Below are 57,671 nucleotides of genomic sequence, written 5' to 3'. Positions count from 1 at the left end.
TCGGCATGCAGTTCTGGACGCTCCGCGTCCGATCCTGAATGTGCGCAGCGGCTCAGATCTGTGACGCAGAGCGTCACGAACGGCATTCCCACGCGGAGCGTGAGGAACGATACTCTCAGACGCTCAAGGGACCTGTCGTTACTTCAGGGTCACAGCGCCTTTCATCATGCTGATGTGCCCGGGGAAGGTGCAGAAGAACTGGTATTCCTGTGCAGGGTCGAGCTTCGACACGTCAAACGTCACCGAGTCCTTTTCGCCAGCGCCGATGACTTTGGTGTGGGCGATGACGCGGCTGTCGTCCGGCTTCAAATAGTCCTTGTCGATGCCCGCGGCCATGCCGTCGGTGACGACTGCCTGGGTGTCGGCCTTTTTGCCCAGCACCCAGTTATGGCCCATGACATTCTTCGGCAGGCTGCCGGAGTGAGTCAGGCTGACGGTGAATTCCTTGCAGCTCTTGTCGATCTCAATGGCTTTGGTGTCGTACATCATTTGATCGGTCGAATCGACTGTGACCGAGCACTCGGCAGCCAGCAATTGACCACTGGCCAGCGACAACAGCGAAATCGCTACAAGCTTGCGAATCATTTGAATCTCCAGGGCAGGACTTGATTAACGTAAAACTGATGTAAGAAGAGAGTGCCCGATCAGCGCCGGGGTTCCAAGGACGTGCGTCAAACCGTCTCTCGGACGCTCGTGACAGAGCGTCCTTTTGAAGAACGATTCACGGGACCCGGTAATTAGCCGCTGACCGGCATCACCGTGACCCGCACCTCCGGATCATGCGTGCCGCCGCCCAGAATCACGCCACGCAACGGTGAGACATCGGAGAAATCGCGCCCCCAGGCCAGGCTGATGTGCTCCAGCGCAGGCTGCACGTTGTTGGTGGGGTCGAAGTCGACCCAGCCCGAGGCCGGACAGAATACCGAGACCCAGGCGTGCGAGGCATCGGCACCGATCAGCCGCGGCTGCCCCGGTGGCGGCTGGGTGAGCAGATAGCCGCTCACATAGCGCGCCGCCAGGCCACGGGAACGCAGACACGCCAGCATCAAATGGGCGAAGTCCTGACACACGCCGCGCCGCCGCTCCAGCACTTCCATCAGCGGCGTGGCGACCTGAGTGGCTTCTTCATCGAAGGTGAATTCCTCGAAAATCTTTTCCATCAAGGCCTGTACGCACAGCAACAACGGGCGGCCCGGCGGGAAACAGACCTGCGAGAACTCGACGAACGAGCGCTTCAGGTGAACGTAGGGGGATTCGAAGCGATAGCGGCAGGCCTCCAGAATGTCCTCGGTCATCGGCTTGGCGCTGTACGTCAGCGCACTGCGGGTCACTTCCCATTCCGGCGACAGATTGAAATCCAGAAACGGCTTCTCCATGACCTCGATACGCAACCGCGCATTGACCTGCAACTCATCGTGCGGACGCTCGAAGGCCAGACGGGTCAGCGGGTTGCCGAACACATCCAGCTCATCACGACGCGTGGTGGGCTCCGGAAGAATCTCCAGCGCCTGCTCGGTGCAACGCTGCCAGGGACTGGTGCGCGGCCACAGGTGCGCCAGTTGCTGGGCCAGCGAGACCGGGCTGTCGTACTTGTAATGCGTGTCATGGAAAATCTGGTAGAAAGCGCTCATCAGACAGACACCGTGCGTTGGCTGACATCATCGACGTGGGCAAAGTGGCGCAACGCCAGGCGATCGGATGCCTGTCCACTGCAATCACCGATGCTCTGCAGCAGGTCCGCCAGCCCGTCGAGCACGGCGTCGATACTGCTCTGGCCAAACAAGGGATTCTCCAGGCTGCCCAGGTCGAACGCGGCAAGACGCTGGGCCAGCACCGCCAGGCTGCTGTCGCGCGGCGCATCGAACTCGTCGTTCAAGCGGCGCAACGAGCGCTGCACCAGTTTAAGCTGGAACAGCACCGCATGCGGGTTCTGCTCGTCCAGCAGCAACAGGTCCAGCACCGGAATCAGATGCGGCACCGCCATGTAGCGCGAGCGATAGGTGATGCTGCTGTTGCCCAGCTCCAGCAACCACTCCAGCCCGGCCCGCTCGAAAACCACCAGCCCGCGCAAAAACGCCGAGAGACTGGTGCTGAGAAACTTCAGGCGCTCGATCCGTCGCCCGATCATCAGGAAGCTCCAGCCCTCGTCGCGGGTCATGTCATCCATGGCGAAGCCGGACAGGGCCGCCAGCGACATCACCAGACGGTTGAGAAAATCCAGCAGTTCGCCGAAATCCGGCTCTTCGCTTTCCAGGCTCAGGGCCTCGCGCTGCAACTCGACCAGCGCCTGCCAGTTTTCCTTGGATAACTTGCCCCGCACTTGCGAAGCGGCCCATTGCAGACGCTGCAAATTGGCCCGAAGGCTGAACGGCCACTCGTCGCCCAGCAGCGCGACAAGCAGGCGATCCCTAAGCTCTTCGCCCTCCTGCGCCTCGGGCAGCATGCCCAGGCTCTCGGCCAGCGCAACGGCGGCTTGCAGCGCGAGAGGGTCATCATCGTCGACGTAGCGCGTCAGCATGATGCGCAGCAGGCGCGCACTGTCGTCACAGCGCTCGCAGTAACGGCCGAACCAGAACAGGTTTTCCACCACCCGTGACGGCAGATAAGGATCGCGACGGATCAGGTCGTAGACACCCAGCTTACGCTGGCCTTTCCACGGCTCGCCGAGGTGCGAGCGCTCGCCCAGCACCCAGGTGTCCTTGCTCGCCCCGCCACGCTGCATCGAAACCACGTCGGCGTCGGCTTCAGCGGCCACTCGGGTCAGGCCGCCCGGCAGCACGCGATAGCCGTCGAGGCTGGCCACGGCATACACACGCATGCCGATGGCGCGCGGCTGCAAACCGGTGCCATCGGCCTGCAGCACCGGAGCATGGGACAACTGCGCCAGCTCCTGCGCGACGTAGGCATAGGGCCGCGACTGCATGCGCTGGGCAAGTGCGAGGCGTTGCTCCTCATTCAGATCACGGCCGAACACCGGCGCGAAGTGCTGCGAGGGGAACGCCGGTTTGATCAACAGATCCGGCAGTTTTTCCAGCGCCTGAGCCAGCACCGGCGGCTCTCCGCACCACCAGGTCGCCACCGAGGGCAGGATCAGATCCTCGCCGAACAGGTACTGGCTGATTTTCGGCAAAAAGCCCAATAGCCCGGGCGACTCCAGCACACCACTGCCCAACGCGTTAGCGACCAGTACATTGCCCTGACGCACCGCCTCAAGCAGCCCCGGCACACCCAGCGCAGAATCGGTACGCAATTCCAGGGGATCGCAGAAGTCATCGTCCAGCCGGCGCATGATGGCGTGAACCCGACGCAAGCCGCTGAGGGTCTTCAGGTAGACCGTGGCATCGCGCACCGTCAGATCGCCCCCCTCGACCAGCGGATAGCCCAGTTGCCGCGCCAGGTACAAGTGTTCGAAGTAGCTTTCGTTGAAACGGCCCGGCGTCAGCAGAACGATCAGGGGGGCTTCGTTGCTGGTCGGCGCCTGACGGGCCAGGGTCTGCTGCAGCGCATCGAAGAAACCCGACAGGTGCCGGACTTGCAGGTCGCGGTAGGTTTCCGGCAAGGCGCGCGCGACGCTCTGGCGGTTTTCCAGCGCATAACCGGCACCCGAAGGCGCCTGGGTACGGTCGGCAGTCACCCACCAGCGCCCGTCCGGGGTACGCGCCAGATCAACGGCGTACATGTGCAGGAACGTGCCTTCCGGAGGCTTCACACCCTGACAGGGCCAGAGAAAGTTGTTGTGGCCAAACACCAGTTCGGCGGGCAACAGGCCATTGGCGATCAGCGTCTGCGGGCCGTAAAGGTCGGCGAGCACTGCGTTGAGCAGCCGCGCACGCTGGGCAATCCCTGCCGCCACGTGCTGCCATTCATCCGCGGCAATGATGTGCGGCAACAGGTCCAGCTCCCACGGGCGATCCGCGCCCTTGGGGTCGGCATAGACGTTGTAGGTGACACCGTTTTCCTGAATCTGCCGGGTCAGCAGGGCCTGACGCTGGATCAGTTGCGCTGCACTGCTGCGCCGCATGTGCTCGTACAGACGACGCCAGTGCGGGCGAACGGCTCCGTAGGCGTCGAGCATTTCGTGGTAGGTACCCTCGGACAGCGGGTAGTGGTCAAGCAGGTCGGGCATGGAAGGCTCGGCAGGCAACGTAAGGACTTCAGATTAGTGCAGTCAGATGTCACGTCCGTGTGCATCTGACGCACAGAGCCACTGTTTTTTTAATGCAGACGCATATCCAGCGTCATCGGCAGCTCGTCGTTAATGTTGAGCGACGGAACGTCCAGTTTGCCCGGGGTATGGCCGATGCGGAAGAAACGTGACAGGCGACGGCTTTCCGCTTCGTTGGCGTTGACCGGCAAGGTTTCGTAATTACGGCCGCCCGGATGGGCGACATGATACTCGCAGCCACCCAGCGAGCGGTGCATCCAGGTGTCGAGCAGATCGAAAACCAGTGGCGCATGCACGCCGATGGTCGGTTGCAGGCAGTTGGCCGGCTGCCAGGCGCGATAACGCACACCGGCAACGAACTCGCCGGCCCGCCCGGTCGGCTGCAGAGGCACTGCCACACCGTTACAGGTCAGCACGTAGCGCTGCGGCGGCAGCCCGCTGATATGCACTTGCAGACGCTCCAGCGATGAATCGACGTAGCGCACCGCGCCGCCGGCCGAGCCCTCTTCACCCAGGACATGCCAGGGCTCCAGCGCCTGACGCAGTTCCAGCTCGATACCGTTGACGGCGTAATCGCCCACTTTCGGGAAGCGGAATTCCAGGTGCGCAGAGAACCAGTCGGCCTGCACCGGGTAGCCTGCCGCGTTGAGGTCGGCAACCACATCGGCAAAATCCTGCTCGATGAAGTGCGGCAGCATGAAGCGGTCATGCAGTTGCGTGCCCCAGCGCGCCAGTTTCGCGGGGGCGTAGGGTTCACGCCAGAAGCGCGCCACCAGGGCGCGCAGCAACAACTGCTGCGCCAGGCTCATGCGTGCATGCGGCGGCATCTCGAAGGCGCGCAGCTCGAGCAGCCCCAGGCGTCCGGTTGCGCCATCGGGCGAGTAAAGCTTGTCGATGCAGAACTCGGCACGGTGGGTATTGCCGGTGACGTCGATCAGCAGGTTACGCAGCAGACGGTCCACCACCCACGGCGCAACTTTCTCGCCTGGCGCCGGCATCTGCGCAAAAGCGATTTCCATCTCGTAGAGCGAGTCGTTGCGCGCCTCGTCGATGCGCGGTGCCTGGGACGTCGGGCCGATGAACAGGCCGGAAAACAGGTACGACAGCGAAGGATGGTTGTGCCAGTAGCTGATCAGGCTGCGCAGCATGTCCGGACGCCTTAGAAACGGCGAGTCCGCCGGCGTCGCGCCGCCCAGGACGAAATGGTTGCCCCCGCCGGTGCCGGTGTGACGGCCATCGATCATGAACTTCTCGGTGGTCAGACGCGTGAGGCGCGCCTGTTCATAGAGAAACTCGGTGCGCTCGACCAGCTCGTCCCAGCTCGCCGAAGGCTGCACGTTAACCTCGATCACGCCAGGGTCTGGCGTGATCCGGAAATTGCACAGCCGCGGATCGCTTGGCGGCTCGTAGCCTTCCAGCAGGATCGGGCACTGCAGTTCTTCTGCCGTCGCTTCGATCACGGCCACCAGCTCAAGGTATTCCTCAAGCTTTTGCAGCGGCGGCATGAACAGGTACAGCCGCCCTTCGCGCGCTTCGGCACACAACGCCGTGCGGGTCAGCCAGTCGGCCGACTCGTCGATCTTCGGCGCGCGCTCGGCGTCCGTGTCTGTGGACTTGAGCGCCGAGGTCAACGAGTCGCTGTCGGCCAGCTCGGGGAAGTCCTGGTTATGGTCGGTCGGGTGAATGAACGGGTATTCCGCCGCCTTGACCCAAGGCTGCGACGCCAGCGGCAATCGATAGCCCAGCGCAGAATCGCCCGGCACCAGACGGCAATGCTCGTCACGCAGGTACCAGCGGCCACTCTGCCAGCTGCCACCGTCCGCGTTGCGGGCCAGCGGCAGGACCTGACCGATCATCTTGTCCAGCCCCTGGGCAAAGACCTTGCGCAGGCGCGCACGCTCCAGCTCATCGCCCAGCCGCGAGTCTTCGGCCGTGACGTTGACCGGCAACGCGCCTTCGCGCCACAAGTAGTAGAAATTGTCTTCGTAAGCCGGGAACACGAAGCGGGCCGGCAGCGTCAGACGCTCGGCAACGCTGGCCAGAAAACGCCCCGCCAGTTCGCCGGTAGCGCCGTAGTCGCGGGTTTCATCGGCGATCAGTGCATTATTGCGCCACACCGGCTGGCCGTCCTTGCGCCAGAAGCAGTTCAGCGACCAGCGCGGCAACTGCTCACCCGGATACCATTTTCCCTGCCCGAAATGCACGATGCCCAGCGGCGCGTAATGCCCGCGCATGCGCTGGAACAGCTCGGCGGACAGCTCACGCTTGCGCGGCCCCAGCGCGGCGGTGTTCCATTCGGCGCCATCGCGATCGTCGATGGACACGAAGGTCGGCTCGCCGCCCATGGTCAGGCGCACATCGTCGCGCAGCAGATCGGCGTCGATCTGTCGGCCCAGGGCCTGGATGTCCTGCCATTGCGCTTCGGTGTAAGGCTTGGTGACGCGCGGCGCCTCCCAGATACGCTCGACCGACATTTCATGGCTGAATTCGGTTTCGCAGGGCTCGACCAGACCGCTGATCGGTGCTGCAGAGGACGGTTCAGGGCTGCATGCGAGGGGAATGTGCCCTTCACCAGCGAACAGGCCGGAAGTGGCATCCAGCCCGACCCAGCCCGCACCCGGCAGATAGACCTCGCACCAGGCGTGCAGGTCGGTGAAATCGACATCCGTACCCGACGGCCCATCGAGCGCCTCGACATCGGCCTTGAGCTGAATGAGGTAGCCCGACACGAAGCGCGCCGCCATGCCCAGATGACGCAGCAACTGCACCAGCAGCCAGGCCGAGTCACGGCACGAGCCCGAGGCGTTTTCCAGGGTGAATTCCGGAGTCTGAACGCCCGGTTCCATGCGGATCAGGTAAGCCACGTCCTGACTCAGGCGCTGATTGAGGCCGACCAGAAAGTCGATGGCCGGAATCGGCTCGCGACTGATGCTGTCCAGGTACGCCTGAAATCTCGGGGTCAGCGGCAGTTTTTCAAGGTACGGCGCCAGCTCGCGCTGCTCTTCGCTGGCGTAGGTGAACGGGATGTTCTCGGCGTAGGGCTCGAGGAAGAAGTCGAACGGATTGAACACCGCCATCTCGGCGACCAGATCGACTTCGACGCGGAATTCATCGGTCTTTTCCGGGAAGACCAGACGCGCCAGGTAATTACCTTGAGGGTCCTGCTGCCAGTTGATGAAATGGTTTTCAGGCAGGACTTTCAGCGAATACGACAGCACGCGTGTGCGGCTATGGGCGGCCGGGCGCAGGCGAACGATCTGCGGACCCAGTTCGACCGCGCGGTCGTAGCGATAATGCGTGACATGGTGCAAGGCAATATGAATCGACACGGCGTGCCTCCTGCGAGCCTGAACGGTAATTGAGCCGCGCAAGACTTATGCCATCCGGTCAAAGTCGTGCGCCAACGAGATTGGAACTCCCCGCCTGAACGGGCGCAGCACCAAAATCGTGCCGGCCGAAGCCAGCGGTGCAAGGGTTGCACGCTAATAAGGCAGACAGTGTGGCAGAGGGAATGAGTGGGGGGTGAAGAATTGTGAGCGGCGTGGGTATGTGGCGTTGATGGATAGAGCGGCACGGCGGGAGTGGTGTGACGCGGAGCGTCACGAACGGCATTCCCACGCTGGAGCGTGAGGAACGATGATCTCGACTATCGTGCGACGCTCCGCGTCGACATGCCGTTCTGGACGCTCTGCGTCCGCCTTACTGCCGGTCCCCGGCAGATCGCGAACAAGTTCGCTCCCACGCCCTCCGGGCAGAAGCCCGCTATTCAGCGGCCTTCAGAACCTATGTATGGACACGCAGTTCCGGACGCTCTGCGTCTGCCCTGATACCCCAAGTTAGCGTGGCACCACCGGCTTGCGCTTGGGCGGTTTGGTGCCTTTGCCTTTGGCTGCATCCATGCGCTCCTTGGCGGCCTGCTTGTTGCGCGCCATGGCGGCAGCCTTGGCCTCTTCGCGCTTGTCCCACGGCTTGCTGCCATCGCTTCCGCGCGGCGGCAGGCCGGTGTGCTGGGTCTGGATCAGCGTGGTCTTGGCGTTTTTCGCAACCTTGTGACTGCCCGCCGGCGTCGAGTTCTTGCGGCGCGCACTCTGATAGCTGTCGGTAGCCGGCTGATGCAACGGGATCAGTTGATCCTTGCCCGGCCCGATCAGGTCGGCACGGCCCATGCGTTCCAGTGCCTCACGCAGCATCGGCCAGCCTTTCGGGTCGTGATAGCGCAGGAAAGCCTTGTGCAGACGACGTTGCGCTTCGCTCTTCACGATGGTGACGGCATCGCTCTTGTAGGTGACCTTGCGCAGCGGGTTCTTGCCCGAGTGGTACATGGCCGTGGCCGTGGCCATCGGCGACGGGTAGAACGCCTGCACCTGGTCCGCACGGAAACCATTGCCCTTGAGCCACAAAGCCAGGTTCATCATGTCTTCATCGGTGGTACCCGGGTGGGCGGCGATGAAGTAAGGAATCAGGTACTGCTCCTTGCCGGCTTCCTTGGTGTACTTCTCGAACATGCGCTTGAACTTGTCATAGCTGCCAATGCCCGGCTTCATCATCTGGTTGAGCGGACCTTCCTCGGTGTGTTCCGGGGCGATCTTCAGGTAACCACCGACGTGGTGCGTGACCAGTTCCTTGACGTACTCCGGCGACTCGACCGCGAGGTCGTAGCGCAGGCCAGAGGCGATCAGGATCTTTTTCACGCCCGGCAAGGCGCGCGCGCTGCGATACAGCTGGATCAGCGACGAGTGATCGGTATTCAGGTTCGGGCAGATACCCGGGAATACGCAGGACGGCTTGCGGCAGGCCGACTCGATCTCCGGGCTTTTGCAGGCGATGCGATACATGTTCGCGGTCGGCCCGCCCAGGTCGGAAATGACCCCGGTAAAGCCCGGCACCTTGTCGCGGATCTCTTCGATTTCGCGAATGATCGACTCTTCGGAGCGGTTCTGAATGATCCGTCCTTCGTGCTCGGTGATCGAGCAGAAGGTGCAGCCGCCGAAGCAGCCACGCATGATGTTCACCGAGAAACGAATCATGTCGTAGGCAGGGATCTTTTCCTTGCCGTACGCAGGGTGCGGGACGCGCGCGTAAGGCATGCCAAACACGTAGTCCATTTCTTCAGTGGTCATCGGAATGGGCGGCGGGTTGAACCAGACGTCAACGTCGCCATGCTTCTGAACCAGCGCGCGAGCGTTGCCCGGGTTGGTTTCAAGGTGCAGCACGCGGTTGGCGTGGGCATACAGCACAGCGTCGTTACGGACCTTTTCCACTGAAGGCAGGCGGATGACCGTCTTGTCGCGGGTCATGCGCGGGCTGGCAAGAATCTGCACCACCTTGGCTTCGTTGGGGTCCTCGACGTTGCCCTTTTCCTGCTCGATGGCGCAGGCCTGAGTGTCCTGGGTGTTGACGTACGGGTTGATGATCTTGTCGACCTTGCCCGGACGGTCGATACGCGTGGAATCGACCTCATACCAGCCCTGCGGCGTGTCACGACGAATGAACGCCGTACCGCGCACGTCGGTGATGTCTTCGATCTTGTGGCCGTAGGACAGGCGCTGGGCGACTTCGACAATCGCACGTTCGGCATTGCCGTACAGCAGGATGTCGGCACAGGCGTCGATCAGGATCGAGTTGCGAACCTTGTCCTGCCAGTAGTCATAGTGCGCGATGCGGCGCAGCGAAGCTTCGATGCCACCCAGCACGATAGGCACGTGCTTGTAGGCTTCCTTGCAGCGCTGGCTGTACACCAGACTTGCGCGGTCCGGACGTTTGCCGGCCATGCCGCCCGGGGTATAGGCGTCATCGGAGCGAATTTTCTTGTCCGCGGTATAGCGGTTGATCATCGAGTCCATGTTGCCGGCAGCGACACCGAAAAACAGATTCGGCTCGCCGAGCTTCATGAAGTCGTCTTTGGACTGCCAGTCGGGCTGCGCGATGATCCCGACCCGAAAGCCCTGGGATTCGAGCAGACGACCGATGATCGCCATGCCGAAAGACGGGTGATCCACGTACGCATCACCGGTAACGATGATGATGTCGCAGGAATCCCAGCCAAGCAGATCCATTTCTTCCCGGCTCATGGGCAGGAAAGGTGCTGGTCCGAAACATTCGGCCCAGTACTTGGGATAGTCAAATAACGGCTTGGCTGATTGCATGTTCAGGACCTACGTTTGCACGTTGGAAAAATCGCGGGCGCGGAATATAGCACATTTTTTGATCAAGTCCGACGGCAATGGTCGGAATAGCAAGATCATTCGCCTGGCGCGCCTCACTGCTATTTATCACAGTACCGCGACTTATCGAGTCGGAATACCCTGATTCCGCGCTCTGATGGAAATCTACGACCATGCCTGATTCCCTGCACCGACATACACCCACGCTTATGGTGACTGATAGCCGGGGGCTGCCAATCCGCAGTGTGAGTTATTACCGCGGCACACCGGGTGATAGTTCGCAGGCGCGCCCGGAACGCCAGCAGTATGATGCAGCGGCAAGACCCGTCGCCAGATGGGACGCCAGGCTATTCAGGCAATTGACCACCGAGCCATTCACTCGCCCGAACCTGAGCACGGTATTCAGCCTCACCGGCGCGCCCCTGGCGGTAAACAGTGTCGACGCAGGCTGCCGGGTTTCCCTTTATGGCGAGGCGGGTCAGTTGCTGGAACACCATGACGCACGCGGTACCCACTGGACAACCCGCTACGACGAACTGCTGCGCCCCTTGGCGATCAACGAAAAGCCCAGGGGCCAGCCCTGCCGAACATCAGAACGTTTCTCATATGCCGATAGTTCAGAGCTGGCCGCTGCCAACAATGTCTGCGGCCACCTGATTCAGACTTACGACGGATCGGGTAGCGATCTTATCGATGCCTGTGGCGTATCAGGGCAGATTCTCCAGCAGACCCGACGCTTTCTGCAGAAGAACGATCTACCGAACTGGCCTGAAGACGCTCTGCATCAGGATGAGCTGCTGGAGCCCGGCCCTGGTTTCTCAAGCAAAGCACGCTTCAACGCTATGGGCGAGGTACTTGACCAAACCGATGCATCAGGCAATCGTCATACGTCGACCTATGACGTGTCGGGCCAGTTGAAGGCTACCCGCCTGAGGGTGATGAACGGGAGCGATCAGGTACTGCTGCATGGATTGATGTACGACGCGCATGGCCGTATCGAGTCGCAAACAGCCGGTAACGGAGTCATCAGTTGCGCAAGCTTTGATCCTGCTGATGGTCGCATGGGTGAGCTAATCACCTACCGTCCGGGAGTCAAGCAACTGCAGCACCTGCTGTACGACTACGACCCAGTGGGAAATGTAACCAGGATTCGGGACGAGGCACAGCCCGCACGCCACTGTTCAGGCCAGCGCATTGATGCCGTCAATGAATACGAATATGACAGCCTTTACCAGTTAATCAGGGCCAGCGGTCGCGAAACCGCCCTGGCGGGGATTCGCCCTGAATTACCGGAGCTCGCCCGGCTACCAGTGGATGAAAGTCAGCTACTCAATTACACCCAACGTTATTCCTACGACGATGCGGGCAATCTCTTAAAGCTCATTCACAAGGGTGCGCAAGCGTACACACGTCACATGATCGTCGATACCAAAAGCAACCGGGCCTTGCCCTGGAGCGAGGGTAACGCGCCACCAGACTTCGATAAACAATTCGACGCCAATGGCAATCAGCAAGCGCTGGTTGCGGGACGAGCGCTGCACTGGGACTCGGGAAACCGCCTGATCAAGGTGGATGCCGTTACTCGTTCCGAGCAACCAGAAGACGGCGAACACTACGCTTACGACGCTAGCGGCCAGCGCATGCGTAAAACAGCGAAGGCCATGACCCGGACATTCCAGCACCAATGCGACGTGCGCTATTTGCCAGGCCTGGAAATCCGTACAAACAGTGCAACCGGCGAGCGACTGGAAGTCATCACAGTGTACGCCGGACGGACTAACGTGCGCTGCCTGCACTGGCTAGAGGGCAAACCGGATGCGATAGACAACAATCAGCTCCGCTACAGCATCGGTGACCACCTGGGCTCAAGCACACTTGAGCTGGATGCCCAGGCAAAGCTGATCAGCCATGAAGGGTATTACCCGTTCGGAGGGACCGCATGGTGGGCTGCGCGCTCGGCTGTTGAAGCGTCCTATAAAGTCATCCGCTACTCTGGCAAGGAGCGGGACAGCACGGGTCTTTATTACTACGGCGTGAGGTATTACGCGCCTTGGCTGATGCGCTGGATGAGTGCAGACCCGCTAGGCGATGTAGAGGGGCTGAACCTTTACCGAATGACCAGAAACAACCCCGTCAGCAGAGTCGACCCAGAGGGTGGCCAGAGCATTGATTTTGACGGCATGACGCTCATTTCCATAGGCATTACTATTGGGGTAGTCGCTATGGGACTGACCACCTGGGCACTTCTAGCCTACACCTCGTGGACCCGGAAAAACGCCAGACTAAAGGACTATAGGGCTTTTTCTGATAGTGCGGCCAGTGAGTTTGGGCTTGACAGCAATGAGATTAAAGAACTTCACGGCTTCATGAGCAGCGTCAACGCGAGACCCAGGGATATATTTTTTCGGCACGACGACCCGACTGGATCGGTACATGCGTATTACCTCCCCAAATCAGTCCAGCAAGACTTTTTCAAAAAACACAGCAAATCGCCTGAATTCTTAAGCCAGTCAACGAAACTCATCCACATGGAGCTTAGGGCCGCAGAGTATCCTGACCTGTCCCGCCGCGCGAGCAATGTGAGCAATGTGAGCAATGTGAGCACCTTAAGCAACGTGAGCAACCGGACATCTATTACTGAGACATCAGAACCCACCGTATCTCCTGAAGATAAAAAGCGTTATCGCGACTCTGCAGGAACAAGTACATCCACGCCTGAAGCCCCCAGTCTTAATGCCCCAGTAAAAAAGAAGCGAGCGACAACATTCGCCAAGGTTGCTATCGGCGACTTTTTTAACTCCACAGTGTTCGAGGATGCTAAAAACACATTTGGAGAGGATGAAGTGACATCAGCCGTCACCAAGGCGATCGACAGTTTCAATGAGCGAGGTTTTAACGGCGCCTCAGCACACAAGTTAAGGACAGGAGAAATCTCTCTGGACCTTCTCGGGTTAGGCGGCGCCACAGGCAGAGGCAGAATGCGGTTGCTACTGGCAAAAAACAAAAAAACAGGGCGATTGTATCCAACCCGAATCACGGATACGCACCGATAGATGCTGCCACCGTCTCAGCACGAGCCATGATGAAACGGCAACAGCATCTGGCGGCAAAATCAATCGTCGTCAAAGTTGTAACTGCCCGGTGCCAGATTCTCGAAGCGCGTGTATTTGCCGATGAACGCCAGGCGCGTGGTGCCGATGGGGCCGTTACGCTGCTTGCCGATGATGATCTCGGCAATGCCCTTGTGCTCGGTTTCCGGGTGATACACCTCGTCCCGGTAAACGAACATGATGACGTCGGCATCCTGCTCGATCGCTCCGGATTCCCGGAGGTCGGAGTTGATCGGGCGTTTGTTGGGACGCTGCTCAAGGGAGCGGTTGAGCTGCGACAGGGCAATCACCGGGCAGTTGAATTCCTTGGCCAGTGCTTTCAACGAGCGCGAGATCTCGGAAATCTCGTTGGTACGGTTGTCGCCACTGGAGCCGGGAATCTGCATCAACTGCAGGTAGTCGATCATGATCATGGCGATGTCGCCATGCTCACGCACGATCCGCCGCGTCCGCGCGCGCATTTCGGACGGGCTGATACCGGCCGTGTCGTCGATGAACAGCTTGCGGTCATTGAGCAGATTGACCGCCGATGTCAGACGCGGCCAGTCATCGTCATCAAGCTGGCCGGCCCGCACCTTGGTCTGGTCGATGCGCCCCAGCGAGGACAACATACGCATGATCAGCGATTCGCCTGGCATCTCCAGCGAGTAGACCAGCACCACCTTGTCACTGCGCAGCACCGCGTTCTCGACCAGGTTCATGGCGAAGGTGGTCTTACCCATCGACGGACGTCCGGCGACGATGATCAGGTCGGAGGGTTGCAGTCCGCTGGTCTTTTCATCGAGATCGGTATACCCGGTCGACAGCCCGGTAATGGCGTTGTCGCTGTTGAACAGCGTATCGATACGGTCGATGGCCTTGGTCAGCAGGTCGTTGACGCTGACCGGACCGCCGGTCTTGGGGCGCGCTTCGGCGATCTGGAAGATCTGCCGTTCAGCCTCGTCAAGAATCTCTTCGGCGGTCCGGCCTTCGGGGTTGAACGCACTGTCGGCGATTTCGGTACTGATGCCGATCAACTGCCGAAGCGTGGCCCGGGCCCGGACGATCTGCGCGTAGGCCTTGATGTTGGCGACAGAAGGCGTGTTTTTCGCCAGCTCACTGAGGTAGCCCAGGCCGCCCACTTGCGAGGTCTGCCCTTCCTTGTCCAGCTGTTCAGCCAGGGTGACCACGTCGATCGGGCTGTTCTGGTCGGCCAATCGGGCGATGGCGCGGAATATCAGGCGGTGGTCATGTCGATAGAAATCGCCATCGGAAACTTGATCGAGCACCCGCTCCCAGGCGTTGTTGTCCAGCATCAGACCACCGAGTACAGCCTGTTCGGCCTCAATGGAATGTGGCGGCACCTTCAGGGCGGCGGTTTGCAGATCGTATTGCTCGGGGGCGGAAATATCGTTCATGGCCACTTTAATTCGGGGTTTGCAGAATGGGGATGGCACAAAGACAAAGGGCACGACCTGTAAACAGGATCGTGCCCGATGTTAATCCTCTGGCAGCAATGCCGCCAGACGATTACGTGTTGCTTAAGCAGCCACTACGACAACGCGTACGGTTGCTTCTACGTCGCTGTGCAGGTGCACGGCTACGTCGAATTCACCAACGTTGCGGATAGTGCCGTTCGGCAGACGAACTTCGCTTTTTGCAACTTCAACGCCAGAGGCGGTCAGTGCATCAGCGATGTCGTGGGTGCCGATCGAACCGAACAGCTTGCCTTCGTCACCAGCGGTGGCAGTGATAGTCACTTCCAGCTCAGCCAGTTGGGCAGCGCGAGTTTCGGCAGATGCTTTCTTGTCTGCAGCCAGTTTTTCCAGCTCGGCACGACGCTCTTCAAACGCAGCCACGTTGGCAGCGGTTGCAGCGGTTGCTTTGCCGTAAGGCAGCAGGTAGTTACGACCGTAGCCGGCCTTAACGTTTACTTTGTCGCCCAGGTTGCCCAGGTTGGCGACTTTTTCCAGAAGGATCAGTTGCATGTGGAAATCCTCTTAACTTTTAACCTTCACCGTTCGCAGGACCATTGCCGGAATCTTTCGAGCTCCGGCGACCGCGAAAATCAATCAGGCTGTCGACAATGGCAATTACCACGAGCAACGGATAAATCAGCTGCATGAACACCAGCAGCGTGATGTACATCCCCACCAGCCAGAACCTGGACAGACGCTTTTCAGCGACCAGTCCGTGAATCAGGGCCAGGCCCGCAAAGACCAGCGGTACGCTGCACAGCGGTGTAAGCATCGCTATCTGCGGACCGAAATTCGGCCCCACCAGCATGCACACCACCAGCACCAACGCGGGTACCAGCGGGAGTTTCACGGCGCGAAATTCACGCCCGAAACCACCAGGGTTGTACAACATCGCCTGCCAGTACCGCCCAAGAATCAGGCACAGCACACTGACGATTTGCAGCACAGCCGCTATCAGGCCATTCAGGACGGGTGCAATCAGTGCCCCCAGACGCGCTCGCTCTTCTACGTTCAACTGCTCGTAGAGCCCGGCCAGCATTGTCGGCAGATGTTTCTGCAACTCCTGCGACATTGCTTCCAGAGGTTCGCGAAAAACCGTGCCCAGAATTACTGCATACACCACACCCAACGCCACGCTGACCAGCAGCACGCGGACCCAGGACTCGCTGGCACGCAAAACCATTGCCAAACTCAGTGAACCCGCCAGCACCATGGCTGTACGAGGTTCACCGAAATACCACCAGACCAAAGCCGGCAGCAGAGCCCAGGACAGGACACCAACGGCATCACTGAACCCGCGTCGCAGGAGCACAAGGCACCCTGCGGCAGCACTCAACCAGAACAACAGCGGCAATGCCGCACATCCAGCCACTACGAGAGTGGCCTGCATACGGCCGCGCATGATGAATTCAGCCAGGGCACGCATGCTTTCTATCCTTTGTTACGTTTTGTCGACTACCTGGTCTCAGCGGCCGTGGCTGTCGGTGTAGGCCAGCAGGGCCAGGAAGCGGGCACGCTTGATAGCGGTGGCCAGCTGACGCTGATAACGTGCTTTAGTACCCGTGATACGGCTTGGAACGATTTTGCCGGTCTCGGATACGTAGGCTTTCAGAGTGTTGAGATCTTTGTAATCGATCTCTTTGACGTCTTCAGCGGTGAAGCGGCAGAATTTACGACGACGGAAGAAACGTGCCATGTAATTGGCTCCTCAAAAGGTCCGTGGATTACTCGTCAGCGTTATCGCTAACGTCGCTGTTGTCGCCGTCATCGCCATCGGCGCTGTCGGAGTGCTCAGGACGGTCACGACGCTCACGGCGCTCACTGCGGTTCTCTTCAGCCTTGAGCATCTCGGACTGGCCGGTTACGGCTTCGTCGCGACGGATGACCAGGTTACGGATCACAGCATCGTTGTAACGGAAGTTGTCTTCCAGCTCGGCCAGAGCCTTGCCAGTGCACTCAACGTTCAGCATCACGTAGTGAGCCTTGTGAACATTGTTGATTGCGTAAGCCAGTTGACGACGGCCCCAATCTTCCAGACGGTGGATTTTGCCGCCGTCTTCTTCGATCAGCTTGGTGTAACGCTCTACCATGCCGCCGACTTGCTCGCTTTGATCCGGGTGGACCAAAAAGATAATTTCGTAATGACGCATGAATGCTCCTTACGGGTTGTAGCCTGCCGCTCAAATAGCGGTCAGACAAGGAGTGAATGACACTGTTGGTCTTGCTCAGGGACAGGCACATGCGCGCCTGCCGTGACAGCAAGGGGCGCAAGTGTAGAGAAGGCAGCTGCAAGCTGCAAGTGGAAAGCTACAAATGGGGAAGGAGCTACAAGCTGCAAGTGGAAAGCTACAAGTAGAAGCAGTCCGCTTGTAGCTTGTAGCTTGAGGCTTGCAGCTGCTACTAAGCCGGCTTCCGCTTGGCGGATCGCTGGCGTAGCGCTTCGAACAGACACACGCCGGTCGCGACCGACACGTTCAGACTGCTGACACTGCCCGCCATCGGCAGGCGCACCAGATAATCACAATGCTCACGGGTCAGGCGACGCATGCCCTTGCCTTCGGCGCCCATGATAATGATGGTCGGCCCGGTCAGGTCCTGCTGATACAGCTCGACCTCGGCCTCGCCCGCAGTCCCCACCACCCACAATCCGCGCTGCTGCAGTTTTTCCAGCGTACGTGCCAGGTTGGTAACCGCCACCAGCGGAATGACCTCGGCGGCACCGCAGGCGACCTTGCGCACGGCTGGCGTCAGGGTTGCGGATTTGTCCTTGGGTACGATGACCGCCAGCGCACCTGCTGCATCAGCAGTACGCAGGCAAGCGCCGAGGTTGTGCGGATCGGTCACGCCGTCCAGCACCAACAGCAGCGGCGAGCCTTCACTGCGGTCCAGCAGTTCGTCGAGCATGGCCTCGCCCCAGACCTGACTCGGGCTCACATCAGCAACAACGCCCTGATGCACGCCCTCGACCCAGGCATCCATTTCGCGGCGCTCGGCCTGCCCGATGGTCACGCGATTCTCGGCTGCCAGCGCCACCAGCGTCTGGACGCGAGGGTCGTTACGACCCTCGGCCAGCCAGATGTGCTTGACGCGTTTCGGATGATGACGAAGTAACGCTTCTACGGCGTGAACGCCGTAGATTTTTTCCAGCTGACTCATGACTTGGCCTTGGGTTTACGAGCGCCACTGCTTTTCGCAGCTGGCGCGGAGCCCGTTTTTGACGAGCCTTTACGGTGTTTGCTGGCCGGCTTGCCCGATGAAGGCGCAGAGCCCGACCTGTCAGACTTTCCCGACGATGCCTTGCTACCACCCTTCGCGTCTGCCAGAAGCGCTTTTTTCAGCTCGCGGCTTTTACGCACTTCTGCGTTTTTCGCCGCGGCATCGCTCGGGCGATACGCTTCGGGGCTGCTTTCCTTGGTCGAAGCGCTACGACGCCCGGACTTGGCCGGCGCCTTGTCCTTTTCAGCCGTGGTGGTGGCAGCAGGTGCCGCGGTGTCATTACCACGACGCTTGCGCGCCGTCGGCTTCGCAGCCGCTGCCGCTTCGGAGATCTCGAAATCGATCTTGCGCTCGTCCAGATCGACGCGCATGACCCGCACTTCAACGGTGTCGCCCAGGCGGAAGTTACGCCCGGTACGCTCGCCGGCAAGGCGGTGGTGCAGCGGATCGAAGTGGTAGTAGTCACCCGGCAAGGCGGTCACGTGGACCAGGCCTTCGACATAGATATCGGTGAGCTCGACGAACAGACCAAAGCCGGTTACAGCGGTGATCACGCCCGGGAACGACTCGCCGACGCGATCCTTCATGTATTCGCACTTGAGCCAGTTGACTACGTCGCGCGTAGCCTCGTCGGCACGGCGCTCGCTCATCGAGCATTGTTCGCCCAACTGGTCGAGCAGCGCATCGTCGTACGGGTAAATGCGCGCCTTCGGAATCGTGGCCGCGCCGGCACGACGAACGTGCGGCGTATCCTGCTTGGAGCGAATGACACTGCGGATCGCGCGATGAGTCAGCAGGTCCGGATAACGACGGATCGGCGACGTGAAGTGCGTGTACGCTTCGTAATTCAGACCAAAGTGACCGTTGTTGTCCGAGCTGTAGACCGCCTGACTCAACGAACGCAACATCACGGTCTGGATCAGGTGGTAGTCAGGACGGTCGCGAACGGTTTCAAGCAGCGCCTGATAATCCTTAGGTGTCGGACCTTCCTTGCCTTTGTGCAGCGTCAGACCCAGTTCACCGAGGAATGCGCGCAGTTTTTCCAGGCGCTCTGGCGGCGGACCGTCGTGGACGCGGTACAACGCAGGAATTTCATGCTTCTTCAGGAACTGCGCGGTGGCCACGTTGGCGGCCAGCATGCATTCCTCGATCAGCTTGTGGGCATCGTTACGGGTGGTCGGACGGATTTCGGCAATCTTGCGCTCGGAACCGAAGATGATCCGGGTTTCCTGAGTTTCGAAATCGATCGCACCACGAACATGGCGCGCGCCCAGCAATACCTTGTACATGGCATAAAGCTGTTTGAGGTGCGGCACCACATCGCCGTACTCGCCACGCAGGCTCTTGGCTTCAGCGGTTTTCGGCTGTTCCAGAATCGTGCTGACCTTGTTGTAGGTCAGGCGAGCGTGGGAGTGGATGATGCCTTCGTAGAACACGTAGTCAGTCATCTCGCCGGTCTTGGAGATGGTCATCTCGCAAACCATGGCCAGACGATCGACGTGCGGGTTCAGCGAGCACAGGCCGTTGGACAATTGCTCAGGCAGCATGGGCACGACGCGCTCGGGGAAATACACCGAGTTGCCGCGCACCTGGGATTCGGCATCCAGCGCCGAGCCGATCTTCACGTAGCTCGATACATCGGCAATTGCCACGTAGAGCTTCCAGCCACCGGAGAACAAACGCAGTTTGCCCGGTTTGGCTTCGCAATAGACCGCATCGTCGAAGTCGCGAGCGTCTTCGCCGTCGATGGTCACGAACGGCAGATGGCGCAGATCGACGCGGTGTTCCTTGTCCTTCTCTTCGACTTCCGGCTTGAGCTTGGCAGCCTCTTTGAGCACTGCCTCGGGCCACACATGCGGGATATCGTAGGTACGCAGCGCGACATCGATCTCCATGCCGGGCGCCATGTAGTTGCCCACCACTTCGATCACATCGCCCTGCGGCTGGAATCGCGGTGTCGGCCAATGGGTGATTTTCACCTCGACGAACTGGCCGATCTTGGCGCCGTTGTTACGACCCGGCGTTACCAGCACTTCCTGCTGGATTTTCGGGTTGTCGGGTACGACAAAACCAATGCCGCTTTCTTCGAAATAGCGACCCACGATGCTTTCGTGAGCACGCGAGATCACTTCGACGATCACGCCTTCGCGGCGGCCGCGACGGTCAAGGCCGGAAACACGCGCCAGCGCCCGGTCACCGTCGAACACCAGGCGCATTTGCGCCGGGCTCATGAACAGGTCGTCGGAGCCGTCGTCCGGTACCAGAAAGCCGAAGCCATCACGATGCCCGGAGATGCGACCCAGGATCAGGTCAAGCTTGTCTACCGGTGCATAAGTGCCGCGACGGGTGTAGATCAACTGGGCGTCACGCTCCATCGCCCGAAGGCGGCGGCGCAGAGCCTCGAATTGATCTTCGGTGGTCAGGCCGAACTCTTCGACCAGTTGCTCGCGACTGGCCGGCGAACCGCGCTCGGCAAGGTGCTGCAAGATCAGCTCGCGGCTGGGAATAGGGTTTTCGTATTTTTCCGCTTCACGAGCGGCCTCGGGATCGAGGGACTGCCAATCGGCCATTAGATAGTTTTCACCTTGTATATATAGGGGTTAGTTTGGCATAGACCTCATGAAACGGGAAATTTCACGCTCAATCCACTGGACAAAAAGCCTCTCGGACCCCGCTGAAACACCCGAAACACGCCGTCCGCGATTTTTTTCGGTTTTTTTGCACTGCCGGGCTTTACAGCCTAAAAGACGCTCCGTATAGTGCGCGCCATCGACAGGTTGATGCCTGTCGATACTGCCCAGATGGTGAAATTGGTAGACACGCCAGCTTCAGGTGCTGGTGACCGCAAGGTCGTGGAAGTTCGAGTCTTCTTCTGGGCACCAATTCAGGCAACAGACTACAACAGTCTCAAGCCTCACAAAAACCCGCGAAAGCGGGTTTTTGCATTTTCAGGGTTTGATTATTAAATCAAAACAGGGGTTTACAGAGTAAAACGATCGCCGTATAGTGCGCCCCATCAACGGCGTACGCGCTGCTGATGCTGCCCAGATGGTGAAATTGGTAGACACGCCAGCTTCAGGTGCTGGTGACCGCAAGGTCGTGGAAGTTCGAGTCTTCTTCTGGGCACCAATTCAAAAAAACCGAGCCAATGGCTCGGTTTTTTCGTTGTGGATCGATGGGTTAGTGCATTACTTGGACACTAAACTAGTCAGGAAAAATCGAGCGGCTAACACCATAACCAAAATGTTCTATTCCTCCCATTTTTAAATCATCCCGATCAATGGCCCTATCTGGTCCGGTCCAGAAACCCTTTACGGTCCGAGGAGATGCGCCCTTGTCGCTCGTCCAGACCGCTAAACCAGGGTAGAAAGGGGCTTTATATCCGAGAGGAATAAAATCAAAGCCGAACATGCCCCGACTGTCAATCCTGAGCTTACGCCAAGTGGCGACACTTGGAATCACTAGACCTCTACTCTCAGCAATGGCCTTACAAGCTGAATAGGTGCCGTACGCCAGAAACTTCAGCATGGCAACTCCCTGAACAGTCACTTCGACACTCACTACCTGCTTGTTGGAATCTTTGACCTCGATGATTGCAGACCCATTATCTATCGCCAGTATGAGCCCGTCCGAATAGACGTACACCACAGACTCGTCGCTTGACTCATAAGAGTAAGGCTGCACGCCACCACTCACGTCTAAAAACTGTGTTGCTCCCGAAGTCAGCAAACTAACTCCGTTCGGTGGAGGGTACGTTACTGTCAGTGTTATTTTTGAAGACGCCACACTCAGAAGGTTTTCCTGCGGCGGTACGAATTGCCGAACTGTCAAGATCAGCGGCGGCAGAGCTTCGGCATAAGCATCATTGAAGTCTCCGTCATGCGTCACCTGAGCATAGACCTTCAACTCGGTGCCGCTCATGAGACTGTCAAATTCAGCGCGAGCAATAGAGACCTTCAGATCCTGCCTCGTATCAGCGTTGGCAATTTCCCTGGCTGTCCACACTTTGATTTCCAGCGGGCCCCCACCCTTGTCCGTGCCCTCCAGACGTAGCCACACTCTTTGACCGGCTGCCATGAACGGCCATTTCTTGAGCGCAACCACGATGTCGGTTGTTACCGCGACCAGATCCAGCAACTCTCCAGGCGCTTGCTCTATCACCGGCTGAGGCATGTCGTCCAGACCCAGCATCTCGACATCAATAATGGTGTATTCAGACTCTACCGGCGTGGTCAGCCCATTGCGCGTGACCTGATAATAGACCCAGACCTCTGCACCGATATCTGCACCAATCGCCGGGGCCGGGATAACGAACTCCAGCGCCTTGCTCACGTTACTGACCGTCTGTGGCGCTATATCCGGTGTTCCTGGACCGTCGGTTCCGATCCAGAAAAGCCTGACCGTGTCGCCAATGGCAATACCAGGATAAGGCTGGACCACGACCGTTGTGCCGTTTTGCGCAGCCATCGGATCGAGCGCCCCTTCGACTGACGCGAGAACCTCGGCAGCGGGAAGCAAAAGATCAGCCGGCTGAGGACCGACCGAAAACGACTCTTCCTGAGACCTGAACTTCTGGGTCTTGCCACTCAGCCCCTGTCGCTCTATGACGTAATAGGCAGAAGCCTTCTTGTTGAGTGCTGCATTGACAGTCGCAGCAGGAATGTTGAATACCAGGTCAAGACTGACATTGGCAGCATCAACCGCCTGGATACCCAACGTAACAGGAGCGCCCCCTTCAGCCGGCTGCCAGTAAGCCGTAACGCTGTCTCCCTCCTGAGTTTCTGCAAAAGGCACGATGAGGTTTATGTCTTTGCTTACAGGCGCAGGACTAATCTTGCCATCCTTGAAACCTTCCAGCATCGCGCCCGCCAACACTCTGGAATCCGCCGCTTCCTGCTGCTTCTGGCTGCCTACAAAAAACTGATAGTCGGCAGAACGGAAGCTGGCTTTCTCTCCGCCTGGCAAGACACGCTCAAGCAGGTAATAAACCGTGACTATCTTGCCTCGATTGAACTCGATCGGGTCGTCCAGATAGACGTCAAACTTCATGTCTGCGTCGACATTCAACGCAGTAATAGTGCCCTCATACGAAAAACTCTTCTGCTTCGAAGAGTCACTCCAGAACAGCGTGACCTTATCGCCGACCAAGGTGCCTGCGGGGGGAATGTGAACAGAGATCAAGTCAACGTCAGGTTTGCCAGGCGCCGTAAGGTTATCCAGATCGAGCCGTCCATCGGCAACTTCGGTGATAAAGGGTGGCAAGCCCGCAAGGCTTGGGCCCACATAGAGGGTGCGCTTGGGCGAGGTGTACCACACCCCGTCTCTATACACCTTGTAGTAGATATTCATGACGCCATTCAACAGCGGCTTTAGGTCTGCACCCGCCCAAGTGAATGTGGCCGGACGACGTTTCAGATTGCTTGAACTGATGGGCCGGTCCTGATCCGTGAAGTTGATAGCCTTCTGGTTGACGTCAACCCCCTCCCTGACAAGCCGGACCGTATCACCCAGCTGCATGCCCGGATAATCGAGGCTGACGGTCACGAAGTTGACCGTCGACTTGACACTGATATGATCCGGATCGATGGAATCATTGATGGCTTCAAGCAAGTCGGGAGCCGGCAGATAAAGGCCACGGACTTGAAAAGTCAGAGGGTACGACGAGCGAATCTTACGGGATTTGTTGTCCGGCCCCGGCCTGACCACGTACTGAAGAGTCGCCGTCTGGCCGGCGAGCGACTTCACATCATCGGACGGCACGGTCAAGGTACGTACATCACCCCCTGCAATGTTCTGCGCAGTATAAGACGTCGCCCTACTGACCGGCTTTCCATTCTGGGCCGTGCCTTTGAAGTGCATCTGAACATGATCGCCCGGCTCAAAATTCAGGTAAAACTGAGCAAATGCCGACGCCGCCCTTACGCTCAGCGCGCGGTCGCCCAGATAGGCCATGTCCGCTAACGATGGCGGAGATGATGGCTTGTCGGGATAGCCCAGCTGAACATAATTCCCTCTTGTGACGGGATCAGTCCTCCAGCCCCCTCCTACGACGATCGGGGCAGCAGGCACGTCATTTAAAATTGTCATTGTATTCCATCCTTAGAATAAAAATCAGTTATCCCTCTGTGCTTTTTCGGTCGGACACAGAGTGGAAAGCTCTTTCCTCAACACAAGCTGCTGTTGACGGTAGAGGGTCAAATCCACAGGCATGACTATCGGAAATAATAGGTAAGTCGTCAGGAAAAATCAGACCTTTCGCAATGACTCAGGCACACTGAAACTATTAATTACAGTGCAATAGCTATACATGTACTGCGGCATGGAACGGCCCTTACCCGAAGAACATCGAAAAGCGACGACAGGGGAATGAATAGCTAAAAACTGCCCAAGGTAGCCTTTCACTATGACAGCGACAGACTTTCCCCGGGCACTAATGGACCTGCAAGACAAATGTCGTTTATATCTTCAAGCCAAAGCCATAGGCTGTATCGCCACCTATCACGATGTCTTTCAGATCCTTATCCTTGTCATCATCCGGGAAATAGCTCTTTCTGGTAAACGGAAGACTACCACCATCACTTGCCCAGACCCGTCTATCCCACTGCTGTCCCGCAGGCGCTGCCGGGAGGTCGAGGCTTAACTTTCCGCCACCCTCGGCACGAAGCCTGCGCCAGGTAGCCAGCTCCGGAATGACAAGCCCCCTGCTGTCGGCAATTTTCTTACACTCTGTGTAAGTACTGAAATTCAGGTACTCCAACGTGGAAATACCTTGGACAGTGACCGTTACGTACACAACCTGGCCAAGGGAATCTCGCACCTGGACATATACAGATCCGTTCTTCCTGGCCATCAAAAGGCCTTTAGCATCGACCTCGACGATAGACGAATCCCCGGACACGAACGTATAAGGACCTTTACCGCCACTAACAACCATCAACTGACTTGAATCAGGCGGCACTGCAGCAGTGCTGCCTGGCTTCGGATACGCAGCGCTTAAGGAAACATCTGAAAACTTGACACTCAGCAAGCTGCCTTGCGGTTTGATTGTCAAACTCAGCGTCGGAAAGTCTTCAGCGTAGGTGTCACTGAAGTCACCATCGAACGTAACCTTTGCAAATACCTGCAACTGACTGCCCGCCGCCAACTTATCGAACTGGGCCCGAGTGATAGTAATAGCCAAGTCCTGCTTTGCATCGGCATCGGTCAATATTCTGGCCGTCCAGACGTTGATCTCCACGGCACTACCATCCTGGGCAGTACCTTCCAGGCGCAACCACACCCGTTGACCGGCGGCCATGAATGGCCACTTCTTGAGCGTTACCACGATGTCGGTTTTTACCGAGGCCAGATCCAGCAGATCTGCAGGTGCCTGGCCGACCACTGGCAGAGACAGGTTATCCCCACCCAGTGTATCGACCTCGATGATGGTGTCGTCAGAATCTATCGGATTGATCAGCCCGTTGCGCGTGACCTGATAATAGACCCAGACCTCTGCCCCGGTATTGGAACCAATTGCCGAGGCTGGAATAACGAACTCCAATGCCTTGCTCACACTGCCGACCGTTTGTTCGGCTATAGCTGGCGTCCCGGGGCCGTCAGTACCGATCCAGAAGAGCCGGACCTTGTCGCCGACAGCAATGGTGGGGTAAGGCTGAACAACCACTGTCGTGCCATTTTGCACGGCCATCGGATCAAGGACCCAGTCAACAGACGCCGGAACCTCAGGAGCAGGAAGCAATAGACCAGCCACCTGAGTGCCTACCGAAAACAGTTCTTCTTGAGACCTGAACTTCTGAGTCTTGCCGCCAAGCCCTTTTCGCTCAATAACGTAGTAGACAATGGCCTTTTTGTTGAGCGCTGTACTGACGGAGGCCGCGGAAATATTGAATACCAGGTCGATATTCACGTTGGCTGCATCAACAGCCTGAACACCCAATACGACCGGATCCCCCCCTCGGCCGGCTGCCAATAAGCCGTAACACTGTCTCCCACCTGAGTCTCGGCGTAAGGCACGGTGAGTTTTGTTCCAACGCTCGCAAGAGCAGCATCCATCTTGCCGTCTTTGACACCGTCCACCACAGCGCCGGTCAAAACCCTGGCATCTGCAGCCTCCTGATCCTTCTGGCTGCCGACAAAAAACTGATAGTCAGCAGAACGAAAACTGACTTTACGTCCATCTGGCAGGACACGCTCAAGCCGGTAAAAAACCGTCACAACCTTGCCTCGGTTGAATTCAATGGGATTATCCAGATACACATCAAATGACATGTCGCCATCGACATTCTGCTGGGTAATAACTCCCTCATCGGTAAACGTCTTCTGTTTTGACGAGTCACTCCAGAACAGCGTGATTTTGTCTTTTACCAGGGTTCCAGCGGAAGGAATATGAACATTGATAGAGTCAGCAATTTTGTCCGGATCGAGGCGATTATCAGAAACCTCGTTGATAAATGGCGGCAAACTCGCAAGACTGGGTCCGACATAGATATTGCGCTTGGGCGAGGTATACCAGACGCCGTCTCTATAAACCTTGTAGTAGATACTCATGATCCCATTGACCAGCGGCTTGATCTCGGTATCTGTCCAGGTAATTTTCATTGGACGACGCTGTAGATTGCTGGCACTGATGGGCCGGTCTTTGTCAGTAAAGTTAATTGCATTCTGCTTGGCGTCCACGCCTTCCCTGACCAGTTTGACAGTGTCCCCAAGCTGAATACCTGGGTAATCGAGACTGACCGTTACAAAGTTGACTGCGGCCTTGGCACTGATGTGGTCCGGGTCGATAGAGTCGTTGACGGCTTCCAACAATTCGGGAGCCGGCAGATAAAGACCTCGAATCTGAAACTCAGCAGGTCGCGATGTGCGAACCTTGCCAGTCTTGTTGGAACTTGCGGGCCTGACGACATACTGAATAGTCGCCGTTTGACCGGCGAGTGCTTTCACAATATCAGACGGCACCGTCACGGTACGTACATCCCCACCCACGACAGATCGCGCTGTGTAAGACGTACTCCAACTAATCAGCGATCCACTCTGAGACTTACCCTTGAAATTAATCTGAACGTGCTCGCCAGGAGCGAAATTCAAGTAATAAGTGTTCCATATCGGCGACAGCCTGACTCCGAGCCCCCGCCCTGCAAGGTAGGACATATCCAACGGCGAGGGGGGCGATGACGGCTTGTCGGGGTAGCCTAGCTGAACATATTTTACTCCTGTAGCCGCATCAGTTCTCCAGACGCCCCCAACACCTACCGGGGCAAGAGGAACCTCCAATAAGACAGTCATATTCATTCCTTCCATAGAAATAAAGTTATCTATCCGGCTGTACGTTCTGAGGCCAGCACAGTACAGAGTGCTCATCAGTCATCATGAGCACTTATTCACTGTAGAGGGTCATTGCTTGCAGGATCACTATCAGAAGTAACAGGTTGACGTTTTAAAAATAGACTTCTTGCGATTAGCCAGACACAACCAACTTCGTGTCCTTGAAAATAAGTCCGCGACGCTTCGCTACGATGTCAGCACTTTGTCAACCATCGTGCTGGGCGCCCCCGCAGACCAGGGTATAAACCAGACCTTTTTCCAAAAACGCTCAACACGTCAAGCCCGAAACTGCCCCAGGCTCGCCTTCAACTGTGCAGCCAGTCCATCGAGCACTTTGCCGCTGGCGGTCGTCTCCACCACAGCCTTCGCAGCACGCTCGGCCTGAGCATGGATCACCTCTACCCGACCACGCACCGCCTGGGCACCTTCAGCCTGATGAACGGCCGCCTTGGTCGCCAGACCAATGGCCGCATGCACCTGCTCCACCGAGGCCTGCACCGTCTGCTGGCGCTTGGCGCTGTCGCGCAATACCTCCAGCCCCTCCTTGGCCTGACGCCCGGCGATGCCGATGGCAGCGACCGCCTCTTTCGCGCCGCGCTGCAAGGCCACGATGTGTTCCTGAATATCGCCCGTCGAGCTTTGAGTCTTGCTGGCCAGCGCCCGCACCTCATCGGCCACCACGGCAAAGCCCCTGCCCGTCTCCCCTGCACGGGCCGCTTCGATAGCTGCGTTCAGCGCCAGCAGGTTGGTTTGTTCGGCAATACCATGAATGACTTCCAGCACCACCTCGATCTGCTGACTTTGCTGCGCCAGACGCTCGATGACTTGCGCACCGGTCTCGACCTGCCCCGCCAACGCTTCGATCAGCCCGCCAACCTGACTGGACGTGCGGGTGTTTTCGTCGGTCGCCTGCTTGATGTCGATAACCTGACGCAAAGCCGCCTGCATCGCGTGGCTTTCCGACTGCGCCTCGTCGGCCATCTGCTCCAGCGCTTTGAGGCTGGCCGCTACTTCGTCCCGCTGCAATTCGGCCGCCGCATCGGCGCCGGCGTTACGCTCGCTCATGACACCGATTTCCTGCCCGGTGCGCTGCGCCACTTCGCCTGCCTCGCGGACGATAGGTTGCAGCTTGTCGATGAAGCGGTTGACCGCGGCCGACATATCACCAATCTCGTCATTACTGTCCAGCTTGACGCGCTTGGTCAGATCACCCTCACCCGCCGCCAGGTCATTGAGTGCCGCGATCAGCAGATGCAGCTTGCTGACAACCCGACGTCCGAGCACCACCGCCAGTAACAGCAATACGCCCAGGCCGACCAGGGCCAGGCCCATGCCGATTCTCCAGCGCAGTGTTTCGGCAGCTTCCTGAACCGCAACACGCGTGTTGGCGGTCATCGCCACCCCTGCCGCCTGAGCCGACTGCAGACGCGTGCGCAAGGCGGTCGAGCTGTCTTTCGAGGCACTGGCAAGGCTGTCGGACACCAACTGTTCACCACTGGTGATCAGGGTCGCGAAACGCTTGTCCAGGGCGGCAAGATTCTCTTCGACCGTTGCCGTGGATACACCCATGCGCACCTTGCCGATCTCCACACCGTTAGGGCTGATGGACGCTTCAACGTAATACACAGAAGGATCGTTTTTCGCCGCATTGAGGACCTTGTCCATCGCCCGCTCGCCTTCGCCCTTGGCCAGCAAGGCCTTGACCAGCGGATTGTCGCGGTTCATGTAACGCGTAAGGTGCTCACCTGCGGCGTCGTCATAAACCACGAACAGTACATTGGGATTGCGCTGGGCACGGCGTGCGAATTCGGAAAGCGTTGGTGTGTCGTTGTCCCACATGGCGCGTGGAGCGACGGCGGCGAGCAGTTCAGCCATGTCGGTCGCGGACTCGCGAAGGTCTTTCTCCAGCGTGGCACGCAGTTGAGCCTGCTCGTCCTTCAGACGGGTAGAGAGCCCGACACTCAGGCGCTGACGAGTGCTGGCTGACAACGCATCGAGGCTCGACCTCACTTCGCTACTCGCCGACTCCAGCTCTGAGGAAAGATGTTGCGAATCTACCCCGAGACGACTGGCGAGATCAGCCTCAAGCGCGGTGACCGTGCTCCGGGTAAGCGCAACCGCCACCACCACCTGCACCAAAAGGGCGATGCCCAAGGCAATGAAGACCGGGCGCAACAAACGACTTTGCAACAGAGATAAGACAGCAGACACAGGAGAATCCCTCCACCCTCAGCGCCACTAAAATGATGGCACTTTTCTGTCATCTTTGTAGCAAGCGCCGTGCCGTGACACAAGTCTCACTTTTGTGCGCTTCCCGGCCCTCGGCGCGAAAATAAAAAAGGGCCGCACATGCGACCCTTTTTGGCACAGCCCGGTGACGTATCAGCCGAACGGATGACGCAGCACGATGGTTTCGTTGCGGTCAGGACCGGTCGAAATGATGTCGATAGGCGCACCCACCAGCTCTTCGACACGCTTGATGTAAGCGCGAGCGGCAGCAGGCAGCTCTTCGAGGGTTTTGGCACCCAGCGTGGATTCGCTCCAGCCTGGCATCTGCTCGTAGACCGGACGCAGACCCAGATAGCTGTCAGCGTCGGTAGGCGCGTCGATGACTGCACCCTCTTCGTTCTCGTAGCCCACGCAGATGTTGATGGTTTCCAGACCATCGAGCACGTCCAGCTTGGTCAGGCACAGGCCCGAGATGCTGTTGATTTCGATGGCGCGACGCAGGATGACGGCATCGAACCAGCCACAACGGCGTGCACGACCGGTGGTGGCACCGAACTCATGACCACGCTTGGCCAGGAAGGCACCGACGTCGTCGAACAGTTCTGTCGGGAACGGACCCGAACCCACGCGTGTGGTGTAGGCCTTGGTGATGCCCAGGATGTAATCCAGGTACATCGGACCAAAACCGGAACCGGTGGCAATGCCGCCCGCAGTGGTGTTGGAGCTGGTGACGTACGGGTAGGTACCGTGGTCGATGTCCAGCAGCGAACCCTGGGCACCTTCGAACATGATGTCCTTGCCGTCGCGACGCATTTCATGCAGCGCAGCGGTGACGTCAAGCATCAGCGGCTTGAGCATGTCAGCGTATTCCATGCACTCGTCGAGCGTCTTCTGGAAGTCGATGGCAGGCTCTTTGTAGTAATTGACCAGCACGAAGTTGTGATAGTCGAGCAGCTCGCCCAGCTTGGCGGCGAAACGCTCGCGATGGAACAGGTCGCCGATGCGCAGACCGCGACGTGCAACCTTGTCTTCGTAGGCCGGGCCGATACCACGACCGGTGGTGCCGATCTTGAACTCGCCGCGGGCTTTTTCACGCGCCTGGTCGAGTGCCACGTGGTACGACAGGATCAGCGGGCAGGACGGGCTGATGCGCAGGCGCTCGCGCACCGGAATGCCTTTCTCTTCCAGCTTGACGATTTCGCGCAGGAGCGCGTCGGGAGCAACCACCACACCGTTACCGATCAGGCACTGCACGCCTTCGCGCAGCACACCGGACGGAATCAGGTGCAAAACGGTTTTCTCACCGTCGATCACCAGCGTGTGGCCGGCGTTGTGGCCACCCTGATAGCGAACTACGGCGGTAGCATGTTCGGTCAGCAGATCAACGATCTTGCCTTTGCCCTCATCACCCCATTGAGTGCCCAGGACTACGACATTCTTACCCATAACACTTGTCCTCATTCACGCAAACTTGGTGCCGGCGGCGGCCGGCAGGAATACTCAAGAAGCCAGCGGCATTACCTGCCAGTGCTCGCCATGCTGAATCAATTGCCGGTCACAGTCGGCTTCACGCGCGGCGCTCGCCTGCTGCCCAGGCAACGCCTGAACCACACGCTGACCTTCACTGCGCAACTGGCAAACCATCTGCCAGAGTGCCGCATCCGTACTGTCCGGCACCCAGATGCCACCAGACGGTAAGACGATTTCTGCCTGCCCCAGGGTAACCAGGGTTTTCAGGTCGGTGGAAAAGCCGGTCGCCGGACGGGCACGACCGAAGTCGGCACCGATGTCATCGTAACGACCGCCCTGAGCGATCGACTGACCCACGCCCGGTACGAATACCGCGAACACCACACCGGTGTGGTAGTGGTAGCCGCGCAGTTCGCCCAGGTCAAAGTACAGCGGCAACTGCGGGAAACGCGCAGCCAGACGCTCGGCGATCGACAGCAGGTCATCCAGCGCGGCCAGCACTGGCGTCGGCGCGCCGGCCAGACGATCACGCGCGGCGTCGAGCACCTCACGACCACCACACAGATCAACCAGTGCGCGCAGCATCATTGCCAGCTCTTGCGGCAGATCGGCGGTGAGGGCAATCACCTCATCGATGGCCTTGCGCTGCAGCGCATCGAACAGCTGCTGCTCGACTTCACCCGACAGGCCGGCGGCGCGCGCCAGACCGCGATAGATACCGACATGCCCGAGGTCCATGTGCACATCCGGCACATCGGCCAGTTGCAGCATGGCCAGCATCAGGCTGATGACTTCGACGTCGCTGCTCGGGCTCGCATCGCCGTACAACTCGGCACCCAGTTGTATGGGGCTGCGCGAGGACGACAGCGCACGCGGCTGGGCATGCAGGACACTGCCTGCGTAGCACAGACGGCTCGGGCCTTCACGCTTGAGGGTGTGGGCATCGATACGTGCAACCTGCGGCGTGATGTCGGCACGAAAGCCCATCTGCCGGCCCGATTGCGGGTCGATAACCTTGAAGGTGCGCAGATCCAGATCCGAACCCGCGCCAGTCAGCAGGGACTCGAGATACTCGATATGCGGGGTGACGACAAACTCATAGCCCCAGCTCTGAAACAGATCCAACACCTGACGGCGCGCTACTTCAATGCGCGCCGCTTCCGGTGGCAGTACTTCTTCGATGCCATCTGGTAGCAGCCAGCGGTCGACCGTTGCCATTACGCCATTCCCCTGTGATCCAGGCGGCCAGCCTACAGGCCGACCTTGAGTGAAGCAGAAAGTGATGCGCCGTATGACGGGCACGACAAATGCCCGAGACAGGCCTTGCAGACCACTTTCCTCGAAAAATCTTGCCGCGTTCCGATTCAGATACGGCCAATCAATCGTGCAGACGCAAAAAAGCCGGGAATTTCCCGGCTGCCGCATGATACACACGTTTCACCGTACGTTCACCCCACCGGGCGGTTTTGCCGCCCGGCGGATGATTAATTACGGCTTGGCTTTTTCCATGTAGCGAAAGAATTCGCTGTTCGGATCAAGCACCATCACGTCGCTCTTGTTCGCAAAGCTTTCGCGGTAGGCACGCAGGCTGCGATAGAACGCGTAGAACTCCTGGTCCTGACCATACGCCTTGGAATAGATCGCGGCAGCCTGGGCATCACCATCACCACGCGCTTCTTCCGCCTCGCGATAGGCCTCGGCCAGCAGCACACGACGCTGACGATCGGCGTCGGCACGGATGCCTTCAGCCAGCTCGTTACCCTTGGCACGGTGCTCGCGCGCTTCACGCTCACGCTCGGTGCTCATACGTTCGAAAACGCTGCGATTCACTTCCTTCGGCAGATCGATGGCCTTGACCCGGACATCCACAACTTCGATGCCCAGTTCTTTCTCGGCCATGCGGTTCAGCGAACCGGTGATATCCGCCATCAGCGCGTCTCGCTCACCCGACACGACTTCGTGCAGGGTGCGCTTGCCGAACTGGTCACGCAGGCCGGATTCCAGACGACGCGAAAGACGCTCGTCGGCGATCTGCTTGAGGCCGGAAGTCGCGGTGTAGAAACGCTCCGCATCCTTCACACGCCACTTGGCGTAGGCATCGACCATGACCGCTTTCTTTTCCAGTGTCAGGAAGCGCTGGGTCGGTGCATCGAGGGTCAGCAAACGACCGTCGAACTTGCGCACCTGGTTCACGTAAGGAACCTTCACATGCAGACCCGGCTGAACGTCAGCCTGGACCACACGACCGAATTGCAGCAGAACAGCGCGTTCGGTCTGGGACACTATGTAGAAGCTGTTCCAGGCAATGACCGCCAGTATCACGCCAACAATAAGGGTGATCAGTGATTTGTTACTCATCAGCGAGTCTCCCTGGTACGTACTTCACCACGCTGCTGAGCCTCAGTCGCCCGGGCGGCGGCAGCAGCAGCGGCAGCATCATTGGCTGACTGCGATGGCGTACCTGAATTGGAGCCATTGCCGGTACCGCTGCGGCTGCTTTCGATCATCTTGTCGAGCGGCAGGTAAAGCAGGTTGTTCTGCCCCTTGTCGCCGGTCACGAGCACCTTGCTGGTGTTGCTGAAGACTTCCTGCATGGTGTCCAGATACAGACGCTGGCGGGTGACTTCAGGTGCCTTGCGGTACTCGGCAACCAGTTTGGTAAAGCGATCCGCCTCACCCTTGGCGCGCGAAACCACTTCATCGCGATAACCGTTGGCATCTTCAAGAATACGCTGAGCCTGACCACGGGCTTCCGGGATCACACCATTGGCGTAGCTTTCAGCCTGGTTACGTGCACGCTGCTCGTCTTCACGGGCGCGAATCACGTCATCAAAGGCTTCCTGCACTTCACGCGGCGCGGCGGCGCTCTGCACGTTCACCTGGGTCACGGTGATACCGGTGCGGTAGGTATCGAGGAAGCGTTGCAGACGCTCCTTGATTTCGCTGGCCATCAGTTCGCGGCCTTCAGTCAGGACCTGATCCATCGCCGTGGAACCCACGACATGACGCAACGCACTTTCAGTCGCGTGCTGCAGGCTGATTTCAGGCTGATCGACGTTCAGCACGAACGCCTGAAGATCGCTGATCTTGTACTGCACGGTCAGCGGCACTTCGACGATGTTCTCGTCTTCGGTGAGCATCTGGCCCTGCTTGCTGTAGGCGCGCTCGCGAGTCACGTTCTCCATGTACTTGCGATCGAACGGCGGGAAGTAGATGTTAAGGCCCGGGCCCACGGTCTCGTGGTACTGACCGAAACGCAGCACGACAGCCTGCTCTTGCTCGTCGACCACATAGATAGCGCTGTAAAGCCAGAAAGCGACGAGTACGACAAGCCCGATGCCGAGCAGGCCGAAGCCACCGCCCTTGCCTGAACCGCCACCACTGCCACTGCTGCCGCCATCGCTGCCGCGTTTGTTACCGCCGCCGAACAACCCCTTCAGGCTTTCCTGCAGCTTACGGAAGGCCTCGTCGAGATCAGGTGGTCCCTTGCGGTCGCCGCCACGGCGTTTGCCACCCCAGGGATCTTGATTATTCGAGTTGCCACCCGGCTCATTCCAAGCCATAGCGCTCTCCATCTGATAAAGCAAAGACGCGCCCGCGGCGCGCCGACCAATGCTACAGAATGCTCGGGAAAGCCGTACAACGGCTTTCTCGTGCTTTTATTGCAAAGTGTGTTGCTCGATGAACTCCAGCGGCTGCAATCCTTCGCGACTCACCAGTCGATTGAGTTCAACGCGCGGCAGTCGTACGGCCAGCACGCTGGCACCTTCCTCGTCATGCGTTTCGCTCTGCACCGCACCCAGTTCAAAGAACTGGGCACGCAGCCGGGCAAGACTTTGAGGCAGAAGCAGCGTGCCGACAAACAGATCGTCGCCGAGCAATTCGGCGATAGCCTGTTTGAGCAGATCAAGCCCTCGACCATCACGGGCAGACACCCAGACACGCTGCGGTTTGCCGTCGGCATCGCGCTGTATCTGAGGCTCTACGCCTTCAAGCAGATCGAGTTTGTTATAGACCTCGAGGATCGGCAAGCCCTCGGCTCCGATCTCGCCGAGCACCGCCATCACCTGCTCGATCTGCGACATGCGATCCGGCTCGTGGGAGTCGATCACATGCAGCAGTAAATCGGAGTTGCTCGATTCTTCAAGCGTCGCGCGAAAGGCCTCGACCAGCTTGTGCGGCAGGTGGCGAATAAAGCCCACGGTATCGGCCAGCACGATAGGACCCAGGTCATCGAGCTGCAGACGACGCAGGGTCGGATCGAGCGTGGCGAACAGTTGGTCTGCCGCAAACACATCCGAATCGGTTACCGAGTTGAACAGGGTGGATTTGCCGGCGTTGGTATACCCCACCAGTGAAACCGATGGAATATCCGCGCGACGACGCCCGCGACGGGCCTGATCACGCTGGCTGCGAACCTTCTCCAGCCGTCCCTTGATCTGCCGCAGGCGAACCCGCAGAAGACGTCGGTCGGTTTCGAGCTGGGTTTCACCCGGACCGCGCAGGCCGATACCACCTTTCTGTCGCTCAAGGTGAGTCCAGCCACGGACCAGACGGGTACTCATGTGTTCAAGCTGGGCCAGTTCGACCTGAAGCTTGCCCTCGTGAGTACGCGCCCGCTGCGCAAAGATATCGAGAATCAGACCGGTACGATCAAGCACACGACACTCGAAAACGCGTTCGAGGTTGCGTTCCTGACTGGGCGTGAGGGTGTGATTGAAGATGACCAGATCGGCCTGCTCGGCCTTGACCTGATCGCGAAGCTCCTCGACCTTGCCAGAGCCGATCAGATACTTGGCCGAAGGCCGATGACGCGGCACGTTGATAAACGCAACGGTATCGGCACCGGCCGAGATGGCCAGTTCCTGAAACTCCTGCGGATCTTCGCGCGCCTCAGGGTCCTGACCATCCAGATGAACGAGAATTGCACGTTCACCACCACTGTGGCGCTCAAAGAACAAGGCAGACTCCTATCAGGCGTTACCTGGCTCGGCGTCCGCGCCGTCAGCGTCTGTAGCGCTTGGCAGGCGGATCGGACGAACCGGTACGACGGTGGAAATGGCGTGTTTGTAGACCATCTGGCTGACCGTGTTCTTCAGCAAAATGACGAACTGGTCGAAAGACTCGATCGTACCCTGCAGCTTGATACCGTTGACCAGATAGATCGATACCCCGACCTTCTCTTTACGCAAGGTATTCAGGTAAGGGTCTTGTAGCGAATGCCCTTTTGACATGTGCCGCACTCCTTTAAGGATCAATAAAATAATAAATCGAATTCGATTTGCTTGACCGACCACCCCCCAAGGATAGACGGCTATTGCAGGGACTCAGCTCAATATGGAGACCGATCCCAGGTATTTCAAGGCGCGCGACAGATTGTCGCTGGCCAGGCTGTCCAGCCAGTGCAGGTCGTCCCAGCTACGTAGCCAGGTGAACTGCCTTTTGGCCAGCTGGCGCGTCGCAATGATGCCGCGCTCCTGCATTTCATCCCGTGTCAGTTTCCCATCCAGGTGATCCCAGACCTGGCGATAACCGACGGCTCTTATCGATGGCAACCCCGAATGCAGGTCACCTCTTGAGCGCAATGCCAGTACTTCGTCCAGAAACCCCTGATCCAGCATTTGCTCGAAACGTAGCGCGATGCGTTGGTGCAGCACCTTGCGATCAGCCGGAGCAATGGCAAGGTTCGCGACAGTATAGGGCAATTGCTGGCGCCCTGATGCGGCTGCTTCGGTACTTTGCGCAGTTTGTTGCTCGCGATGTGCCGTCATGCTCATTCCGCTGACGCGATACACCTCAAGCGCCCTGATCAGCCGTTGCGGATCGTTGGGGTGAATACGTGCCGCCGAAACGGGATCGACCACCGCCAACTGATCGTGCAATGCCTGCCAGCCGAAGGCCTGTGCATCCGCCTCAAGCTGCGCCCTGACCTGTGCATCGGCCGCCGGCATATCCGCCAGCCCGTCCAATAGAGCCTTGAAATACAACATAGTGCCGCCGACCAGCAAAGGAATATTTCCGCGTGCGGTAATTTCCGCCATGGCCGCCAGAGCGTCACTGCGAAAATCGGCTGCGGAGTAGCTTTGCGCCGGGTCGAGAATGTCGATCAGACGGTGAGGATGTTCAGCCAGCTGCGTCTTCGACGGCTTGGCGGTGCCGATGTCCATGCCGCGATAGACCAGCGCAGAATCGACGCTTATCAACTCGCAGGGGAGCACTTTGGTCAGTTCTATCGCAAGGTCGGTCTTGCCTGCAGCGGTAGGCCCCATGAGAAAGATGGCCGGAGGTAAAGCGTTCATTCATTGACCGCGCAGGAATAATTTATCCAGGTCATTGAGACCCATCTGGGTCCAGGTAGGACGACCGTGGTTGCATTGCCCGCTGCGCTCGGTGTTTTCCATGTCACGCAGCAGGCCGTTCATTTCCGGGATGGCCAGACGCCGATTGGCACGAATCGCGCCGTGACAGGCCATGGTGCCGAGCAGCTCGTTCATGTGCGCCTGCACCCGGTCGCTGGTGCCGTATTCCATGAGGTCAGCCAGCACATCGCTGACCAGCCGGTTGGCCTCGGCCTGCTTGAGCAACGCAGGGATCTGGCGGATCGCCAGGGTTTCCGGGCCGAGCCGCTGCAGTTCGAAGCCCAGGCGCTGGAAGGTCGCAAGGTGTTCTTCGGCGCAGTCCGCTTCACGCTGGCTGACCGCGATGGACTCGGGCACCAGCAATGGCTGGCCGCTCAAGCCTTCGTTGGCCATGGCTATTTTCAGGCGTTCGTACATGATCCGCTCGTGGGCGGCATGCATGTCCACCAGCACCAGGCCGTGAGCATTTTCAGCAAGGATGTAGATCCCCTTGAGCTGCGCCAGCGCATAACCCAGCGGCGGAATATCACCGGGCGATTCAGGCAGCGACGCGGGCGCGGCACTGGGCAGCGGTGCGAAGAATTCCCGGTAGGCACTTTGCGCTTCGGCGACCGGCACGCCAGCGGTGGGCCGAGGCGTGTATTGATACTGATAACCGCTGCCAGCGCCGCCAGCGCCGCCAGCGGCAGCAGGCCGGGCAAACGGCTCGCCCTGGGGCTGCTCCAGCACATTGTTGGCCAGACGCATTTCACCCTGCGGCCCGAATTCGCCCGCTTCTGGCCCGCTCGGGCGCGTCTCGGCGACAACCGGCACGCTGCCACCCAGCTGATTTTCAGGACGTACATCGCCCAGCGCACGGTACAGCGTGCCATACAGGAAGTCATGCACCATGCGCCCGTCGCGGAAGCGCACTTCATGCTTGGTCGGGTGAACATTGACGTCCACAGCGGCCGGGTCGACCTCGAAGAACAGCACGAAAGTCGGGTGACGGCCATTGAACAGCACGTCGCGATACGCCTGACGCACCGCGTGGGCGACCAGCTTGTCGCGCACGGCCCGGCCATTCACGAAGAAATATTGCAGGTCGGCCTGGCTGCGCGAGAAGGTCGGCAGCCCGACCCAGCCCCACAAATGCAGGCCGTTGCGCTCGATCTCGATGGGCAGCGCCTGCTCCAGAAAGCCCGGCCCGCAGATTGCCGAGACACGTCGCGCTCTGGCGGTGTCGTCATGCGCCTCATGCAGGCTCAGCACGGTCTTGCCGTTGTGCCGCAGATGGAAGGCCACGTCGAAACGCGCCAGCGCCATGCGCTTGATGACTTCCTGCAAATGATCGAATTCGGTTTTCTCGGCTTTCAGAAACTTGCGCCGGGCGGGCGTGTTGAAGAACAGGTCGCGTACTTCAACGGAGGTGCCTACCGGATGCGCGGCCGGCTGCACGCGTGGCGCCATGTCACGACCTTCGGTTTCGACCTGCCATGCCTGATCGGCGTCGCGGGTGCGCGAGGTCAGGGTCAGGCGTGCCACGGAGCTGATCGAAGCCAGCGCTTCGCCGCGAAACCCCAGGCTCATGACCCGCTCGAGGTCTTCCAGGTCGCGAATCTTGCTGGTCGCGTGGCGTGCCAGCGCCAACGGCAGATCGTCCGAAGAGATGCCGCTGCCATCGTCGCGCACTTTCAACAATTTGATGCCGGCCTGCTCGACGTCGACATCGATGCGCCGCGCGCCGGAATCGAGGCTGTTTTCCAGCAACTCCTTGATCACCGAAGCCGGACGCTCGACAACTTCGCCCGCCGCAATCTGGTTGGCCAGACGCGGACTGAGCAGTTCGATGCGTGCTGCGTTCAGGGCAGTCTGAGCGTTATCGGCTTCGGTGCCGTCGAGCAGGAGATCGGTCATTACTGAGTCGCCACCTCGGAACTTGGAATACGCAGATCCTGGCCGATCTTCAATTCATCGGACTTCAGATTGTTGGCGCTGCGCAAGGTGGCGATGTTCATGTCATAGCGTGCAGCAAGCATGGCCAGGGTTTCGCCGGAACGAACGACGTGAGTGCGCGGCCCCTGAGCCAGCTTGCCGTTGTCACGCAGCCAGGCAATGTAGGTGCCCTGCGGCGGGTTCTGCTGGAAGAACTGCTTGACACCCGACGTGATCGAACGCGCCAGCGCCTGCTGATGCGACGCAGAACCGAGCTTGTTGGCCTCATTGGCGTTGGAGATAAAGCCGGTTTCCACCAGAATCGACGGGATATCCGGCGACTTGAGCACCATGAAGCCCGCCTGCTCGACGCGTGCCTTGTGCAGCGAGGTCACGCGGCCAATATTGCTCAATACCTTCTGGCCAACGTTCAGGCTCGAAGACAGCGAGGCGGTCATGGACAAGTCCAGCAACACACCCGCGAGCATGCGGTCCTTGTCATCGAGACTGACTGCGCCGGCCCCACCGATCAGGTCAGAACGGTTTTCACTGTCCGCCAGCCAGCGGGCGGTTTCGGAAGTCGCACCCCGATCAGACAGGGCGAACACCGATGCGCCGAACGCAGCGGAAGACGGCGCGGCGTCGGCGTGGATCGACACAAACAGGTCGGCGCCCTTGGAGCGGGCGATCTCGGTACGTTTGCGCAGCGGAATAAAGTAGTCGCCGGTCCGCGTCAGTTCGGCACGGTAGCCTTTCTCGGCATTCACCTGGCGCTGCAACTCCTTGGCAATCGACAGCACCACGTTTTTCTCTTTCTGACCGGCGCCGCCCGAGGCACCGGGGTCTTCCCCGCCGTGCCCGGCATCGATCACCACGACGATATCGCGCTTGCCATTCGGCACCGGAGTCAGCTTGATTTCAGGCTTGGCCGGGCTGACCGGAACTGCGGGTGCGGTGTTGGCAGCGGTGTCGGGAATCACCGGCGTGGGGTTGGCATCGGCGGCGTTGTCGTACAGGTCGACCACCAGACGGTTGCCGTATTGCTGGTTGGGCGCCAGCGTGAAGCTCTTCGGGGTCACACCCTTTTTCAGGTCGATGACCACGCGCAGGTCGGTAGGTGTGCGCTGCGCAGAACGCATGCTGCTGATCGGCGTATTGGCCGTGGGTACGTTCAAGGGTCCGCCGAGCGTCGCACCATTGATATCGATCACCAGACGGTCAGGCGAAGTCAGGGTAAACAGGCTGTGCTGAACCGGCCCCGTCAGGTCGAAGACCAGACGTGTGTTATCCGGCGCTCGCCATAAGCGGACACTTCGTACTTGCGTAGCGGCAACCGCCTCGACAGCCATGGCCATCAACAGCAGACCTACTACAGTAACCAGCGCGCGCATGCGCATACCTAACCCCATATCTATTTGAATTCCAAAGCCAAAGTGGCACACCACTGTTCGCCACGCGAGCCCAGCGGGCTCAATATCACGGACCGACCTTCACCGTGCGGCACAATGGTAATGGTCAGGTCGGGCTTTGGCAAAAAGCCTGCACCGCGTTGGGGCCATTCAATCAGACAAAGTGCATCGCCGTCGAAATAATCACGCACGCCCATGAACTCGAGTTCTTCAGGATCGACCAGCCGGTAAAGATCAAAGTGGAAGACCTTTATCGCACCGATTTCGTACGGCTCGACCAGCGTGAAAGTAGGACTCTTGACAGCCCCGGCATGCCCGAAGCCGCGAATCAATCCCCGCGAAAGCGTGGTTTTTCCAGCGCCCAGATCGCCATCCAGAAAGATGACGCCAAGGCCTTCTGTAACCTTGGCCAGGCGTGCACCAAAATCCATCATTGCCTCTTCGCCAACCACATGCAGCGTTAAATCAGACACGGTTGCAGCTCCTCCAGTAACTGACGAATGGCAGGAATAATATCGCTGGCGGCCAACCCGCGACCGTACTCGCCGACTTTCTGACCGGCGCTTGCGTGCAGCCATACCGCCAGACAGGCCGCGTCGAATGGCTTGAGATGCTGCGCCATCAACGCACCGATCAATCCGGCCAGCACGTCACCCAGTCCCGCAGTGGCCATGGCCGGATGACCGCGGTCGCACAGCGCCAGTTGCCCGTGCGCGTCGGCAATCAGGCTGCCGGAGCCCTTGAGCACACAAACCGTATCGAATTTACGCGCCAGCGCCCGCACTGCAGCGGCCCGGTCCGCCTGAACCTCCTTGATGCCCACGCCCAACAAGCGTGCCGCCTCGCCCGGATGCGGGGTGATGACACTGCCTTTGGGCAGGCTGACCAGCCCGGCGGCCAGCATATTCAGCGCATCGGCGTCCCACACCTGCGGACGATCCGCATTGGCGGCTGCCGACAGCAGGCTGCGCCCCCAGGCCGACTGCCCCAGTCCGGGGCCGACCACCAGCACGCTGGCTGGCTCGATCAAGCCCATCAGCTGGTTGGCCGAATGAATTGCCGCGCTCATGATCTCCGGCATGCGCGTCAGGGCGGCCGCAACGTGCTCGGGCCGTGTGGCCAGCGTCAGCATGCCTGCACCGCTGCGCAGGGCGCTTTCGGCGCTGAGCAACGCGGCACCACCAAAACCGTGATCGCCACCGATGACCAGCACGCGGCCAAACATGCCTTTATGAGCGGTCCGCGGACGCGCTGCCAGTTGTGGCAGGTTGTGTTTATCGAGGCGCTTCGCGCTGAACGGCATCTGCGCCACCAGCGCCGGGTCTGCTCGCAGGTCGTCGAAAATCAGCTCACCCACCAGATCCGCCGCATCCCCCGTCAGCAACCCCAGTTTGAGGCCGATGAACGTAACGGTCACATCGGCACGCACCGCGACACCCAGCGTCTGGCCGGTATCTGCGCTCAAGCCAGACGGAATATCCGCCGCCACGACGGGCAGACCACTGTCGTTGACAGCCTTGATGGCCGAGACATAGGGCTCGCGCACCTCGCCGTCGAGCCCGGTACCGAGCAAGGCATCCAGCACGACACCGGCCAGCGACTGCCCGGCCCATGCCTGAATATCAATACCGAAAGCCGCAGCATGCGCCGCCGCAGCATCACCGGTCAGTGCAGCCGGGTCGCCGACGGCCAGCACCCTGACCTGCCAGCCGGCCTTGTGCGCCATTGCAGCCACCAGATACCCGTCACCGGCGTTGTTACCACGCCCGGTCAATACGGTCAGCTCGTTGGCCTGAGGCCAGCGCCGAAGTAGCGTGTGCCACAACGCCTGCGCGGCACGCAGCATCAATTCCAGGCCGGGTGTACCGGCCGCAATCAGCCGTGCGTCGAGGTCGCGGACCTGCGCAGCGCTGTACAGCGCGTCGGGTAAATGAGGTTTAGTGTCGAACATGCGTCTATGGGCTCCGATGTCTGGCAGAATTATACGCACCTTGGCCCCGGTTTCTCTCTGCGCATGTCCGCTATTACTGCTGTATTTCCCACTTCCGATGATCTTGCCGCCCTTGCCGTTTCAATCAAGGCGTGGGGGCGTGAGCTGGGCTTTCAGGAAGTCGGGATCAGCGGCCTGGACCTGGCAGAGCACGAACAGCATCTGCAACGCTGGCTCGATGCAGGCTATCACGGGGAAATGGACTATATGGCAGCCCATGGCAGCAAACGCTCCCACCCCGATGAGCTGGTGCCGGGAACGCTGCGCGTGGTGTCGCTGCGCATGGATTATCTGCCGGGCGACACCGAGATGGCGCAACGCCTGACCGAGCCGGAAAAAGCCTACGTCTCACGCTACGCGCTGGGCCGTGATTATCACAAACTCATCCGCAAGCGCCTGCAGCAACTGGCCGAGCGTATTCAGCAGGCCATCGGGCCGTTTGGCTTTCGAGCCTTCGTGGACAGCGCGCCAGTGCTGGAAAAGGCCATCGCCGAACAGGCCGGGCTGGGCTGGATCGGCAAGAACACGCTGGTGCTCAACCGCAAGGCGGGCAGCTTCTTCTTTCTTGGCGAGCTGTTTGTCGATATTCCGCTGCCGGTGGATGCGCCCCATGCGACCGAACACTGCGGTCGTTGTACAGCCTGCCTGGACATCTGCCCGACTGCGGCGTTTATCGGGCCTTATGTGCTGGATGCGCGGCGCTGTATTTCCTACCTGACCATCGAGCTGAAGACGGCGATTCCCGAAGAGCTGCGGCCGTTGATTGGTAACCGGGTGTTCGGCTGTGACGATTGCCAGATCGTCTGCCCGTGGAACCGCTTCGCCCGGCCAACCGAGCAGAGCGACTTTCAGCCGCGCCACAATCTGGACAATGCCGGGCTGGCCGAGCTGTTCCTCTGGGATGAAGAGAAATTCCTCGGCAGCACCGAAGGCTCGCCACTACGCCGGGCGGGTTATGAGCGCTGGCTACGCAACCTGGCCGTGGGGCTGGGCAACGCGCCCTCCACCATCCCGGTGATCGAGGCCCTGCAAGCACGGCGCGACTACCCGTCGGAACTGGTCAGAGAACATGTGGAATGGGCGCTGCAGAGACATGGCGTGGCGCCGCTTTAAAGGTACCCCCTGGATATTCCTGTGGGAGCTTGCTCGCGAAGGCGTAGTCACGATATATAGATTTTCAGCGATTGTCCCTGCCTCTTCGTGAGCAAGCTCACTCCCACAGGTCCGGCGTGTTTTCAAGCCCTGTGGATCACTCCCGCAGGTCGGGGGTGTTTTCGAGCCGCCTAGATGTTCTGCAGCAGCGCTGATCTTGTGGGAGCGAGCTTGCTCGCGAAGAGGCAGGGACAATCGCCGGAGATTTATGCCTCTGTCAGTCAGCCTTCGCGAGCAAGCGAAGCGTGGCCCGGCTCGCTCCTACATGGTTATGACTGAACAACATTGCCTCCCACAAGACTAGCTTGGGCATGCCGCTCGTGGCCCTCTCCCCCTCTTCAAGGCTCGTCTTTATAGACAAACTTGGGCATTTCCCAGCGGAAACGAATCGCCAGCAGGCGCAGCAGCAGGCCACCGAACAAGGTGATCAGCACCGCTTGCTCGTCCGGCAACTGCAGGTACTGGCATAGCAGAAAACACCACGCGGCCAGAAATGACACGCTGGCGTACAGCTCGCGGCGGAAGATCAGCGGGATGTCGTTGCAGAAGATGTCGCGCAGGATGCCGCCGAATACCCCGGTGATCACGCCGCACACTGACGCGATCAGCAGACCGTGCCCGGCCTCCAGCGCAGTCATACAGCCGATCAGGGTAAAAGCCACCAGCCCCAGCGCGTCGAGCACCAGAAACAGTGAGCGCAGATGACGCATCAGTGGCGCGATGAAGATCGTCACCAGGGCCGCCACACTGGTCAGGACCAGATACTCCGGATGCTTGACCCAAGTCAGCGGGTAATGACCGATCAGTACGTCGCGCACCGACCCGCCACCCAGCGCAGTGACGCAGGCGATCAGCACCACGCCGAACCAGTCCATCCCGCGTCGCCCCGCAGACAGGGCTCCCGTCATGGCTTCAGCAGTGATAGCGATCAGATAAAGCATCAGCAACATGGCGGCGACTCTGCGACAAAGGCGCGCAGTCTAACCAGCCGACCTGCGCACTGAAAGAGTGCAGCGAAGATTATTCACTGCACGCGCGAGTCTCGATCAAGGCTTGATGAAGTGCTCACGGTAGAAGCGCAGCTCGGCAATCGACTCACGGATGTCGTCGAGCGCCAGGTGGGTGCTGCCTTTCTTGAATTTCAGCTCGGGGGACCAGCGCGCAGCCAGTTCCTTGAGGGTCGAGACATCCAGATTGCGGTAGTGGAACCAGTTTTCCAGCGTCGGCATGTGGCGATACAGGAAGCGGCGATCCTGGCAGATGCTGTTGCCGCAGATCGGCGAACTGCGCTCCGGCACCCACAGCTTGATGAACTCAAGGGTCTGCGCCTCGGCTTCAGCCATGCTGACGGTACTTTCGCGCACGCGCTGGGTCAGGCCCGAGCCGCCGTGCTGGCGCGTGTTCCACTCATCCATTTTCGCCAGTGTCTCGTCGCTCTGATGCACAGCGATCACCGGGCCTTCGGCCAGGGTGTTCAGCTCACTATCGGTGATGATCGTGGCCATTTCGATAATGACATCGGTATCAGGGTCCAGACCGGTCATTTCCAGATCGATCCAGATCAGGTTCTGCTTGTTCTGCATGTGTCGACTCCTCAGCGTAGGCGCGCAGTTTAGCTCACCCTGCCGTGCTAGACTCCTGCCGATCAATCGTACTGCCTAATTCATCGGTTACATCACATCGGAACACCCATGGCCAAACGCCAACTCAATCGTCGTCAGAACTGGCGCATCGAAAAAATTCAGGGCGAGCGTGCTGCCCGCGCAGCAAAACGCGAGTCCGCTACGCTTGAAACACTCGAGGGTGGCGACCTCGGCCCCGAGCAGACGGGCCTGGTGATCGCCCACTTCGGCGTGCAAGTCGAAGTGGAAGCTCAGGAAGGCGAAGTGACCGGCCAGGTCTTTCGCTGCCACCTGCGCGCCAACCTGCCTGCACTGGTGACCGGTGATCGCGTGGTATGGCGCGCCGGCAATCAGGGCATTGGCGTCATTGTCGCGCAACTGCCTCGCACCACCGAACTGCGCCGCCCGGATTCACGCGGCCAGCTCAAGCCTGTGGCGGCCAACGTCGACCTGATCGTGATCGTCTTCGCGCCGATGCCCGAGCCGCATGCCAACCTGATCGACCGCTACCTGGTGGCCGCCGAGCATGCCGGGATTCGTCCGTTGCTGCTGCTCAACAAGGCCGACCTGATCGACGAGCAGAATGCGCCCGCGCTCAATGCGCTGCTGGCGGTCTATCGCACGCTGGGTTACCCGGTACTGGAAGTGTCCGCGCACCACGGTGACGGCATGCAGAGCCTGCAAAGCCAGCTTGACGGGCACATCAGTGTGTTCGTCGGCCAGTCCGGCGTCGGCAAGTCCTCGCTGGTCAACAGCCTGTTGCCGGAAACGGACACTCGGGTCGGTCCGCTGTCCGAAGTCTCCGGTCAGGGCACACACACCACGACCACCGCCCGCCTGTTTCACTTCCCGCGCGGCGGCGATCTGATCGACTCGCCGGGCATTCGTGAATTCGGCCTTGGCCACGTCAGCCGTGCCGATGTAGAGGCAGGCTTCATCGAGTTCAACGACCTGATCGGCACGTGCCGCTTTCGTGACTGCAAGCATGACCGCGAACCGGGCTGCGCCCTGCTCAAGGGGCTTGAGGACGGCCGCGTTCAGCAGCAGCGCATGAACAGCTACCGCTCGATCATTGCCAGCCTGCCGCAAGACAGTTACTGAGCACCGAACGCCGCACGCAAAAACGCCGCGATGATCGCGGCGTTTCTGTATCGGTTGCAGCTCAGTTCTGGGCCGGCTCGACCCGCAACTTGCCATCGTCAAAGATATTCAGCTTCTGCCGGATCTCGTGCGGCTGTGCGTAGGCCTGCGGGTCGGGCGGCGCCGCTGTCGAAGCCCCCGGCGCAGCGGGAGCACCTGGAGCAGCAGGCACCGCCGGTGCGGGTGCTGTCGGCGCCGCAGGCGTGGCTGGCGTGGCTGGCGCACCGCCGGAGTTCTGATCGCCCTCTATGCGGTGCTGGGCCTTTTTGGTCAGCACCACGATATCGATGCGGCGATTGACCGGGTTGGTCGGGTTCTGGTGATCATACAGAGCAGACGACGCATACCCCACCACCCTGGCCACCTGTGAGTCCGGATAGGTCCCGGCTACCAGCGCACGGCGTGCAGCGTTGGCACGGTTGGCCGACAATTCCCAGTTGCCGAACCCGCCACTGCCCACGAAAGGCGTTGCATCGGTGTGGCCGCTGATACTGACCTTGTTCGGCACACTTTTGATGGTGTCAGCCAGGGCCAGCAGAATGTCTTCGAAATATGGTTTGAGACGCGCGCTGCCCGAGTCGAACATCGGCCGGTTTTCCGCATCCATGATCTGGATACGCAAGCCGTCCTGAGTGATCTCGAACAGAATCTGGTCCTTGAATTTCTGCAGCTGCGGGTTTTCCTCGACCTTGGTCTGCAATTCCTGGAGCAGCATCTCCAGACGTTCCTGCTCCACCGCTTCAGCCTTGGTCTCGGCATTTTCCGCCTCAAGCGGCACGGTGTCCGGCGACGGCGTGGTCTGCACCTCGGGGTTCAGCGTCTGGTTCGGCGACATCTCCGGCGAACCGCCCAGATCGATCACGTACGGCGAACCGCTGTCCGAGAAGCCGACCGGGTCCTTGAAATAACCGGCGACCGCGAGCAACTGCTCGGGGGTGGCAGACGACATCAGCCACAGCACCAGAAAGAACGCCATCATCGCCGTCGCGAAGTCGGCAAACGCGATCTTCCAGGCACCGCCGTGATGTCCGCCACCAAAGCGCTTTACGCGCTTGATGATAATCGGCTGATTATTTTCCATGACTTAGCGACCGCGAACCGCTTGTTCCAGCTCGCTGAAGCTGGGGCGATGCAGCGGATAGAGAACCTTGCGGCCGAATTCGACAGCCAGCGAAGGCGGCATGCCGGAGGCCGAGGCCACCAGCGACGCCTTGATGCTCTCGTAGACGTTCATTTCTTCCTTGGCATCATGCGCAAGGCTGGTGGCCAGAGGACCGAAGAAACCGTAAGCCGCGAGAATACCGAAGAACGTACCGACCAGCGCCGCACCTACGTGCATGCCGATCGCTGCCTTGTCGCCCGAACCCAGCGACGCCATGGTCACCACGATACCCAGTACCGCAGCCACGATACCGAAGCCGGGCATACCGTCGGCGATACCGGTAATGGCGTGGGATGGATGCTCGAGGTCTTCTTTCATGCTCAGCAGCTCCATGTCGAACAGACCTTCCAGCTCGTGAGGAGCCATGTTGCCGGACGACATGATGCGCAGGTAATCGCAGATGTACGCAGTCATGCGCTCATCCTTGAGGACACCCGGGTATTTGGCGAAGATCGGGCTGGAGGCAGCGTCTTCGATATCCCCTTCGATCGCCATCATGCCTTCACGGCGGCTCTTGTTGAGGATTTCGTAGACCAGCCCCAGCACTTCAAGGTAATAGGCATGTGTGAAGCGCGTACCGAACATCTTCAGCGACTTCTTGAACACGTGCATGAACATGTAGCCAGGGTTGGCCTGGAGGAACGCGCCCAGTGCAGCACCGCCGATAATCAAGACCTCGTACGGTTGGAACAGCGCCATGACCTTGCCATGGGACAGCACATATCCGCCGATGACACTTGCGAGAACGACAATGATGCCGATGATTTTAGCCATAGGAAAAAATACTTTACTGAGTCGGGTTCAGGGACAGTCCGGAAGTTGTTGAATCTCTTCTTCTCCTTATCGGCCTAACTGGGCCAGACTATAGCCGGTTCTTTTGAAAAACCCATTTATGCGCCTCCATAAAAGGAGGAAAATGGCCTCAGCACCCCGTACGCTGGCGGTTTCCCAGCTCAGATAATCAGCCGCACAGGCCCTCGAATGCCGACAGTACACGCAGCACATCACCTCGTTCCGAAGACGCTGGATGCCTGGGTCAAACTGCTTGACGGCATCGCGTTGCCGGTCCCTGCCGTCAATCATGGACACGTCCGCGCCGCACTGAACGACAGCCGTCGTTCGCTGCGTGAAATCGCCGAAATGATGCAGGAAAGTCCTGCGCTGGTGCTGAGCGTGATGCGCGAGGCCAACCATCACACCCACGGTTTGACCGAGCAGGCCGAGAGCCTTGAAATTGCCATCAACCGCCTGGGTCTGGCGCGTACCGAAGTCCTGCTGGGCCGTTTACCGGCCAAGCCGCCCGAAGAAATTCCTGCGGCCTATCGCCAACTGATTCTGGTCAGCCAGCACGCCACGCAACAAGCCAACGGCCTGTTCGCCAGCCGGCTGGCGCGACTCTGGCAGGACATCCACATGGGCAGCCTGCTGTTTCTGTCGCCGCTCTGGCCGATGGCGCTGGCTTATCCGAAGCTGCTCGAAGAGCTGGAACTGCGGGTTATCCACAAGGGCCATTCCAGCGCTGCAGTGGAAAAAGAGCTGTTCGGCGTCAACCTGCTGGAACTGTGCCTGGCACTCGCCGAGTTCTGGCGCCTGCCGATCTGGGTTACGCGCGGCTATAAACTGTTGATCAACGAGCGACGCGATCTGGCCAAGGCGCTGCGTATCGCCCGCGAAGACAACAGCCCGCTGCAGCAGCAACAACTCATGGACGACGACCCCAACCTGCGCCGCTGGCTGAACCAGCCCGCCAATACCGTGTTGCTGGGCAACGGCCTGGCGCTGGCCGCACAACAGGCCTGGAACAGCCCGCATTGCCTGCGCTGGGAACGGCTGACCAGCCTGTACCTGCAACAGTCGATCAACGAAGTACAGCAACAGGCGCACCAGAATGCGGCCAGCAGCGCACGCGTCCATGCGGAAAAAGACCTCTGGCACCCGGCCGAATCGCTGATCTGGCCGTGGGATGCACGGCGTGTAAGGCGCGACAATGAGCCTGCACCTCCGCCATCGGCTGACGCCCTGCAAATGTGGCGCAAGCAATGCGCCGAACTGCTGCAGGACCCCAGCCCGTTCATCAACGCCATGCACCTGACCACCTCGGCGCGCGACGCCTTCATCTCGTGCGGCATGGAGCGGGTCATGCTGCTGATGCTGGACAAGACCTCAACCGTGCTGCGCGTCAATCAGACTGCCGGACTGCCGAAGGACGCCGCTGCCTTGCAGCTGTTCATCAAGGAAAGCACCGTACTGCAGCGCTTGCTGACCCAGCCGACGCAGTTACGCATGACGCCCGCCAACAGTGCGCAATTTGCCGCCCTGCTGCCCCCGCCGCTGAAAACCCTGTTCAGTGGCCAGCACTGGCTGATTCGCTCGCTGAGCAACAACGGCAAAGTCATGCTGCTGGTGGTCGCCGACCAGGGCGGCGGGGCCTTGTCGGAAATTTCCGTCCAGGCATTCGGAAAAACCGCGCAATGTATTGAACGGGCACTGGGCATCTTTAGTCATCGCAAAGCCTGAGGCCTGGCGTACAATTCGCCCCTTTCCTTTCATCGGAGGCTGCAAATGTCCGCATTCACTGGCTTGTCGCTGGTCATCGAACCCAACGATCTGCTTGAGCGTCTAGACGCCCCGGAACTGATCCTCGTGGATCTGACCAGCAGCGCTCGCTACGAAGCCGGGCACATTCGCGGTGCCCGCTTCGTCGATCCGAAACGTACACAACTGGGCACGCCTCCTGCCCCCGGCCTGCTGCCCGACACGGCCGGTCTTGAGCAAGTGTTCGGCGAGCTGGGCCACAACCCTGACGCTGTCTATGTCGTCTACGATGACGAAGGCGGCGGCTGGGCCGGGCGTTTCATCTGGCTGCTGGATGTCATCGGCCACAGCCGTTATCACTATCTGGACGGTGGACTGCTGGCCTGGGAAGCGCAATTGCTGCCGCTGAGCACCGACGTGCCGCCTGCTGCCGATACTCCGGTAACGCTGACGCTGCACGATGAACCTACCGCCACGCGCGAGTACCTGCAAAGCCGTCTGGGCGCCGCCGACCTGGCGATCTGGGATGCCCGCGCGCCGACAGAGTATTCGGGCGAAAAAGTGGTCGCGGCCAAAGGCGGCCACATACCCGGCGCCGTCAACTTCGAGTGGACGGCGGGCATGGACAAGGCGCGCAACCTGCGTATTCGCCAGGACATGCCGGAGATCCTTCGTGATCTGGGCATCACGCCCGACAAGGAAATCATCACGCACTGCCAAACCCATCACCGCTCGGGCTTCACCTATCTGGTGGCCAAGGCGCTGGGCTACCCGAGAGTCAAGGCGTATGCCGGCTCGTGGGGCGAATGGGGCAATCATCCGGATACGCCGGTAGAAGTACCGAATGTGGCCGCCGCGCCCGTCGAGGTTGCGCAACCCGTAGAGCCTGCCCAGCCAGCCCCGGCCGAAACCGTCGAACCGGTCCGCGCCACCGAACCGGGACGGACCTCACAGAAATATTCAGGACACTCATCCTCAGGACCTTCAATGAAAGACCGCTTGTTCATCATCAGCCAGTACCTGCTGCCACACCACCTGCTGTCCCGACTGGCAGGCTGCGTTGCCGAATGCCGCGTACGCTGGTTCAAAAACGCTTTCACTGCGTGGTTTGCCCGCCGTTATCAGGTGGACATGTCGCAGGCACTGGTCGAAGACCTGACGTCCTACGAGCACTTCAACGCGTTCTTCACCCGCGCATTGAAAGCTGACGCGCGCCCGCTCGATGCCACGCCGGGCGCGATTCTCTCGCCGGCCGACGGTGCCATCAGCCAGTTGGGCCCTATCGACCACGGCCGGATCTTCCAGGCCAAGGGCCACAGTTTCAGCGTACTGGAACTGCTCGGCGGCGACCCCAAGCTGTCGGCGCCGTTCATGGGCGGCGAGTTCGCAACCGTCTACCTGTCGCCGAAGGACTATCACCGCGTTCACATGCCACTGGCCGGCACGCTGCGTGAAATGGTCTACGTACCGGGCCGCATCTTCTCGGTCAACCAGACCACGGCTGAAAACGTACCCGAGCTGTTCGCCCGTAACGAGCGAGTGGTCTGCCTGTTCGATACCGAGCGCGGACCAATGGCAGTGGTACTGGTGGGCGCGATGATCGTGGCGTCTGTCGAAACGGTATGGGCCGGACTGGTCACACCGCCCAAGCGTGAATTGAAGACGTTCAGCTACGACGAAGCGGCGCGTGCGCCGATCCACCTGGAAAAAGGTGCCGAGATGGGTCGGTTCAAGCTGGGCTCTACCGCCATCGTGCTGTTCGGTCCAGGTCAGGTGAAATGGGCCGAACAACTGACGGCCGGCTCCAAGGTTCAAATGGGCCAGGCACTGGCCGTTCCGGCACAGGCATGATCGCGACCTGAGCCTCGATGCATGAGTGCCCGATGATGGATATTGGCACTCATGCAGCATGCCGCCGGACGATAATGGCCTCCGGCCATAATTGCTGCGAACCGATGTCGATACTGGTAAAGTCGTCCGCTCGATTCTGTAGGATACTTCGCACTTTCATGGGCGTATGCTCGGCATATCGCGGGTGCGCGATAACCTCGACCCCCCTATGAAGCCATCGTCCAGGCCAGTGAGTTGTTGGAGTTTGTCTGTCACATGAGTAATTTTAGCCTCCCTCTGCTATTGCGTGCGCCCACGCCGACGCAGTCGAGCCTGACATTCAGTGAAGCCAATCCCCGCGACCTCAAGCGCTGGATCTCCAGACTGCCCAAGGCAAACCTCGGAGAAATGGCGCGCCAGCTCTATCAGGGGCTGACCGAGCTGAACCAGTTGATCACCCCGAGCGAAAACCGCCTGCAATTGCTTGAATTGCTGCGGCCCGAGGTGTACTTCGTCTGCAAGCACCTTGAACGCCACTTTCTCAATCAGGCCATTGTGCTGGACGAGCGACCACGCAAGGTGGCCAACCTCTGCCAGGCACTGCAAAACCATCTGGCGACCGGTTACAAGCAAATCATTCAGCAGGTCGCCCCGCGCTACACCCGAGACCAGGCCGGGCTGTTCAGCACCGCACTGCAACGAGCAGTGCACGGGCTCAACGGGCCGCTGATTCGCGCCAACCAGCTTTACTGTCCCGTTCAGGACGGCCTGTGGCTCGAGCTGCACCAGATTTATCAGATTGCCCGTCAGTACCAGTTGCACAACACACCGGTCGAAGAGCCCCTGGCCCATCACAGCAAAGTGCTGAGCGTGGAACAAACCTACGTGATCGCGCTGCTGATGGGCTGCTCGCGCTGCAATCAGATGCGCCAACTGAACATCGGCAAACTGGCCGATGCGCTGGAGGCCTGGAGCGCGCTGGTAAAGCTGCAGTCGCCTGCCACGCAAAGCAGCCTCTTCGCCCTGGACCCGACGGCAGACAAACCGCCGCTGTATCGCACCCTGTTCAGTGACGAACAATCACCCCGGCTGCTGGGCATCAATACCTTGGCGCTGGCGGAAGCGATCAATCAGTACCTGGCCCTGCCGGACGACCAGCGCACGCCCTCACCGCTGCTGATCCCAACCGGTATCAATACCGACCTGCTGCAACATCTGGCGGTCGCCTGGGGTGATGTGGCCGAACGCACCTTTCAACGTACGCCCGGTCAGGGCACGCTGAGATTGTGCATCGGCATGAGCGCGCTGCATTTCTATGTCGCTGGCCAGAAGTCGTTCAGCGAGCTGCTGCAATTGAACAGCGCCACCAGTGCAGCGAGCTTTTCGTTGAAGATGGCCAATGATGACGCGGACGATCCGTGGGCCTCTGCCTTCGATACTCAGCGTGGCAAGACCTCATCCGTTCTGCTGCCCTACGAAGAGATTGAATACCCGAAAAACGACGGCGACAGCGACTCGCTGTCCAACAACCAGCACACGTTTCCGACCTTCGACCTGAATATCGTCAACCACAGCCCGGGCGGTTACTGCCTGGCGTGGCAGAAGGACGTGCCTCAACAGTTGCAGGCTGGCGAACTGGTGGGTATTCAGGACGACGCAGGTCAGGGCTGGAGCGTTGCCATCGTGCGCTGGATCCGTCAGGTACGCAGCGGGGGCACACAGATGGGCATCGAACTGATCGCCCCGTTTGCCCAGCCGTGCGGCATGCAATTGATTCGCGAACAACAGAACAGCCAGTACCTGCGAACCCTGATGCTGCCCGAAGTACGCGCCATGGAAAAACCGCCCACCGTGCTCGCACCGCGCCTGCCTTTTCAGGAAGGCAGCATGGTGATGATCAACGTCAACGGCGAAGAACGCCGCGCCTCACTGAGCAACCGGCAGGTCAGCAGCGCCAGTTACAATCAGTTCGAGTATCAGATGTACGACGCCCCGAAAGCGGCCGAAACCGAAAAGGCCAGGCCGGATCAGGAATTCGATTCCTTGTGGGGCACGCTTTAGCGATCATTGCGACAGCCGTCGCGATTGCCCCTCGCCATCAGGAGCAGACCACGACGGCCTGAGCGTCAGCGCTTTCCCTCGCGGTCGCGCAAGCCCAGCAGATACAGCACGCCATCGAGCCCCAGCGTTGAAATGGCCTGCTTGGCCGATTGCTTGACCAGTGGCTTGGCGCGAAACGCTACACCCAACCCGGCAATCGCCAGCATCGGCAGGTCATTGGCACCGTCGCCGACCGCGATGGTCTGCTCCAGACTCAACCCTTCCTTGTGGGCCAGTTCGCGCAACAGATCGGCCTTGCGCTGCGCATTGACGATCGGCTCGACCGCTACGCCGGTCACCTTGCCGTCAACCACTTCCAGCTCATTGGCGAAGACATAATCAATGCCCAGCTTTGCTTGCAGCTGCTTGGCAAAATAGGTGAAGCCTCCCGACAGAATCGCCGTCTTGTAACCCAGCCGCTTGAGCTCGGAGAACAGTGTTTCAGCACCTTCGGTCAAACGCAGGGACGCGCCGATTTCATCCAGCACACTCACGTCTAGGCCCTTGAGCAAAGCCAGACGCTCCTTGAAACTTTCGCTGAAATCCAGTTCGCCGCGCATGGCACGTTCGGTAATCTCGGAAACCTGCTCGCCGACGCCTGCGGCCTTGGCCAGTTCGTCGATGACTTCGGCCTCGATGAGGGTCGAGTCCATGTCGAACACCGCCAGGCGCCGGTTGCGGCGGAACAGCGAGTCCTGCTGGAACGCGATATCGACGTCGAGATCCTGGGCGACAGCGAGAAATTCGGCCTGCATGGCTTTCGGGTCGGCGGGCTCGCCGCGCACGGTGAACTCGATGCAGCCCTTGCCCTTGTCAGCCGGGGTGTCGAGCGGCATGCGACCGGACAACCGATCGATCTGATCGATATTCAGCCCGTACCTGGCAGTGATGGCGCTGACGCGCTGCAATTGCTCGGCCGTGACCTTGCGGGTCAGCAGCGTAACGATGTGGCGCGCCTTGCCCTGACCTTCGACCCAGTGTTGATAGTCGGTTTCGGAGACCGCAGTGAAACGGACTTGCTGATCCAGTTCGTAGGCAGTGAACAGGATGTCCTTGAGCACCGAAGATCCCTGCACAGTATCCTGAATTTCAACCAGGATGCCGAACGACAGGGTGTCATGGATCACCGCCTGACCAATATCGAGAATGTTCACGCCACCCTGAGCGAGGACGCCGGTGATGGCTGCAGTGAGACCGGGACGGTCGACACCGGTGATGTTAATCAGGACGATTTCGCGCAAGGCGCACCCCCGCAGTGGAAAAAAAACGCATTCTAACCACATTCAGTGACCACCGGGCACAGGCAGCGCTTTGCCGCCACTGGGTCGCTCGTTATACTGCGCGACAACTTCACCGAAAGAGCCGTGCTCTGTGAACCGGCCCACGCCCGTTAAAACCGATAATTTCTTCCTGCTCATCTTTCGTGCCCTGCGTCATCGCCGTGTACCGATCGCTTTGCGCATTGCCAGCCATAACGTGATCCTGGTCGCTTTGGCGCTGGTGATCTACGCCGGTGTCATGGGCCTGCAGTTCAAGCAGGCCATGCATGAACAGGCTGATGCGCTGGGGCAGGCCCTGACCACCCAGACCGCCACCTCGGCTACCGAGCTGTTGGTGTCCAACGACATCCTCAGTCTCAACGTGCTGCTGGGCAATCTGGTCAAGAATCCGCTGGTCGCGCATGCGGCTATCTACAGTGTGGATAACCGCATCCTCGCGGAGGCCGGCCAGCGCCCGAAAAACGGGCTTCTGGGGGAAGCTCAGGGCCTGTATGAAATCAAGATCACGTTCCAGGACGTGATGGCGGGCCATCTGCGTATCAGCCTCGACATGTCGCAGTTCCAGCAGCCGCTGACCATCAGCCTGCAGAGCATGGGCATTCTGGCCGGTATCCTGCTGGCCCTGGCGCTGGCCCTGAGTCTGCGCCTTGGCCGCCACATCTCCACGCCACTGATGCAGATGCGTATCTGGCTGCGTGATATCGACCCGTACACACCCGCCACTGATCGCCAGGATGAAATCGGTGATCTGGCGCGGCAGTTGCGCACCTCGTTCGCGCCGCCGGTGCCGGAGCCAGAACCGCTGCCCGAGCCCGAGTATGACGGCGAGGAAGACGACAGCGAAGATCCGTATCTGGAGCCGGAAGAGAAGCCTGCGCCAGTGGTTTCAGCTCGTAGCAGCGAAGCAAAACCGCGCTTGCCGGCACCACCGGTGCAGCGCCGCATCGTTGCCGAGGAAGATGAAGACGACGATGAGGATCCGTTCGCCGATCTGCGCGACCACTCGGACAACTCACCAGCCGTTCGCCCGGCGGCTGCCTCGGTAGCGCCGGTCGAGCCGCACAACAGTGCAGTGCTGGCCGTGCAGCTGGGTGCACAGGATCAATTGCGTCGCCTGCCGCGTGCACGCCTTACCGAATTGCTGCAACGCTACCGCGACTGCCTCGATCAGGCCGCCTCGCTGTATGAAAGCGAGCTGCATACGCTGAATGACGGCAGCACGCTGATGCTGTTCCACAGTCACGAAAGCGGTGATGACTACCTGACCAACGCGATCTGCTGCGGCGAGCTGTTGCGCGCACTCAGTCATGCCTTGCAGATCGAGGTGGCCGATAGTGGCATCACCTTGCAACTGCAACTGGGCCTGACGCTGGGTGAAGGCTTGAGCGGTCTGAGCCAGATCGATCTGTTGCTGACCGAAACGGCGCAGGACGCACTGGCGCTGTCTCAGCACAGCCGCAACCTGCTGCTGGTCGAACGCCGCATCAACGACGATCAGTTGATCCGCCAACGCGCCCGCATCCGCCCGATCGCCAGCCCGGAAGGTGCCTGCTGCGTAGAACGCCTGATGGAGCCCTACCCGTCGATGCTCGAGCGCCAGCTGGCGCGCATGCACGAATCCAACAAGGCCTGATCCTCTCCTCCGCTCACGCTTGAAGTGAGACGCTTGTGCCCATGCTCTGCGTGGGCACGCCGTTCCGGACGCTCTGCGTCCTATCCTGATCAACCTCTCCCGGCGCAAACAGATGACGCAGAGCGTCACGACCTGCATTCCCACGCGGAGCGTGAGGAACGATAGGTGTCCGCAAGATCACCACCTGGCCCGGCCCCAGCGCGGGCATGCCGCACCGGGGCGTGAGGAGCGATAGGTGCCCGCAAGATCACCATCGTGCCCATGCTCCAGCGTGGGCATGCCGTTCTGGACGCTCGGCGTTCTATCCTGATCAACCTCTCCCGGCGCAAACAGGTGACGCAGAGCGTCACGAACTGCATTCCCACGCGGAGTGGTGTGACCCCCGAAGGTTGGACAATTATCCACCTACG

The 57,671-nt window shown here is 59.7% G+C and carries 39 protein-coding genes, 2 tRNA genes and 2 pseudogenes; 11 read left to right on the top strand and 32 right to left on the bottom strand.

The genetic code is table 11. From position 1 onward, the window contains the following. Positions 1 to 138 precede the first annotated feature (138 nt). The 6 genes from azu to QRN50_RS13205 all read right to left on the bottom strand — a co-directional run bounded on the left by azu (position 139) and on the right by QRN50_RS13205 (position 10,504). Positions 139 to 585 carry an azurin gene (gene azu, locus QRN50_RS13230; RefSeq protein ID WP_057457384.1) on the bottom strand — a complete coding sequence of 149 codons (447 nt, stop codon included), beginning with the start codon at positions 583 to 585 and terminating at the stop codon, positions 139 to 141. 152 nt (positions 586 to 737) lie between these two features. Further along, the gene (locus QRN50_RS13225) at positions 738 to 1,631 is read right to left on the bottom strand and encodes a transglutaminase family protein (protein ID WP_096126984.1); all 894 of its coding nucleotides are present in this window, start codon (positions 1,629 to 1,631) and stop codon (positions 738 to 740) included. Next, entirely contained in the window at positions 1,631 to 4,126 is a 2,496-nt protein-coding gene (locus QRN50_RS13220; protein ID WP_096126983.1) for a circularly permuted type 2 ATP-grasp protein, read from the bottom strand. Before QRN50_RS13220 ends, QRN50_RS13225 begins: the two co-directional genes overlap by 1 nt. Before the next feature lie 89 nt (positions 4,127 to 4,215). Next, on the bottom strand, positions 4,216 to 7,494 hold the full coding sequence (locus QRN50_RS13215; RefSeq protein ID WP_096126982.1) for a transglutaminase family protein: 3,279 nt from the start codon (positions 7,492 to 7,494) through the stop codon (positions 4,216 to 4,218). Between the two features lie 507 nt (positions 7,495 to 8,001). Continuing rightward, positions 8,002 to 10,311, bottom strand: coding sequence for a YgiQ family radical SAM protein (locus QRN50_RS13210; protein ID WP_011266500.1), 2,310 nt, complete (start codon positions 10,309 to 10,311; stop codon positions 8,002 to 8,004). Beyond that, positions 10,286 to 10,504, bottom strand: coding sequence for a hypothetical protein (locus QRN50_RS13205; protein ID WP_129398343.1), 219 nt, complete (start codon positions 10,502 to 10,504; stop codon positions 10,286 to 10,288). Before QRN50_RS13205 ends, QRN50_RS13210 begins: the two co-directional genes overlap by 26 nt. Between QRN50_RS13205 and QRN50_RS13200 the strand changes: the two genes are divergently transcribed. After that, on the top strand, positions 10,503 to 13,382 hold the full coding sequence (locus QRN50_RS13200; RefSeq protein ID WP_096126981.1) for an RHS repeat-associated core domain-containing protein: 2,880 nt from the start codon (positions 10,503 to 10,505) through the stop codon (positions 13,380 to 13,382). The genes QRN50_RS13205 and QRN50_RS13200 overlap by 2 nt on opposite strands. A 59-nt stretch (positions 13,383 to 13,441) precedes the next feature. On the opposite strand, the gene dnaB is transcribed toward QRN50_RS13200, so the two are convergent. The 5 genes from dnaB to rpsF all read right to left on the bottom strand — a co-directional run bounded on the left by dnaB (position 13,442) and on the right by rpsF (position 17,046). After that, a complete protein-coding gene (gene dnaB, locus QRN50_RS13195) occupies positions 13,442 to 14,836 on the bottom strand; it encodes a replicative DNA helicase (protein ID WP_003317209.1) in 1,395 nt (464 codons plus the stop codon). A gap of 123 nt (positions 14,837 to 14,959) precedes the next feature. After that, complete coding sequence (rplI, locus tag QRN50_RS13190; RefSeq protein WP_003317208.1) at positions 14,960 to 15,406, bottom strand: 50S ribosomal protein L9; 447 nt, start codon at positions 15,404 to 15,406, stop codon at positions 14,960 to 14,962. Positions 15,407 to 15,425: 19 nt separating this feature from the next. Beyond that, positions 15,426 to 16,322: a YybS family protein gene (locus tag QRN50_RS13185; RefSeq protein ID WP_010427802.1), complete on the bottom strand. Its 897-nt coding sequence runs from the start codon at positions 16,320 to 16,322 to the stop codon at positions 15,426 to 15,428. A 39-nt stretch (positions 16,323 to 16,361) separates the two neighbouring features. After that, entirely contained in the window at positions 16,362 to 16,592 is a 231-nt protein-coding gene (gene rpsR / locus QRN50_RS13180; protein WP_002551829.1) for a 30S ribosomal protein S18, read from the bottom strand. A gap of 28 nt (positions 16,593 to 16,620) precedes the next feature. Further along, the gene (rpsF, locus tag QRN50_RS13175; RefSeq protein ID WP_002551828.1) at positions 16,621 to 17,046 is read right to left on the bottom strand and encodes a 30S ribosomal protein S6; all 426 of its coding nucleotides are present in this window, start codon (positions 17,044 to 17,046) and stop codon (positions 16,621 to 16,623) included. A 56-nt stretch (positions 17,047 to 17,102) separates the two neighbouring features. On the opposite strand from rpsF, the gene QRN50_RS13170 reads away from it, so the two are divergent. Then, the gene (locus QRN50_RS13170) at positions 17,103 to 17,252 is read left to right on the top strand and encodes a hypothetical protein (protein WP_158226677.1); all 150 of its coding nucleotides are present in this window, start codon (positions 17,103 to 17,105) and stop codon (positions 17,250 to 17,252) included. Positions 17,253 to 17,296: 44 nt separating this feature from the next. Here the strand turns inward: QRN50_RS13170 and rlmB are convergent, their stop codons facing one another. Both rlmB and rnr read right to left on the bottom strand, forming a co-directional pair. Beyond that, positions 17,297 to 18,052 (bottom strand): 23S rRNA (guanosine(2251)-2'-O)-methyltransferase RlmB, encoded by a 756-nt coding sequence (gene rlmB / locus QRN50_RS13165; RefSeq protein ID WP_003414481.1) that lies wholly within the window; start codon positions 18,050 to 18,052, stop codon positions 17,297 to 17,299. Beyond that, positions 18,049 to 20,682: a ribonuclease R gene (gene rnr, locus QRN50_RS13160; protein WP_004407829.1), complete on the bottom strand. Its 2,634-nt coding sequence runs from the start codon at positions 20,680 to 20,682 to the stop codon at positions 18,049 to 18,051. Before rnr ends, rlmB begins: the two co-directional genes overlap by 4 nt. 225 nt (positions 20,683 to 20,907) lie before the next feature. Here rnr and QRN50_RS13155 point away from each other — a divergent pair. Together QRN50_RS13155 and QRN50_RS13150 are read left to right on the top strand one after the other, a co-directional pair. Next, positions 20,908 to 20,994 (top strand) — tRNA-Leu (locus QRN50_RS13155). A 160-nt stretch (positions 20,995 to 21,154) separates the two neighbouring features. Next, positions 21,155 to 21,241 (top strand) — tRNA-Leu (locus tag QRN50_RS13150). Between the two features lie 75 nt (positions 21,242 to 21,316). Here QRN50_RS13150 and QRN50_RS13145 read toward each other — a convergent pair. The 14 genes and pseudogenes from QRN50_RS13145 to QRN50_RS13075 form a co-directional block, all read right to left on the bottom strand. Then, a complete protein-coding gene (locus tag QRN50_RS13145) occupies positions 21,317 to 24,199 on the bottom strand; it encodes a hypothetical protein (protein ID WP_096126666.1) in 2,883 nt (960 codons plus the stop codon). Between the two features lie 370 nt (positions 24,200 to 24,569). Continuing rightward, positions 24,570 to 27,397, bottom strand: a pseudogene (locus tag QRN50_RS25740) (Ig-like domain-containing protein). A gap of 315 nt (positions 27,398 to 27,712) precedes the next feature. After that, positions 27,713 to 29,647: a methyl-accepting chemotaxis protein gene (locus QRN50_RS13130; RefSeq protein WP_058398820.1), complete on the bottom strand. Its 1,935-nt coding sequence runs from the start codon at positions 29,645 to 29,647 to the stop codon at positions 27,713 to 27,715. Positions 29,648 to 29,818: 171 nt separating this feature from the next. Further along, positions 29,819 to 31,111 carry an adenylosuccinate synthase gene (locus tag QRN50_RS13125; protein WP_003366319.1) on the bottom strand — a complete coding sequence of 431 codons (1,293 nt, stop codon included), beginning with the start codon at positions 31,109 to 31,111 and terminating at the stop codon, positions 29,819 to 29,821. A 54-nt stretch (positions 31,112 to 31,165) separates the two neighbouring features. After that, complete coding sequence (locus tag QRN50_RS13120) at positions 31,166 to 32,353, bottom strand: ATP phosphoribosyltransferase regulatory subunit (RefSeq protein ID WP_024638302.1); 1,188 nt, start codon at positions 32,351 to 32,353, stop codon at positions 31,166 to 31,168. A 270-nt stretch (positions 32,354 to 32,623) separates the two neighbouring features. Then, the gene (gene hflC / locus QRN50_RS13115) at positions 32,624 to 33,493 is read right to left on the bottom strand and encodes a protease modulator HflC (RefSeq protein ID WP_096126664.1); all 870 of its coding nucleotides are present in this window, start codon (positions 33,491 to 33,493) and stop codon (positions 32,624 to 32,626) included. Next, on the bottom strand, positions 33,493 to 34,698 hold the full coding sequence (gene hflK / locus QRN50_RS13110) for an FtsH protease activity modulator HflK (protein ID WP_024638304.1): 1,206 nt from the start codon (positions 34,696 to 34,698) through the stop codon (positions 33,493 to 33,495). The genes hflC and hflK overlap by 1 nt, the downstream gene beginning before the upstream one ends. 96 nt (positions 34,699 to 34,794) lie before the next feature. Then, positions 34,795 to 36,096 carry a ribosome rescue GTPase HflX gene (gene hflX, locus QRN50_RS13105; RefSeq protein WP_002551820.1) on the bottom strand — a complete coding sequence of 434 codons (1,302 nt, stop codon included), beginning with the start codon at positions 36,094 to 36,096 and terminating at the stop codon, positions 34,795 to 34,797. A 12-nt stretch (positions 36,097 to 36,108) separates the two neighbouring features. Further along, entirely contained in the window at positions 36,109 to 36,369 is a 261-nt protein-coding gene (gene hfq, locus QRN50_RS13100; RefSeq protein ID WP_002551819.1) for an RNA chaperone Hfq, read from the bottom strand. 93 nt (positions 36,370 to 36,462) lie between these two features. Then, positions 36,463 to 37,434, bottom strand: a complete 972-nt coding sequence (gene miaA / locus QRN50_RS13095; RefSeq protein ID WP_011266496.1) for a tRNA (adenosine(37)-N6)-dimethylallyltransferase MiaA — start codon at positions 37,432 to 37,434, stop codon at positions 36,463 to 36,465. After that, positions 37,435 to 39,390 (bottom strand): DNA mismatch repair endonuclease MutL, encoded by a 1,956-nt coding sequence (mutL, locus tag QRN50_RS13090; protein WP_096126663.1) that lies wholly within the window; start codon positions 39,388 to 39,390, stop codon positions 37,435 to 37,437. Next, positions 39,390 to 40,817, bottom strand: a complete 1,428-nt coding sequence (locus QRN50_RS13085) for an N-acetylmuramoyl-L-alanine amidase (protein ID WP_197709718.1) — start codon at positions 40,815 to 40,817, stop codon at positions 39,390 to 39,392. The genes mutL and QRN50_RS13085 overlap by 1 nt, the downstream gene beginning before the upstream one ends. A gap of 2 nt (positions 40,818 to 40,819) precedes the next feature. Further along, the gene (gene tsaE / locus QRN50_RS13080) at positions 40,820 to 41,290 is read right to left on the bottom strand and encodes a tRNA (adenosine(37)-N6)-threonylcarbamoyltransferase complex ATPase subunit type 1 TsaE (RefSeq protein ID WP_024660843.1); all 471 of its coding nucleotides are present in this window, start codon (positions 41,288 to 41,290) and stop codon (positions 40,820 to 40,822) included. Next, complete coding sequence (locus tag QRN50_RS13075; RefSeq protein ID WP_011266492.1) at positions 41,278 to 42,768, bottom strand: bifunctional ADP-dependent NAD(P)H-hydrate dehydratase/NAD(P)H-hydrate epimerase; 1,491 nt, start codon at positions 42,766 to 42,768, stop codon at positions 41,278 to 41,280. The genes tsaE and QRN50_RS13075 overlap by 13 nt, the downstream gene beginning before the upstream one ends. Positions 42,769 to 42,831: 63 nt before the next feature. Between QRN50_RS13075 and queG the strand changes: the two genes are divergently transcribed. Then, positions 42,832 to 43,920, top strand: coding sequence for a tRNA epoxyqueuosine(34) reductase QueG (gene queG / locus QRN50_RS13070; RefSeq protein ID WP_058398830.1), 1,089 nt, complete (start codon positions 42,832 to 42,834; stop codon positions 43,918 to 43,920). Between the two features lie 377 nt (positions 43,921 to 44,297). On the opposite strand, the gene QRN50_RS13065 is transcribed toward queG, so the two are convergent. Further along, positions 44,298 to 44,909 carry a trimeric intracellular cation channel family protein gene (locus tag QRN50_RS13065; protein ID WP_003393544.1) on the bottom strand — a complete coding sequence of 204 codons (612 nt, stop codon included), beginning with the start codon at positions 44,907 to 44,909 and terminating at the stop codon, positions 44,298 to 44,300. Between the two features lie 96 nt (positions 44,910 to 45,005). After that, positions 45,006 to 45,542: an oligoribonuclease gene (gene orn, locus QRN50_RS13060; RefSeq protein WP_003402903.1), complete on the bottom strand. Its 537-nt coding sequence runs from the start codon at positions 45,540 to 45,542 to the stop codon at positions 45,006 to 45,008. Between the two features lie 108 nt (positions 45,543 to 45,650). On the opposite strand from orn, the gene rsgA reads away from it, so the two are divergent. Then, positions 45,651 to 46,682 (top strand): small ribosomal subunit biogenesis GTPase RsgA, encoded by a 1,032-nt coding sequence (gene rsgA / locus QRN50_RS13055; protein ID WP_003366295.1) that lies wholly within the window; start codon positions 45,651 to 45,653, stop codon positions 46,680 to 46,682. 61 nt (positions 46,683 to 46,743) lie between these two features. Here the strand turns inward: rsgA and motB are convergent, their stop codons facing one another. Together motB and motA are read right to left on the bottom strand one after the other, a co-directional pair. Then, positions 46,744 to 47,802 (bottom strand): flagellar motor protein MotB, encoded by a 1,059-nt coding sequence (motB, locus tag QRN50_RS13050; protein ID WP_096127395.1) that lies wholly within the window; start codon positions 47,800 to 47,802, stop codon positions 46,744 to 46,746. Positions 47,803 to 47,805: 3 nt separating this feature from the next. Then, positions 47,806 to 48,657, bottom strand: coding sequence for a flagellar motor stator protein MotA (motA, locus tag QRN50_RS13045; protein ID WP_003402900.1), 852 nt, complete (start codon positions 48,655 to 48,657; stop codon positions 47,806 to 47,808). Positions 48,658 to 48,864: 207 nt separating this feature from the next. On the opposite strand from motA, the gene QRN50_RS13040 reads away from it, so the two are divergent. From QRN50_RS13040 to QRN50_RS13025, 4 genes and pseudogenes are all read left to right on the top strand, one after another. Continuing rightward, complete coding sequence (locus tag QRN50_RS13040) at positions 48,865 to 50,400, top strand: HDOD domain-containing protein (RefSeq protein ID WP_024642706.1); 1,536 nt, start codon at positions 48,865 to 48,867, stop codon at positions 50,398 to 50,400. A gap of 45 nt (positions 50,401 to 50,445) precedes the next feature. Then, positions 50,446 to 51,258 (top strand): annotated as a pseudogene (locus QRN50_RS13035) (rhodanese-like domain-containing protein); the annotation flags it as partial. A gap of 147 nt (positions 51,259 to 51,405) precedes the next feature. After that, positions 51,406 to 52,269 (top strand): archaetidylserine decarboxylase, encoded by an 864-nt coding sequence (gene asd / locus QRN50_RS13030; RefSeq protein WP_024640312.1) that lies wholly within the window; start codon positions 51,406 to 51,408, stop codon positions 52,267 to 52,269. A 255-nt stretch (positions 52,270 to 52,524) separates the two neighbouring features. Continuing rightward, positions 52,525 to 54,309, top strand: coding sequence for a cyclic-di-GMP receptor FimW-related protein (locus QRN50_RS13025; RefSeq protein ID WP_024640313.1), 1,785 nt, complete (start codon positions 52,525 to 52,527; stop codon positions 54,307 to 54,309). 65 nt (positions 54,310 to 54,374) lie between these two features. Here QRN50_RS13025 and serB read toward each other — a convergent pair whose 3' ends face one another. Further along, a complete protein-coding gene (gene serB / locus QRN50_RS13020; protein WP_058822305.1) occupies positions 54,375 to 55,589 on the bottom strand; it encodes a phosphoserine phosphatase SerB in 1,215 nt (404 codons plus the stop codon). 130 nt (positions 55,590 to 55,719) lie between these two features. On the opposite strand from serB, the gene QRN50_RS13015 reads away from it, so the two are divergent. After that, positions 55,720 to 57,261, top strand: a complete 1,542-nt coding sequence (locus tag QRN50_RS13015) for a HAMP domain-containing protein (protein WP_054092320.1) — start codon at positions 55,720 to 55,722, stop codon at positions 57,259 to 57,261. Positions 57,262 to 57,671: the final 410 nt, after the last annotated feature.

This window comes from Pseudomonas sp. MEJ108 (assembly GCF_030208985.1).
Classification (GTDB): domain Bacteria; phylum Pseudomonadota; class Gammaproteobacteria; order Pseudomonadales; family Pseudomonadaceae; genus Aquipseudomonas; species Aquipseudomonas fragariae.
The sequence above is the reverse complement of the archived record's forward strand: the minus strand, read 5'-3'. Positions and strand labels throughout refer to the sequence as shown.

What these genes read in the sequence shown, in the direction of transcription:
- QRN50_RS13075 (WP_011266492.1), bottom strand. Translation starts at nt 42,768, where the DNA reads ATGTTCGACACTAAACCTCATTTACCCGACGCGCTGTACAGCGCTGCG.
- rlmB (WP_003414481.1), bottom strand. Translation starts at nt 18,052, where the DNA reads ATGAGTCAGCTGGAAAAAATCTACGGCGTTCACGCCGTAGAAGCGTTA.
- QRN50_RS13225 (WP_096126984.1), bottom strand. Translation starts at nt 1,631, where the DNA reads ATGAGCGCTTTCTACCAGATTTTCCATGACACGCATTACAAGTACGAC.
- QRN50_RS13205 (WP_129398343.1), bottom strand. Translation starts at nt 10,504, where the DNA reads ATGGTCGTAGATTTCCATCAGAGCGCGGAATCAGGGTATTCCGACTCG.
- QRN50_RS13025 (WP_024640313.1), top strand. Translation starts at nt 52,525, where the DNA reads ATGAGTAATTTTAGCCTCCCTCTGCTATTGCGTGCGCCCACGCCGACG.
- miaA (WP_011266496.1), bottom strand. Translation starts at nt 37,434, where the DNA reads ATGAACGCTTTACCTCCGGCCATCTTTCTCATGGGGCCTACCGCTGCA.
- QRN50_RS13145 (WP_096126666.1), bottom strand. Translation starts at nt 24,199, where the DNA reads ATGACAATTTTAAATGACGTGCCTGCTGCCCCGATCGTCGTAGGAGGG.
- asd (WP_024640312.1), top strand. Translation starts at nt 51,406, where the DNA reads ATGAAAGACCGCTTGTTCATCATCAGCCAGTACCTGCTGCCACACCAC.
- QRN50_RS13220 (WP_096126983.1), bottom strand. Translation starts at nt 4,126, where the DNA reads ATGCCCGACCTGCTTGACCACTACCCGCTGTCCGAGGGTACCTACCAC.
- orn (WP_003402903.1), bottom strand. Translation starts at nt 45,542, where the DNA reads ATGCAGAACAAGCAGAACCTGATCTGGATCGATCTGGAAATGACCGGT.
- hflC (WP_096126664.1), bottom strand. Translation starts at nt 33,493, where the DNA reads ATGAGTAACAAATCACTGATCACCCTTATTGTTGGCGTGATACTGGCG.
- rpsF (WP_002551828.1), bottom strand. Translation starts at nt 17,046, where the DNA reads ATGCGTCATTACGAAATTATCTTTTTGGTCCACCCGGATCAAAGCGAG.
- QRN50_RS13120 (WP_024638302.1), bottom strand. Translation starts at nt 32,353, where the DNA reads ATGGCAACGGTCGACCGCTGGCTGCTACCAGATGGCATCGAAGAAGTA.
- motB (WP_096127395.1), bottom strand. Translation starts at nt 47,802, where the DNA reads ATGGAAAATAATCAGCCGATTATCATCAAGCGCGTAAAGCGCTTTGGT.
- hfq (WP_002551819.1), bottom strand. Translation starts at nt 36,369, where the DNA reads ATGTCAAAAGGGCATTCGCTACAAGACCCTTACCTGAATACCTTGCGT.
- QRN50_RS13065 (WP_003393544.1), bottom strand. Translation starts at nt 44,909, where the DNA reads ATGTTGCTGATGCTTTATCTGATCGCTATCACTGCTGAAGCCATGACG.
- QRN50_RS13085 (WP_197709718.1), bottom strand. Translation starts at nt 40,817, where the DNA reads ATGGGGTTAGGTATGCGCATGCGCGCGCTGGTTACTGTAGTAGGTCTG.
- hflK (WP_024638304.1), bottom strand. Translation starts at nt 34,698, where the DNA reads ATGGCTTGGAATGAGCCGGGTGGCAACTCGAATAATCAAGATCCCTGG.
- QRN50_RS13170 (WP_158226677.1), top strand. Translation starts at nt 17,103, where the DNA reads ATGACACTGTTGGTCTTGCTCAGGGACAGGCACATGCGCGCCTGCCGT.
- QRN50_RS13200 (WP_096126981.1), top strand. Translation starts at nt 10,503, where the DNA reads ATGCCTGATTCCCTGCACCGACATACACCCACGCTTATGGTGACTGAT.
- QRN50_RS13125 (WP_003366319.1), bottom strand. Translation starts at nt 31,111, where the DNA reads ATGGGTAAGAATGTCGTAGTCCTGGGCACTCAATGGGGTGATGAGGGC.
- mutL (WP_096126663.1), bottom strand. Translation starts at nt 39,390, where the DNA reads ATGACCGATCTCCTGCTCGACGGCACCGAAGCCGATAACGCTCAGACT.
- rsgA (WP_003366295.1), top strand. Translation starts at nt 45,651, where the DNA reads ATGGCCAAACGCCAACTCAATCGTCGTCAGAACTGGCGCATCGAAAAA.
- rpsR (WP_002551829.1), bottom strand. Translation starts at nt 16,592, where the DNA reads ATGGCACGTTTCTTCCGTCGTCGTAAATTCTGCCGCTTCACCGCTGAA.
- queG (WP_058398830.1), top strand. Translation starts at nt 42,832, where the DNA reads ATGTCCGCTATTACTGCTGTATTTCCCACTTCCGATGATCTTGCCGCC.
- motA (WP_003402900.1), bottom strand. Translation starts at nt 48,657, where the DNA reads ATGGCTAAAATCATCGGCATCATTGTCGTTCTCGCAAGTGTCATCGGC.
- QRN50_RS13040 (WP_024642706.1), top strand. Translation starts at nt 48,865, where the DNA reads ATGCCGACAGTACACGCAGCACATCACCTCGTTCCGAAGACGCTGGAT.
- dnaB (WP_003317209.1), bottom strand. Translation starts at nt 14,836, where the DNA reads ATGAACGATATTTCCGCCCCCGAGCAATACGATCTGCAAACCGCCGCC.
- QRN50_RS13210 (WP_011266500.1), bottom strand. Translation starts at nt 10,311, where the DNA reads ATGCAATCAGCCAAGCCGTTATTTGACTATCCCAAGTACTGGGCCGAA.
- rnr (WP_004407829.1), bottom strand. Translation starts at nt 20,682, where the DNA reads ATGGCCGATTGGCAGTCCCTCGATCCCGAGGCCGCTCGTGAAGCGGAA.
- QRN50_RS13185 (WP_010427802.1), bottom strand. Translation starts at nt 16,322, where the DNA reads ATGCGTGCCCTGGCTGAATTCATCATGCGCGGCCGTATGCAGGCCACT.
- azu (WP_057457384.1), bottom strand. Translation starts at nt 585, where the DNA reads ATGATTCGCAAGCTTGTAGCGATTTCGCTGTTGTCGCTGGCCAGTGGT.
- rplI (WP_003317208.1), bottom strand. Translation starts at nt 15,406, where the DNA reads ATGCAACTGATCCTTCTGGAAAAAGTCGCCAACCTGGGCAACCTGGGC.